The 57,544-nt window shown below is 59.4% G+C and carries 53 protein-coding genes (2 of these 53 running past the window's edge); 16 read left to right on the top strand and 37 right to left on the bottom strand.

Going from position 1 to position 57,544, the window contains the following annotated elements; genetic code table 11:
- The 6 genes in view from ACYQ1P_RS17535 to ACYQ1P_RS17510 are tightly spaced (at most 12 nt apart) and all read right to left on the bottom strand, a layout consistent with a single transcriptional unit that may run on beyond the window.
- Nucleotides 1-1,222, bottom strand: the 5' portion of a protein-coding gene (locus ACYQ1P_RS17535; RefSeq protein ID WP_460021629.1) for a VirB4 family type IV secretion system protein. It extends 1,160 nt beyond the left edge of the window; 1,222 of the gene's 2,382 nt are visible here — the first part of the coding sequence; its start codon is at nt 1,220-1,222; its stop codon lies beyond the left edge, outside the window.
- Nucleotides 1,222-1,518: a hypothetical protein gene (locus ACYQ1P_RS17530; RefSeq protein ID WP_460018335.1), complete on the bottom strand. Its 297-nt coding sequence runs from the start codon at nt 1,516-1,518 to the stop codon at nt 1,222-1,224. Before ACYQ1P_RS17530 ends, ACYQ1P_RS17535 begins: the two co-directional genes overlap by 1 nt.
- Entirely contained in the window at nt 1,515-1,820 is a 306-nt protein-coding gene (locus ACYQ1P_RS17525; protein WP_460018336.1) for a TrbC/VirB2 family protein, read from the bottom strand. The genes ACYQ1P_RS17530 and ACYQ1P_RS17525 overlap by 4 nt, the downstream gene beginning before the upstream one ends.
- Before the next feature lie 12 nt (nt 1,821-1,832).
- A complete protein-coding gene (locus ACYQ1P_RS17520; protein ID WP_460018337.1) occupies nt 1,833-2,276 on the bottom strand; it encodes a hypothetical protein in 444 nt (147 codons plus the stop codon).
- Entirely contained in the window at nt 2,276-3,016 is a 741-nt protein-coding gene (locus ACYQ1P_RS17515) for a P-loop NTPase family protein (RefSeq protein ID WP_460018338.1), read from the bottom strand. The genes ACYQ1P_RS17520 and ACYQ1P_RS17515 overlap by 1 nt, the downstream gene beginning before the upstream one ends.
- The gene (locus ACYQ1P_RS17510) at nt 3,017-3,370 is read right to left on the bottom strand and encodes a TraK family protein (RefSeq protein WP_460021628.1); all 354 of its coding nucleotides are present in this window, start codon (nt 3,368-3,370) and stop codon (nt 3,017-3,019) included.
- Between the two features lie 100 nt (nt 3,371-3,470).
- Between ACYQ1P_RS17510 and ACYQ1P_RS17505 the strand changes: the two genes are divergently transcribed.
- From ACYQ1P_RS17505 to ACYQ1P_RS17485, 5 genes are all read left to right on the top strand, one after another.
- Nucleotides 3,471-4,416, top strand: a protein-coding gene (locus ACYQ1P_RS17505) for an IS630 family transposase (protein WP_460018340.1) whose coding sequence is annotated in 2 segments (ribosomal slippage) — nt 3,471-3,809 and nt 3,811-4,416 — 945 coding nt in all. Because the reading frame shifts where the segments join, the coding sequence is not laid out codon by codon here.
- A gap of 546 nt (nt 4,417-4,962) precedes the next feature.
- A complete protein-coding gene (locus ACYQ1P_RS17500) occupies nt 4,963-6,213 on the top strand; it encodes a tyrosine-type recombinase/integrase (protein ID WP_460021627.1) in 1,251 nt (416 codons plus the stop codon).
- A 209-nt stretch (nt 6,214-6,422) separates the two neighbouring features.
- On the top strand, nt 6,423-6,998 hold the full coding sequence (locus tag ACYQ1P_RS17495) for a hypothetical protein (protein ID WP_460021626.1): 576 nt from the start codon (nt 6,423-6,425) through the stop codon (nt 6,996-6,998).
- 297 nt (nt 6,999-7,295) lie between these two features.
- A complete protein-coding gene (locus ACYQ1P_RS17490; RefSeq protein WP_460021625.1) occupies nt 7,296-7,490 on the top strand; it encodes a hypothetical protein in 195 nt (64 codons plus the stop codon).
- Nucleotides 7,490-7,768: a hypothetical protein gene (locus ACYQ1P_RS17485; protein WP_460021624.1), complete on the top strand. Its 279-nt coding sequence runs from the start codon at nt 7,490-7,492 to the stop codon at nt 7,766-7,768. The genes ACYQ1P_RS17490 and ACYQ1P_RS17485 overlap by 1 nt, the downstream gene beginning before the upstream one ends.
- Nucleotides 7,769-8,198: 430 nt before the next feature.
- Here the strand turns inward: ACYQ1P_RS17485 and ACYQ1P_RS17475 are convergent, their stop codons facing one another.
- Nucleotides 8,199-8,618 (bottom strand): hypothetical protein, encoded by a 420-nt coding sequence (locus tag ACYQ1P_RS17475; protein WP_460021623.1) that lies wholly within the window; start codon nt 8,616-8,618, stop codon nt 8,199-8,201.
- 6 nt (nt 8,619-8,624) lie between these two features.
- Between ACYQ1P_RS17475 and ACYQ1P_RS17470 the strand changes: the two genes are divergently transcribed.
- A complete protein-coding gene (locus tag ACYQ1P_RS17470; protein WP_460021622.1) occupies nt 8,625-10,226 on the top strand; it encodes an IS66 family transposase in 1,602 nt (533 codons plus the stop codon).
- 1,168 nt (nt 10,227-11,394) lie between these two features.
- On the opposite strand, the gene ACYQ1P_RS17465 is transcribed toward ACYQ1P_RS17470, so the two are convergent.
- On the bottom strand, nt 11,395-11,979 hold the full coding sequence (locus tag ACYQ1P_RS17465; RefSeq protein WP_460021621.1) for a recombinase family protein: 585 nt from the start codon (nt 11,977-11,979) through the stop codon (nt 11,395-11,397).
- Between the two features lie 203 nt (nt 11,980-12,182).
- Here ACYQ1P_RS17465 and ACYQ1P_RS17460 point away from each other — a divergent pair, with 203 nt between their 5' ends.
- Nucleotides 12,183-12,905, top strand: a complete 723-nt coding sequence (locus ACYQ1P_RS17460; protein ID WP_460021620.1) for an HNH endonuclease — start codon at nt 12,183-12,185, stop codon at nt 12,903-12,905.
- 520 nt (nt 12,906-13,425) lie between these two features.
- On the opposite strand, the gene ACYQ1P_RS17455 is transcribed toward ACYQ1P_RS17460, so the two are convergent.
- The gene (locus tag ACYQ1P_RS17455; protein WP_460021619.1) at nt 13,426-13,830 is read right to left on the bottom strand and encodes a YbhB/YbcL family Raf kinase inhibitor-like protein; all 405 of its coding nucleotides are present in this window, start codon (nt 13,828-13,830) and stop codon (nt 13,426-13,428) included.
- Between the two features lie 916 nt (nt 13,831-14,746).
- Between ACYQ1P_RS17455 and ettA the strand changes: the two genes are divergently transcribed.
- Nucleotides 14,747-16,426 carry an energy-dependent translational throttle protein EttA gene (gene ettA / locus ACYQ1P_RS17450; protein ID WP_460021618.1) on the top strand — a complete coding sequence of 560 codons (1,680 nt, stop codon included), beginning with the start codon at nt 14,747-14,749 and terminating at the stop codon, nt 16,424-16,426.
- A 33-nt stretch (nt 16,427-16,459) separates the two neighbouring features.
- On the opposite strand, the gene ACYQ1P_RS17445 is transcribed toward ettA, so the two are convergent.
- Nucleotides 16,460-18,697, bottom strand: coding sequence for a PAS domain-containing sensor histidine kinase (locus tag ACYQ1P_RS17445; protein ID WP_460021617.1), 2,238 nt, complete (start codon nt 18,695-18,697; stop codon nt 16,460-16,462).
- 230 nt (nt 18,698-18,927) lie between these two features.
- Here ACYQ1P_RS17445 and ACYQ1P_RS17440 point away from each other — a divergent pair, with 230 nt between their 5' ends.
- Nucleotides 18,928-19,746 (top strand): hypothetical protein, encoded by an 819-nt coding sequence (locus ACYQ1P_RS17440; RefSeq protein ID WP_460021616.1) that lies wholly within the window; start codon nt 18,928-18,930, stop codon nt 19,744-19,746.
- A gap of 114 nt (nt 19,747-19,860) precedes the next feature.
- A complete protein-coding gene (locus ACYQ1P_RS17435; RefSeq protein ID WP_460021615.1) occupies nt 19,861-20,298 on the top strand; it encodes a CBS domain-containing protein in 438 nt (145 codons plus the stop codon).
- Between the two features lie 41 nt (nt 20,299-20,339).
- Here the strand turns inward: ACYQ1P_RS17435 and ACYQ1P_RS17430 are convergent, their stop codons facing one another.
- The 3 genes from ACYQ1P_RS17430 to ACYQ1P_RS17420 all read right to left on the bottom strand — a co-directional run bounded on the left by ACYQ1P_RS17430 (nt 20,340) and on the right by ACYQ1P_RS17420 (nt 22,029).
- Entirely contained in the window at nt 20,340-20,693 is a 354-nt protein-coding gene (locus tag ACYQ1P_RS17430; RefSeq protein ID WP_460021614.1) for a hypothetical protein, read from the bottom strand.
- Between the two features lie 135 nt (nt 20,694-20,828).
- Nucleotides 20,829-21,665 (bottom strand): OmpA family protein, encoded by an 837-nt coding sequence (locus tag ACYQ1P_RS17425; protein WP_460021613.1) that lies wholly within the window; start codon nt 21,663-21,665, stop codon nt 20,829-20,831.
- 97 nt (nt 21,666-21,762) lie between these two features.
- Nucleotides 21,763-22,029, bottom strand: a complete 267-nt coding sequence (locus tag ACYQ1P_RS17420) for a hypothetical protein (protein WP_460021612.1) — start codon at nt 22,027-22,029, stop codon at nt 21,763-21,765.
- A 204-nt stretch (nt 22,030-22,233) separates the two neighbouring features.
- On the opposite strand from ACYQ1P_RS17420, the gene ACYQ1P_RS17415 reads away from it, so the two are divergent.
- The gene (locus ACYQ1P_RS17415) at nt 22,234-22,485 is read left to right on the top strand and encodes a DUF4170 domain-containing protein (protein ID WP_460021611.1); all 252 of its coding nucleotides are present in this window, start codon (nt 22,234-22,236) and stop codon (nt 22,483-22,485) included.
- Nucleotides 22,486-22,573: 88 nt separating this feature from the next.
- On the opposite strand, the gene ACYQ1P_RS17410 is transcribed toward ACYQ1P_RS17415, so the two are convergent.
- The 14 genes from ACYQ1P_RS17410 to ACYQ1P_RS17345 all read right to left on the bottom strand — a co-directional run bounded on the left by ACYQ1P_RS17410 (nt 22,574) and on the right by ACYQ1P_RS17345 (nt 40,061).
- Complete coding sequence (locus ACYQ1P_RS17410) at nt 22,574-22,963, bottom strand: hypothetical protein (RefSeq protein ID WP_460021610.1); 390 nt, start codon at nt 22,961-22,963, stop codon at nt 22,574-22,576.
- 25 nt (nt 22,964-22,988) lie between these two features.
- A complete protein-coding gene (locus tag ACYQ1P_RS17405) occupies nt 22,989-24,656 on the bottom strand; it encodes a hypothetical protein (RefSeq protein ID WP_460021609.1) in 1,668 nt (555 codons plus the stop codon).
- A gap of 5 nt (nt 24,657-24,661) precedes the next feature.
- Nucleotides 24,662-25,447, bottom strand: a complete 786-nt coding sequence (locus ACYQ1P_RS17400; protein ID WP_460021608.1) for a MinD/ParA family protein — start codon at nt 25,445-25,447, stop codon at nt 24,662-24,664.
- Nucleotides 25,444-26,436, bottom strand: a complete 993-nt coding sequence (locus ACYQ1P_RS17395; protein WP_460021607.1) for a flagellar biosynthesis protein FlhF — start codon at nt 26,434-26,436, stop codon at nt 25,444-25,446. The genes ACYQ1P_RS17400 and ACYQ1P_RS17395 overlap by 4 nt, the downstream gene beginning before the upstream one ends.
- Before the next feature lie 16 nt (nt 26,437-26,452).
- Nucleotides 26,453-28,618, bottom strand: coding sequence for a flagellar biosynthesis protein FlhA (gene flhA, locus ACYQ1P_RS17390; RefSeq protein ID WP_460021606.1), 2,166 nt, complete (start codon nt 28,616-28,618; stop codon nt 26,453-26,455).
- Nucleotides 28,619-28,639: 21 nt separating this feature from the next.
- Entirely contained in the window at nt 28,640-30,007 is a 1,368-nt protein-coding gene (gene flbD / locus ACYQ1P_RS17385) for a sigma-54-dependent transcriptional regulator FlbD (protein WP_460021605.1), read from the bottom strand.
- Between the two features lie 24 nt (nt 30,008-30,031).
- Nucleotides 30,032-30,844 carry a motility protein A gene (locus tag ACYQ1P_RS17380; RefSeq protein ID WP_460021604.1) on the bottom strand — a complete coding sequence of 271 codons (813 nt, stop codon included), beginning with the start codon at nt 30,842-30,844 and terminating at the stop codon, nt 30,032-30,034.
- A 25-nt stretch (nt 30,845-30,869) separates the two neighbouring features.
- Entirely contained in the window at nt 30,870-31,226 is a 357-nt protein-coding gene (gene fliN, locus ACYQ1P_RS17375; RefSeq protein ID WP_460021603.1) for a flagellar motor switch protein FliN, read from the bottom strand.
- 15 nt (nt 31,227-31,241) lie between these two features.
- A complete protein-coding gene (locus ACYQ1P_RS17370; protein ID WP_460021602.1) occupies nt 31,242-32,033 on the bottom strand; it encodes a FliH/SctL family protein in 792 nt (263 codons plus the stop codon).
- On the bottom strand, nt 32,033-33,052 hold the full coding sequence (gene fliG, locus ACYQ1P_RS17365) for a flagellar motor switch protein FliG (RefSeq protein WP_460021601.1): 1,020 nt from the start codon (nt 33,050-33,052) through the stop codon (nt 32,033-32,035). The genes ACYQ1P_RS17370 and fliG overlap by 1 nt, the downstream gene beginning before the upstream one ends.
- 21 nt (nt 33,053-33,073) lie before the next feature.
- Nucleotides 33,074-34,690: a flagellar basal-body MS-ring/collar protein FliF gene (gene fliF / locus ACYQ1P_RS17360; RefSeq protein WP_460021600.1), complete on the bottom strand. Its 1,617-nt coding sequence runs from the start codon at nt 34,688-34,690 to the stop codon at nt 33,074-33,076.
- A gap of 235 nt (nt 34,691-34,925) precedes the next feature.
- Nucleotides 34,926-37,430, bottom strand: a complete 2,505-nt coding sequence (locus tag ACYQ1P_RS17355; protein WP_460021599.1) for a flagellar hook-basal body complex protein — start codon at nt 37,428-37,430, stop codon at nt 34,926-34,928.
- A gap of 80 nt (nt 37,431-37,510) precedes the next feature.
- On the bottom strand, nt 37,511-38,209 hold the full coding sequence (locus ACYQ1P_RS17350) for a flagellar hook assembly protein FlgD (RefSeq protein ID WP_460021598.1): 699 nt from the start codon (nt 38,207-38,209) through the stop codon (nt 37,511-37,513).
- Nucleotides 38,210-38,219: 10 nt separating this feature from the next.
- Nucleotides 38,220-40,061: a flagellar hook-length control protein FliK gene (locus ACYQ1P_RS17345; RefSeq protein WP_460021597.1), complete on the bottom strand. Its 1,842-nt coding sequence runs from the start codon at nt 40,059-40,061 to the stop codon at nt 38,220-38,222.
- Between the two features lie 223 nt (nt 40,062-40,284).
- Here ACYQ1P_RS17345 and ACYQ1P_RS17340 point away from each other — a divergent pair, with 223 nt between their 5' ends.
- Complete coding sequence (locus ACYQ1P_RS17340; protein WP_460021655.1) at nt 40,285-41,268, top strand: aldo/keto reductase; 984 nt, start codon at nt 40,285-40,287, stop codon at nt 41,266-41,268.
- Here the strand turns inward: ACYQ1P_RS17340 and ACYQ1P_RS17335 are convergent.
- On the bottom strand, nt 41,259-43,241 hold the full coding sequence (locus ACYQ1P_RS17335; protein ID WP_460021596.1) for a B12-binding domain-containing radical SAM protein: 1,983 nt from the start codon (nt 43,239-43,241) through the stop codon (nt 41,259-41,261). The two genes, ACYQ1P_RS17340 and ACYQ1P_RS17335, sit on opposite strands and share 10 nt — an antisense overlap.
- 79 nt (nt 43,242-43,320) lie before the next feature.
- Between ACYQ1P_RS17335 and ACYQ1P_RS17330 the strand changes: the two genes are divergently transcribed.
- Genes ACYQ1P_RS17330 through ACYQ1P_RS17320 form a run of 3 tightly spaced genes read left to right on the top strand, consistent with a single transcriptional unit; the run spans nt 43,321 to nt 45,754 of the window.
- Entirely contained in the window at nt 43,321-44,061 is a 741-nt protein-coding gene (locus tag ACYQ1P_RS17330; protein ID WP_460021595.1) for a sugar phosphate nucleotidyltransferase, read from the top strand.
- On the top strand, nt 44,058-44,804 hold the full coding sequence (locus ACYQ1P_RS17325) for an SDR family NAD(P)-dependent oxidoreductase (RefSeq protein ID WP_460021594.1): 747 nt from the start codon (nt 44,058-44,060) through the stop codon (nt 44,802-44,804). The genes ACYQ1P_RS17330 and ACYQ1P_RS17325 overlap by 4 nt, the downstream gene beginning before the upstream one ends.
- Nucleotides 44,805-44,806: 2 nt before the next feature.
- Nucleotides 44,807-45,754, top strand: coding sequence for an NAD-dependent epimerase/dehydratase family protein (locus ACYQ1P_RS17320; protein WP_460021593.1), 948 nt, complete (start codon nt 44,807-44,809; stop codon nt 45,752-45,754).
- On the opposite strand, the gene ACYQ1P_RS17315 is transcribed toward ACYQ1P_RS17320, so the two are convergent.
- The 5 genes from ACYQ1P_RS17315 to hemN all read right to left on the bottom strand — a co-directional run bounded on the left by ACYQ1P_RS17315 (nt 45,735) and on the right by hemN (nt 51,475).
- Nucleotides 45,735-46,838: a phosphotransferase gene (locus tag ACYQ1P_RS17315; RefSeq protein ID WP_460021592.1), complete on the bottom strand. Its 1,104-nt coding sequence runs from the start codon at nt 46,836-46,838 to the stop codon at nt 45,735-45,737. The genes ACYQ1P_RS17320 and ACYQ1P_RS17315 overlap by 20 nt on opposite strands.
- Nucleotides 46,835-47,995, bottom strand: coding sequence for a hypothetical protein (locus ACYQ1P_RS17310; RefSeq protein ID WP_460021591.1), 1,161 nt, complete (start codon nt 47,993-47,995; stop codon nt 46,835-46,837). Before ACYQ1P_RS17310 ends, ACYQ1P_RS17315 begins: the two co-directional genes overlap by 4 nt.
- Nucleotides 47,996-48,007: 12 nt before the next feature.
- The gene (locus ACYQ1P_RS17305; RefSeq protein WP_460021590.1) at nt 48,008-49,006 is read right to left on the bottom strand and encodes a GHMP family kinase ATP-binding protein; all 999 of its coding nucleotides are present in this window, start codon (nt 49,004-49,006) and stop codon (nt 48,008-48,010) included.
- A 33-nt stretch (nt 49,007-49,039) separates the two neighbouring features.
- Nucleotides 49,040-50,002: a GDP-mannose 4,6-dehydratase gene (locus tag ACYQ1P_RS17300; protein ID WP_460021589.1), complete on the bottom strand. Its 963-nt coding sequence runs from the start codon at nt 50,000-50,002 to the stop codon at nt 49,040-49,042.
- 66 nt (nt 50,003-50,068) lie between these two features.
- Nucleotides 50,069-51,475, bottom strand: coding sequence for an oxygen-independent coproporphyrinogen III oxidase (hemN, locus tag ACYQ1P_RS17295; RefSeq protein WP_460021588.1), 1,407 nt, complete (start codon nt 51,473-51,475; stop codon nt 50,069-50,071).
- Nucleotides 51,476-51,594: 119 nt separating this feature from the next.
- Between hemN and ACYQ1P_RS17290 the strand changes: the two genes are divergently transcribed.
- Complete coding sequence (locus tag ACYQ1P_RS17290; protein ID WP_460021587.1) at nt 51,595-52,542, top strand: class I SAM-dependent methyltransferase; 948 nt, start codon at nt 51,595-51,597, stop codon at nt 52,540-52,542.
- 3 nt (nt 52,543-52,545) lie between these two features.
- On the opposite strand, the gene ACYQ1P_RS17285 is transcribed toward ACYQ1P_RS17290, so the two are convergent.
- From ACYQ1P_RS17285 to ACYQ1P_RS17270, 4 genes are all read right to left on the bottom strand, one after another.
- Entirely contained in the window at nt 52,546-53,868 is a 1,323-nt protein-coding gene (locus ACYQ1P_RS17285; RefSeq protein WP_460021586.1) for a B12-binding domain-containing radical SAM protein, read from the bottom strand.
- Nucleotides 53,869-53,885: 17 nt separating this feature from the next.
- Nucleotides 53,886-54,830: a hypothetical protein gene (locus ACYQ1P_RS17280; RefSeq protein WP_460021585.1), complete on the bottom strand. Its 945-nt coding sequence runs from the start codon at nt 54,828-54,830 to the stop codon at nt 53,886-53,888.
- A gap of 171 nt (nt 54,831-55,001) precedes the next feature.
- On the bottom strand, nt 55,002-57,035 hold the full coding sequence (locus tag ACYQ1P_RS17275) for an O-linked N-acetylglucosamine transferase family protein (protein ID WP_460021584.1): 2,034 nt from the start codon (nt 57,033-57,035) through the stop codon (nt 55,002-55,004).
- A protein-coding gene (locus tag ACYQ1P_RS17270; protein WP_460021583.1) for a hypothetical protein crosses the window boundary here: on the bottom strand, nt 57,032-57,544 show its 3' portion. 444 nt of this gene lie beyond the right edge of the window; only the last 513 of its 957 coding nucleotides appear in the window; its start codon lies off the right edge, out of view; its stop codon occupies nt 57,032-57,034. The genes ACYQ1P_RS17275 and ACYQ1P_RS17270 overlap by 4 nt, the downstream gene beginning before the upstream one ends.

Here is a 57,544-nt window from a genome sequence, read left to right as displayed (position 1 = left end):
CCCCATACGGCCCCTCGGTCATGCCGGTGGCCGAATGGGGAAAGGCCCACAAGGCGGCGATGTTTTCCTCGCGCAGGGTCAGCGGGCGCAGCAGGGAACTCATCCCCGGTCGCCGCGAGGTCCGGCGCGGCAGCCGGTCGAACCAGCACAGCGCCGCCGCCTCGGTCTCGACGCTATAGAGCACCCGGCGCTTGCCGAGCCGTTCGCCCGCCGCCTCGGTGAGAGCGTCCAGGGCCGCTTCGTCGGGAGCCCGCAAAATGATCTGGAACTGGGTATGGAACAGGGTCGTATGACCTTCGGCCAGCAACTGCATGGTCGCCTCGCATTCCGCCGCTACCGCCGGATTGCCGATCAGCCCGGTCTCTTGCGCCTGCTTCTTGCGCTTGAGCAGCATCAGCGCTTCCTCGCGTCCCCAGGGCTCGCAGAGCTGCGCCACCTCCACATCCCCATGCAGAGCCAGCAGTTCGCCGACCAGTCGTCCGGAGACCGCCTCCGGCCATTGGCGTACGGCCATCACCCGATGCAGTTGACGCGACGGCAGGCGGGCCGTGATCAGGCCGCTCCGCCGGTCGATGGACAGATCGGCGGCAGGCAGGTTGCCGGAGATCGCCCTGGAGACGGCGGGCAGATCCTGGCGCAGGTCGCCGCTGACCAGAAAGTTGAGGAACCCGGTCAGTTCACAGGGCGCGTCCGGATCTTCGGCCAGACCGAGCACCCGGGGGGCATAGTCCATCCCCATGGCCATCACCTTGCCCTGCCCCTCGTGCAGGGGGCGCAGACTGCGCGCCGACAGCACCAGATACCATTCGATGTGATAGGAGGACTGGAACAGCCCCCGTTCCGCCGCGCCGATCTCGGCCAGGGCCGGGGATGGCCAACGGGCCTCGAATCTCAGTTCCCGTCGCCGCTTGACCCCGAACAGTCGGATCGTCAGCCCCAGTTCGCCGAGCAGATGCAACAGCGCCGCCCGACCCTTGAGCATCTGCACCTGCTGCGTCTCCACCTTGGCATTGAAGTTGGAACCGCGCAGACGAAAGACCCGGAACAAAACCCCGTCCTTCAGCCGCACGGTCAGGCCATCCGGCTCGATGCTGTCCAGCTCCAGCTCGTCGGCCAGCCAGTCGTGATCGACCGCGCCGAGCATCAGCCGCCGGGCAGCGGGCACTACCAGACCGCCCGCCAGCAGGGCCGAGGTGCCGGTGAAGAGCAGCGACCCCCACATCAGCGGGGCGCTCCAGAGATCAACACCCGATGCGGGCGACCGCGCCAGAAGCGCTGACCCCGGAAAAGCAGGGTGGCGAAGTGCGGATCGGTGCGGTTCGCCTTGAACGGCAGCACCCAACTGACGGCCCCGACGGCCATGGCCCCGATCAGCGCCAGACCGATCAGATCGACGGCGACAAACACCCCGAAGGCGATGGTCGTCGCCGTGACAACCAGGATGAACATCTCCGGGGGCACGCCGAACTGGGTCAGCGGCATCTGTACCCCCCGCAGGATGACGCTCTGCGCCTTCATTGCGCCGTCTCCAGCAGGGCGCGCAGGGCCGCCGGACCGGTCATGATCAACAGACCGCCGATCACCACATAGCCGAACTTGGACCATTCCATGCGGCTGGTGATGCAGGCCACCAGGCCGACGATGATCACCCCGACCCCGACCGCCGCCGAGCCCATCTTGACCAGCCCGCTTTCCAGGCTCTCGATGAGGTTGGTTGCCGGGGCCACCCAATCGGCGGAACCCGCCGCCAGGGCCGGATCGGCCAGCGCAGCGGCGGCCAGCAGAACGAGCAGGGATTTGAACAAAAGGTTGGTGCTCATGGATCGTGTTCCTTATCGCAGAATGTGAAGAAGAACGGCCAACGCCAGGGCCACCGCGCCGACGTTGATCAGGGTGAGGACGCTCAGCAGCAACAAGGCGCTGCGCAGCCGTCCCCGGATGCGGTCGGCCAGGCGGACCTGAGCAGTCATCTGTTCGAGACGGTTTTCCAATCCGGCGGTCAGGGCCTTGTCGCGGAACGCCTCAATGGAGCCCAGGATCTCCGCCGAGAACCCCCGGGCCGCCGTGGCCACGGACGCCTGCAATACCTCCCCGTGCCGCGCCAGCAGCCGCTCCGTATCGGCCAGAAAGGCCCGGTGCAGGCTGTGCAGCAAAAGGATCGGATCGTCCGCCCCGACCGTCACCCGATGGACGCGCCACAGGTATTCCCGCAGCTCCTCCAGGGAGGCGTTCTCCGGCGGTGTGATCGCTTCGGTTCGGGGTGCGGGCAGGTCCATCAGAGCTGCGCCTTGTCCATGGCCTCACGCACCGCGCCCCAGACCATGCGCAGCCGTTGCCGGGCCATCAGGTTGAAGTCCCCGCTGGTCATGGCTTCGGCAAAACCGAGCCGGGCCTTCAGCATGGTCTCGATATCGAAGCCGAAGGTCTCGCGGCGCAGCTCCGGCAGCCGAACCAGGGCGATGATGCGCGCCATGTTCTTGCGGTAGAGGCCGGATTCTTCGAAGCTGACCGTCTTGCCGCCGCTGCGCTTCTCGACCCGCCCGAAGTATTCGTTCAGCCAGACGACGATGGGAGCCGAGGGAAAGCGCTCCAGAACCTGCGACAGGCCGAGCAGGGTGTCGTCGAAGGCTTGCCCGCCGGTCAGCACGCTGTGAATGCGCACTTCGTGCCCTGCCTCGGTCAGGATCTCCAGGGCGGCATTCTCCGCCGCATAAGAAACGAAGGGCAGAAAGGTCGCCGCGCCGTTGTCCACCACCACCACGGCCTCTTCCGAGGCCTCGACGATCTTCTCCAACAGCCCATCGAAGCAGCGCGGGTTCACCTCGTCCGCCGTTTCGCCGAGCCGCACCCGTTCCACGTTATAGGCCGGGAACCCGGCAAATGTGGCGTTCACCGGATCGGTGTCGAAGCACAAGGGCACTGCGCCGCGTTCCATGTGGTATTGGGCCAAGAGCCCGGCGACGAAGGACTTGCCCACGCCGCCCTTGCCTTGGAGCATCAGGTTGATCTGTGCCATTCAGTCTTCTCCATCGCTGTCGTTGGGTTCCCCCGTGTCGCCATCCCAGATCCTGGCGATCAGGTCTGGCGTGGCTTGTCGATTGAAGGTCACACGCGACGGCAGCCCGACCGGAGGAACCGGCGGGGCCGTCGTAGCGGGAACGTTCTTGTGAGGGCGGGCAAGGGGAGCAGTGCGCACAGGTACGGCCTGACCGGCCTTCTCCCGCGCCGCTTCGCTGCGCAGGGTGTTGACGTGCTGATAAAACGCACGTTGTTTGATTTTAATGCGACCTGCGTCGGTCAAAATCTCATGAATGCGTTTTACCGTATGGCCTGATTCGAGCAGCGAAAGGATTTCTCCTCGCAGTGCCAAGACCTCTAGAGCGGGATGAAGCCGGAGTGAATCGAAAGGGGATTCCCAAAGTCTCGCAATTCTGATTCAACATACTGGCTGGAAAAGGAGGCCAGTATGGATGACGAAACCCTATTCGAACGATCTCCGCGAGCGTGTGGTCGCCGCCGTTGAGGAAGGCGGCCTCTCTCGGCACCAGGCCGCGGCGCGGTTTGCCGTTGGTGTCAGTTCGGTCATCCGCTGGGTGACCCGTTTCCGCGAGACGGGCAGTGTTGCGCCCGACAAGATGGGAGGGAACCGGCCGAAGACAATCCGAGGAGAACACCGTGATTGGCTTATCCAGCGGTGCAAGGAGAAGGACTTCACGTTGCGTGGGTTGGTGGCGGAACTGGCCGAGCGCAAGGTGATGGTCGACTACCGCAGCGTCTGGGAATTCGTGCATGCCGAAAAACTGAGTTTCAAAAAAAAGCGTCCTTCCCAGGGAACAGGATCGGCCCGACGTGGCGCGTAAGCGTGAACAGTGGAAGGCGTATCAGGACCGGGTGGCCATTGATCGCCTAGTCTTCATCGACGAAACCTGGACCAAGACCAACATGGCGCCGCTCCGGGGATGGGCGCCGGTCGGCCAAAGGCTCGACGCCAAGGTGCCGTATGGCCACTGGAAAACCATGACCTTCCTCGCCGCGCTCCGCCACGACCGCATTGAGGCGCCCTGGGTTCTCGACGGGCCGATCAATGGCGAACGCTTCCGGGTCTATGTCGAGAAGGTGCTCATCCCCACCCTCAAGCCCGGCGATATCGTGGTCATGGACAATCTCGGCAGCCACAAGGGCGAAGCCATCCGCCGCCTCATCCGAGGCGCGGGTGCCAAGCTGTTCTTCCTGCCGAAATACTCCCCCGACCTGAACCCCATCGAGCAGGTCTTTGCCAAACTCAAGCATCTGCTGCGCAAGGAGGCCGCGCGCACCGTCGATGCGCTCTGCGAGGCCATCGGAAGGCTACTCGATGCCTTCCCGCCGCAGGAATGCGCCAACCTCGTCAGAAACGCCGGATATGGACCAACCTAAATTCATCCCGCTCTAGCTTGCCGTCGCCCCAGCGCATGTTGCGCCCTTTCGATCCCACATGTTGCATTTACAGCCTTGAAAAAGGCTGTATATTGCTCTGTGGAATCTAAGGGGATCGAATCTGGATCAACCGGGTGAGGTCTCTCCGCCAATTTTATTATCTATCTAATTGATAAATAATAAAATTATTTGGCGATTTGGCCTTTACCCATATTTTCACCCATACATCGCGGCGGCTATGACCGCAGCCGACTTCGCTACCCGAGCGACCTGACGGATACCTGCGTCGACAAATGCCATCGGGTCCGGGGGGGCTCCCGGTGCTTGCTCTGCGCCGCGCCCTGCCGTACAAAGCGGGCAGCATTCCCGATCCGCAGTTTCAAGGACTCGACCATGGCCAGTTACCAGTACATCTACGTTGTAACGCCATCTTAATAACTTATTGATATTTAATGAAAAAATTATATAAAACTGCATACACAGAACATACACAGGTCTTGTAAGTCAACCACTTATCTGGTAAAAATACACAGAAGATACACAGATTTGGCGGGCATCGTGTCGTTTATGCGGGACACTGTTGAACTGAAACCTGGGTTGGTCATATTTCGGCGAACCGACGTGAAACATGTCCGCTGGTACTGCCGCCAGAGGATACCTGAACTGGGTCGTTACAAGACCACATCCCTCAAAGTTTCCACCGAACACGAAGCGAGAGATCTTGCGCTTAAACTTGATGCCGAAACAAGGTTGAAGATAACCCACGATATCCCTGTTTTTGACAGGAAGTTTAGCGACGTTGCTCAAGAGTTTTTGGTATTCCAGAAACAGCGAATTAAATCGCCTGAGGCGAGGGGAAACCAGCGATCAGCGGGGATCTCGCATCATCGTTGGCGTGTGATGGCGAGTCACATCAAAACGCAACTAAGCAAATATGTTGGAGACAAAAATATATCTTCTATTTCATTTGATGATTGGAACGGATACGAACCTTGGCGACATAGAAATGGCAAGGGTGTTCGCGGAGGAAGTGTGAGCGATGGCACAATCCGAGATGAATCTCAAACTTTCCGAGCGATTATGCGGTTCGCGGCGGAAAAACGATATGTTTCAGGGGTTGATATATCTCGCTGGAAACTGATCGTTGGAAAGGCGCAACGCGAAGAGTTTTCTTCTGCAGAATATAACAAACTCCACCGCCATGTGAACGCATCCGCTAAGAAAGCGAAAAAAGCGTCTGAACGGTGGTGTCGTCAGGTCATCTACAATTTTATTCTCATCATGGTGAACACGGGGTTGCGAAGGACTGAAGCGGCAAATCTTAGGTGGAAAGATATTGCTCTGAAAACCGACCGCTCTAATGAGCGCAAGTATGTTGTGATGTCGGTCTGGGGAAAAAACAAACGACGGAACGCTGTGGCAACTGAGAAGACATGGTCGTATTTCCAGAGAATCCGCGAGATCAGCAACGCCGCTGCCCCGGACGATTATATCTTCACCACAATCTCAGGCGCTCGCAGCAAAACGTTATATGGAAGAACCATTAGGAAGATGATGGTTGACGCTGGAGTTTTGTATTCTTCGTCGGGAAAACCAAGGTCAACCTACTCGTTCCGGCATACTTATGCGGTGAACGCATTAGCACGAGGAGTTGATGTGTATATGTTGTCGGAACAAATGGGAACAAGCGTCCAAATGATTCAGGACCATTACGGTCACGTTGACGCCGTGAAAAATCGGGATCAGATTCTCAAGGGCATAATTGATTGGGATGTGTCAGATCAACTCACTCGTTGAACTGCGAATTCATAGCAATGCGGGCAACTGGAATGTCTATGGCGAAAATCGCCAACCATCTTGGAATAAGTTCTGGTGCCGTTTGCCATGTAATAAATAAAAAAAGAAATGATATTTCAAAATAAGGCACAAAATGACAATAAAATGTAGGTTATTTTTTGATCTCTCAAAACTTCTTTTTTATAAATAGTATTACAGAGAGGAAAAAAATGGCACTATATTCATTTAGAGGAAATCAGAAATTTCAAAACAATAAATCCATTCAACAGGTACAGCGGCAACACCTAATTGATGGAAATGGCACACATTTCATTACATTCACATTCGGCACATTAATCAACGCGCAGGGTGTATCCACGCCATTTAATCGTACTGATACGACATTTGCAAGTGAACTAATCGGTGAATGGACTTGGCGAATGGACCGACGATTCTTGGGGGGAAAAGCATCATCAAAGCCCTTCACTCAAAGAATGCGTTTTGTTGCTGTACCAGAAATCACCGGCGAAAATGGCGATACTGTCCCCCTCCATTACCATGCAATCTACAAGGTTGATTGCCAGCATTGGGATCTCCTTGAAAGCAAAGGTAATGACGTATGGAACAAGTTGATGATTGAAAATACTGGATCACCCGCAAGAGCATATGGAAACAAAGGATTAGAAATAAGGAGGATATCGAGTGTTAAACCAATTCATTACTCCATTAAGCAGGGAGGTAAGGAGTGGAACTGGAATAATATCATTGATCATTCACAATTCCACCCAAACAAATTACCAATTTAAAAACATTTCGGTGCATAATACTGAAAGAACCTGCGGCATCGCCCAGTTGATTAATAATATCAAGAAACACAACAACAACTTTATACGAGGTGTAAAGGATTTTTGTATATAAAACATTAATGATAATATAAACAATAACAAATAGGTAACAAATTATGAATAAATCACAAGAAACAATATTAATATTTCTTAACCATATAACAAATCCATATTCTATTATTCATGAACCGGAATATGATATAGTTTATACATATTTAGAAAACCAATTAATAAACTTATGTTTACAGGAATTATCAAATGCTGACCAAGACCACTAAACCGACCAGCAAGTCTCAATTGATTTCATCGTTACATCAGACCCAGGTGGATGCTGTGGAGGTTAAAGAAGTTCAATCAAAAAAGAATATTAAAAACATCATCAAGGATATTCAGGTGTTCTATGGTTCAGGATCAAAACCGGTATCGGTGGTTTTCCTGAAAGGGAGATCCTGATGTTGTCATTCAAGGAGTATCTGGAGATCACTGGTTACGAGTCAGGTCACCTGGAATTGGATGAATCGCGAATGGGTAAATCCAATTGGGTGAAATCTGTTGCCATTGGGTTGCAGGTGAGAATCAGGAACCAACTCAAGGCAATCAAATCCGCCAAAACGGTTGATGAGAAATTAGACCGCATGGGCGACCTGATGTTGTCGGTATCCTATTTGTCCACCTTGTCCATCGCAACGGACCTTGGGGACAAATCAATTATGAAAGGGAAAAAGAGATGAGTAGATTTACGGAGTTTATGGTGTTTCGGTGTGAACCGTTTTTGAGGGAGGAACTGGACAGGACTGCTGATGCGATGAATATGAGTTCATCCGCAGCAATGAGAATTGCTCTTCAGTCGTTCATACGGAAGCACATCAACAAGGTGGAAGCGATGCGGTGGGATAAGGTCGCGATTACTACAGTTTATGCCGAAGTTTCATGTAACCACATTTGATGTGCAGGCGAGGAGGTGCGTCACCTACGCCGCTCACCACATAGCATCCTTATCCACCATTGCCGCATCCAACTTCGTCATGTGCTTACGAACGAACGATTGAAGAGCAACCCTCATCGCTGCCGATGAACTCATATTCATAGCATCAGCAGTCCTATCCAATTCCTCCCTCAAAATTGGATCACACCGAAAAATCATCGTTTCACTGAATCTACTCATCTCATCTTCCCTTTCATGATCGTCTTGTCACCAAGATCCGTGGCGATGGACAAGGTGGACAAATAGGATACCGACAACATCAATTCCCCCATGCGATCCAGTTTCTCATCAACGGTCTTGGCAGATTTGATTGCCTTGGATTGGTTCCTGATTCTCACCTGTAACCCAAGAGCAACCGATTTCACCCAATTGGACTTGCCCATTCGTGATTCATCCAATTCCAGTTCACTTGGTTCATATCCCGTGATGTCCAGATACTCCTTGAACGACAACATCAGGACCTGCCTTTCAGGAAAACCACCGAAACGGGTTTGGAACCTAATCCATAGAACACCTGAAGATCCTTGATGATAGTAACTGGGGCAAAAGTCCGGGCGGCGGCGGCCGACGGACTCACAATTGGTTGAATCGGCCACTGTTTCATGATTCTGTGGGGCATGGTCAAGCCACGCCCAGATATTGATGCGTTTTCACCGTTGGTGCTCAAGCCGCTGGCTCTGGGGCTGCTGGAAGAGAATGCCCGGCTGTCGTCGGAGAATGCGGCGTTGCGCGAGGAGATCGCGCGCTTGAAAGGACTGAAGGGCAAGCCGGACATCAAGCCACCATCGACGCCGTCCGGGATGGACAAGGCGACGGACAAGCGGTCGCGGCGAGAGAAGCGGCGGCGCGGGCCGAAGGCGCCGTCGGCGCCGGTCGAGGAGCGGATCGTCGTCGCCACCGCCATTCCGCCGGGGTCGCGGTTCAAGGGCTACGAAGACTTCACCATCCAGGACCTGAAGATCGAGCCGCGGGTCGTGCGCTATCGCCGCGAGCGCTGGCTGACGCCGGACGGGCGCACGGTGCTGGCGCCGCTGCCGGCCGGGATCGGCGACCACTTCGGCCCCGAGATCAAGCGCTTCATCCTCGCCCAATACCACCAGGGTCAGACCGCGGTGCCACGCCTGGTCGAGTTGTTGCAGATGCTCGGTGTGGACATCTCCAAGCGGCAGGTGGTGCGCATCCTGACCGATGCCAACGACGCCTTCGTCGCCGAGGCCCGCGACGTGCTGCGGGCGGGCCTCACGCACGGCGGCTGGATCTCGGTGGACGACACCGGCGCCCGTCACCAGGGCAAGAACGGCGTCTGCACCCAGATCGGCAACGACGCCTTCACCTTCTTCGCCACCACCGGATCGAAGAGCCGGGCCAACTTCCTCGGCCTGCTGCGTGCCGGCCACGGCGACTATGTCCTCAACGACCAGGCTTTCGCCTACATGCGCCATCGTCGCCTTGCCGGTTCGGTCATCGCCACCCTGGCGGGGCACCCGGTGCGCCGCTTCGCCGACCACGCCGCGTGGCAGGCCCACCTCGGTGCGCTGGGCATCGCTGCCCTCAAGGTCCATCCCGCCCCGGTGACGATCGCCACCGAGGGTGCCTTGTGGGGCGCCGTCACTGCCCACGGCTTCCTCGACGGCACTGTGATCGTCTCCGACGATGCCGGCCAGTTCAATGTCGGCGAGCACGCCCTATGCTGGGTCCACGCCGAGCGGCTGGTCCACAAGCTCGACACCTTCACCGAGGCGGCCCGCGCCGCCAAGGAGAAGGTTCGTGGCCTGATCTGGTGGTTCTACGCCGACCTCAAAGCCTACCGCGCCGCCCCGGCCCCGCGCCGCAAGGCCGAACTGAAGACCCGTTTCGACCGCCTCTTCCGACGGCGCACCGGCTTCGCCACGCTGGACCGCCTGCTCGCTCGCCTTCACGCCAACAAGACCGAACTGCTGCGCGTCCTCGACCGGCCGGAAATCCCGCTCCACACCAACGGATCGGAAAACGACATCCGCTGCCAAGTCATCCGCCGCAAGGTCAGCGGCACCACCCGCAGCGACCCCGGACGTGACTGCCGCGACGCCTTCCTCGGCCTCGCCAAGACCTGCCGCAAACTCGGTATTTCGTTCTGGGACTTCCTCGAAACCCGCCTCGGCGCGGCCGTCGCTACGCCGGTGCCGCTCCTCCCGGAATTGGTCGCTGCCCGCTGCGGCGCCTGACCGCCCGGACTTTTGCCCCAGTTACTGATGATATTCTTAATGTCCTGTTTTGATTGAACTTCTTTAACCTCCACAGCATCCACCTGGGTCTGATGTAACGATGAAATCAATTGAGACTTGCTGGTTGGTTTAGTGGTTTTGGTCATCATCTGATAATTCCTGTAAACATAAATTAATTAATAGGTTATGGATATATATATAAACTGGTTCATATTCAGGTTCTTGGATAATGGAATATGGATTGGTTAAGTGATTGATTAGTTCTAGTATCAGTTTTTGTTTCATTTATTATTCCTTTCTTATTGTTACCATTCAACAACTCACTCCGTTCGTTGTTATGCTTCGCATAATCTAATATTAAAATATCAGGTAAAAGAAGTATTTTATGTGAGGCATAAAATGAATCAGTTACCATAATGTAATAGTAATATTTGAAACTCGTAGGGGAGACACACTTTACCTATCCGAGGTAAAATGTATCTCCCAAAGCACTTGAAACTTCGCTTTTTCAACACAGTCTGTTTGAGAAACCTTTTTACAGGAAAGGGGGGTCACCCTATCTCCTTTTACTCTCCGCTTTATAGCGACGGTCACTTCCAGGTGCGAACAGACCCACAGTCCTGGAGGTGCGAGGGTTGTGGTTCTTCACATTGCCCTCATCCACACGATAATCTTTTCCGACCATTCCGTGCTTGGGTCGTTCCCCCATCAGATTCTTATGAATCCTGTATGAGTCGCATCCACCTCTAAATCGATCCGATGGGTGATAATCTGTCTATATCGCCATATAGATTAACTCGTCTCATGGTCAGCGGACCCATCGTTGAAGTGGCGACTTAATATCCCCGTCGGGCAACTGCGTCCTTCCCCAGGATCATAACCTCATGAGCGAGCGATCATCGAAAGATCGATAATGCGAAAATGAATGCTCCTTGCCACCGCTTGGTTCGATGGATTTTTCACAGTGCCCTACCTGCCAGTACCAAGGGGTTGTGGGAATATTGTGGCAATTCCTTACCAAGCATCAAATGCTTCCAAGTTGTCGAGACCCAGAATAATTATTATAATGGGTCCAGTGATACTATTTATAATACAATGTTATGCATGTTCTTGTTTTTCGCACATTTTCTTGATTTTTTTGGTAACTTTTTATTTCTATTTGTTACAATTATTCATTAACCACACGACAAACCACACCAGAACTTATTCCAAGATGGTTGGCGATTTTCGCCATAGACATTCCAGTTGCTCGCATTGCCTTGATATCGTGTTTCGTATTTTCACTCAGTGGCGGACGACCAAGACGGACACCATTGGATTTCGCGCGATCTAATCCACTCTTCACTCGCTCACGGATGATAGACCGTTCAAACTCTGCGAAGACGCCGCACATTTGAAACATTGCCTTGCCTGATGGGGTTGTGGTGTCAATTGCCTGCTGCTGGAGATACAAGTCCACTCCCACCGAATGAAGTTCGTCCAAGAACCCAACAAGATGCTGTAGCGAACGCCCCAGACGGTCCACGGACCAGGACATCACCAAATCAAATCGCCGACGAACTGCAGATTTCATCAAGGCATCAAATTGGGGGCGTTTGTCCCGTCCCTGGGCACCAGATATTCCATCGTCAATGAATTCGCCAACGACTTCCCATCCGTTCCTGTCGGCAATATCACGCAGTTCACGGATTTGGTTGTCGGTGGTTTGATGGTCGGTGGAAACTCTGGCATATATGGCAACTCGTTTCGTCACAGCAGTACCTCTTTGAAAATCGTTACTAACCATTGGCAACAGCAGGCAGGGGTGCCTCTATCATTTTCGTTCATATAACCAATGTTTTTTCATATATGAAATTCGGGGTCCAGGAATCGCAGTTTTCTGCGGGTTTCAGAACCACGATTTCATAGGGGTTTTATGAATGGTATAGTTTCTCACTTTTTCGAAAGGAGGGAAGAATGCCGGGCAGAAATCCACCGTGGTCTAGGGACGAACTTATTGTCACTTTGGATTTCTATCTCCGATATACGCCAACAATACCCAGCAAAACTTCAACTGAAATTGCGGAGTTGAGCAATTTCCTCAACCTTCTCCAAACCAAAATCGGCGGTGACCTTCCCGACAAGTTCCGAAATACCAATGGGGTTTATATGAAACTGATGAATTTTCGTCGGTTTGACCCTGACTATGATGGCGCGGGTCTTCAGCGAGGTAACAAGGACGAAGAAGTTGTCTGGAACCTCTATTCGGGTGATCCTGACGCATTACGCAAGGTCACAGACACGATCCGTTCGTTCATTTCATCTGATACCTTTATCCCTCCAAAAGAGGTTATTTCAGATGACGAGGAAGAAGGGGAAGAAGGTCAGATACTGACAAGGACCCACCGCTACCGTGAACGGGATACCAAACTTGTCAAACGGAAGAAGAGTCGAATTCTCCAAGAACAAGAATCACTATCATGCGAAATCTGTGGATTTAACTTTGGAAAAGTGTATGGGGAACACGGTGAAGGGTTCATAGAATGCCATCACACCAAACCCGTGTCCGAACTAGGAGTTGGCGAGAGGACGAAGATTTCCGATTTGGCGCTGGTCTGCTCCAATTGCCATCGAATGATACATCGGAAAAGACCTTGGTTATCAATTGGGGAGTTGAAAGGGAAAATGACGGGCGAATAACCTATTAGAACCCCACAAAAATTGGACCCGAAAATTTCATATATGAAATTTCTATCACTCTGATCAGCACTCTAATTCCTGCTAGCGACTGAACCAGTAATGTAACCCCTCGTTGAGCACCGCTATTCTGCAACATGAGGGTTACCTTTCATATGGTTTCGATGTCAGGTTCAAACCGTCGTCAAAACCGGTAACCCTCGCCTCCTTCAAGAGAGCGATGTCAGATTAGATCGGAACTACTTCATTTCAGTGTTCAAACTAACCTATTTCTTAAATCTAATCAACTTTCTTCTTTTCATCCTCCCCTACATAAAAAAATCAGAAAATGCGAAGCAAAATATTATTTATTTACAAAATTTATGACTCGTATCCATTACTATCCATTATAGGATATTCTTATTATGTGTTAAATAACTACGTAAAAAAATAAATATTGTATCTCTACATATGACAAATTTCACTGATGGTAATTTGAAGATAAACCACGATTTTTATCGTGGTTTATCTTCAATTTGATGAGCTATTCAGGTGGGAATGGCTTCGTGGCAAAACCCCTGCCCAATGCCATATCCCCAGCAGCATTGACCGCTGTTACATCAAACTTGTACCTGTGAGAACCTGAAGGAGGACACGGTCCTTTGTAAGAGAAAGCGCCTTCTGGGATAATTCCACTTCCTGTGTAGGCAACATCTCCGCCACCGTGATAGTATGTAGGAACATCCAAATCAGTCATTTTAAACTTCAGGGCTGCGGTACCTTCCGGAACCCCTGTGATGTTGAATGCAGGAGGAGTAGTGGAACACCTATGTTTGGACATCCACGTGAAATCCACCCCCAACGCTGAGAGGTTGTCCGCATCTTTTAGCGTTTGACAACCTCCAAGCACAAATGCAGACAGCAAAGCAATAGTGGTAATGCGTTTCACCCTGTTCACCTTTCTCCCTGATAGATAAAAATACCTACCTTCACGACAAATTTTACATCAAAATGCGGAGCGCTGTCTCATATAATCCGTATGAATATGGGTCCCAATCATATCCATGCCATCCGGTTGTTGCATAACCTAGTGTGCTTCTAAAAAATAAAACATCCACAGTTTGATCGGAGTACGTTGGACCATCAAGCATACGTGAAGAACCGTCAGCGGTATTGGAATAAAATACATCGTACATAATAGAGAAAAGGTTTTCCACTTCAGAGTTAGTGGCGTGTCTCCACCCTGAATGAACTTCAACCGCTTGATAATATGCCAATCCTGCGGTTTGGTCTAAGTCTAGCCAGTCCAGACCAGATTCCGTATCTGTGGTATACTATTCGTTGACAATGATATCAGCAAGTGTTGCGCTACCAAACCCAGCAACGCCGATACCAACCGCCGTCAAACCTGCTGCAAGCTTTCTTGACATCGTCATCACTGGAGCCCCCCATTGCGCAAATGCGATTCTACCGAGAAATTACCAGTGCAACTGAAAGCAAGATCCGTTCCACTCTCGCGGGAAATTCAATTTATTTTATTGAATCAACATATTGTATACAATTATCCGTTGCGACCCTCTCGCATTCAGGTAGTGATTGTAAAGAATTTAGACACTTTATTTTCGATATTTAATACCAATTTGTTGCAAACTGCCATTTTTCCACAACCAAACTGTAAGGAATTGTGACTCCAGTGTGTTTGGAATCTCTTTGTTATACGTGTAATGCAGGGTTTGGAGCGTTTGTGATTCTTGTGCTAATAACCCCAAAAATCACCTCTTGAAATTCTCCGTTTGCAAGTTCATCATATTTACAGAAAATACACAGATGACTTTTCTCAGAAAAACATGAATGGAAACAATTGGATGGCATCGTATCAGTACATCTACGTGATGAAGAACCTCTCCAAGATCTTTCCCGGCGGGCGGGAGATCCTCAAGGGGCTCAGTCTGTCGTTCCTGCCCGGGGCCAAGATCGGGGTGCTCGGCGTCAACGGGGCCGGCAAGTCGACGGTGCTCAAGATCATGGCCGGGATCGACCACGACTACGGCGGCGAGGCCTGGGTCGCCGACGGGGCGACGGTGGGCTATCTGGCGCAGGAGCCGCACCTGGACCCGGACCTGGACGTGCAGGGCAATGTCACCGCCGGTCTCGGCGCGGTCAAGGAATGGGTGGATCGCTACAATGAAATCTCCATGGCCTTTGCCGAACCGATGGACGACGACCAGATGAACGCCCTGCTGGCCGAACAGGGCGATTTGCAGGAAAAGATCGACGCCGCCGACGGTTGGGAATTGGAACGAACGGTCGAAATCGCCATGGACGCCCTGCGCTGTCCGCCCGGGGATGCGGATGTGTCGGTGCTGTCGGGTGGCGAAAAACGCCGGGTGGCGTTGGCCCGGCTTTTGCTGTCCAAGCCCGACCTGTTGCTGCTCGACGAACCGACCAACCATCTGGATGCCGAGTCGGTGGCCTGGCTGGAAAAGCACCTGCATCAGTACGAAGGCACCGTGGTGGCGATCACCCACGACCGCTATTTCCTCGACAATGTGGCAGGCTGGATTCTGGAACTGGATCGCGGGCGCGGCATTCCCTACGAGGGCAATTACTCCTCCTGGCTCGAACAGAAACAGAAGCGCCTCCAGCAAGAAGAGAAAGAGGAATCGGCCCGTCAGCGCACCCTGTCCCACGAATTGGAATGGATCCGGCAAGGGGCCAAGGCCCGTCAGGCCAAGAGCAAGGCGCGTATTTCCGCCTACGAGGATCTGCTCAATCAGGATATGGGCGACAAGATCAGCCACGCGCAGATTGTCATCCCGCCCGGTCCGCGACTGGGCAATCTGGTCATCGAGGCCGAGGGGCTGACCAAGGGTTTCGGCGACCGGCTGCTGTTCGAGGACATGTCCTTCCGTCTGCCGCCGGGCGGCATCGTCGGGGTGATCGGCCCCAACGGGGCGGGCAAGACGACCCTGTTCAAGCTGCTGACCGGCCAGGAACAGCCCGACGCCGGAACCCTGAAAATCGGTGAAACGGTGGTCATGGGCTACGTGGACCAGTCCCGCGACGCCTTGAAGGCCGACGCCACTGTGTGGCAGGAAATCACCGACGGCCTGGACGAGATCGAACTGGGCAAGCGGACCATGCAGTCCCGCGCCTATGTCTCACAGTTCAATTTCAAGGGGGCGGATCAGCAAAAGAAAGTCGGCCAGCTTTCGGGCGGCGAGCGCAACCGGGTGCATCTGGCCAAGATGCTGCGTTCCGGGGCCAACCTGCTGCTGCTCGATGAACCGACCAACGATCTGGACGTGGAAACCCTGCGCGCCCTGGAAGACGCCTTGTTGGAATTCGCCGGCTGCGCGGTGGTGATCAGCCACGACCGCTGGTTCCTCGACCGCATCGCCACCCATATCCTGTCCTTCGAAGGCGACAGCCACGCCGAATGGTTCGAGGGCAATTTCGAGGCCTACGAGGAAGACAAGAAACGCCGCCTGGGCGACGACGCCATCGAGCCGCACCGAATCAAGTACAAGCCGTTGAGGCGCTGAGGGGGATTCCTGAAGCTTCCAGGAAGCTCGCGGTTATTCTGTCATGGGCAGGGTAAACAGGAATGTACTGCCCTTGCCCATCGCGCTTTCCACCCAGATGCGACCCTTGTGCTGGTCGACGATGCGACGGCAGGCCGCCAATCCGAGTCCCGTGCCTGGATAGACGTCCCCATGGTGCAGGCGTTTGAAAATATCGAATATGATATCGTAATGCTGAGGATCGATGCCGATCCCGTCATCGGCAACGGAAACTGTCCAGGTTGACTCACTTTTTTGCGCCCGCACCGTGATGTGGGGGGAGCAATCCGGCCGGCGATATTTGATGGCGTTGCCCATCAGGTTTTGCATCAGATTGGTCAATTGGAGCTTGTCACCCTGCACGACCGGCAGGCTCTGAATGTCGAATTCAGCCGCCGCCTCAGCGGCCGCCTCCGCGAGATTGGCGCGAGCTTCCGCCACAATTTGGTTGAGGTCGCACTTTTCGAAGCGTAGGTCATTCCTTGGAACCTTGGAGTAGGCGAGTAAATCTCGAACAAGGTCACTCATTCGGGTGGCCCCCTGAATGATGAAGTCAAGATATTCCTTCCCCACGTCATCCAGGGAATCTCGGTATTTATGTTCCAGCAATTGAGAAAATGACACGACGGACCGCAGCGGTTCCTGCAAGTCGTGGGAAGCGACATAGGCAAAACGTTCCAATTCCGTATTGGAGCGCGTCAGTTCATCGATCGCCGTCTGAAGGTGTTGTTCCGCCTGTTTCATCAGTGTGATGTCCTGGACGGTGCCGGAGACCTGGGTGACCTTGCCCTGCCCATTTATTTTCGACTCACCCCGTTCCCGAATGAATTTGAGGCTTCCATCGTGCAGTAGTAACCGATATTCGATGGTATAGGGCTCGGTACCCGCCAGGGCCTGAGCGGTCCAGGACTCAAAAAAATCCCGATCCTCGGGGTGGATTTGTTGGTTGTATAACCCATAGGTCGGGATGACCGACGCGGGTTCCAGGTTTAAAATGCGGTAGAGTTGATCGGACCAGGCGACCTCATCGGCCTCGACATGCCATTCCCAGCTTCCCACCTGCGCGATGCGCTGCGCATCGTTGAGCCGTTGCGTTTCCGCCAAAAGGCTTGTTTGGGCTTTTTTGCGGTCGCTGATATCTGTGTGAGTGCCGACGACTCGGGTCGGCTTTCCATGGCTGTCATAATCCAGGATGGCGCGGGACAGAATGTCGACCCAATGGCCGTCTTTGTGCCGCATCTTGAATTCATTTTTGAAGTCCTCACGCCGACCTTCCAGGTAATCGGTAAGCATGTCCCAACTTATTTTCCGGTCACTCTCGTCGACCAAATTTTCCCAAACTGAAAGATCGTTTGGCAGTTCCTGTTCCTGATAGCCGAGCATGGACTTCCAGCGCGGCGAGTAATAGATTTCGTTGGTGGCAAGGTTCCAGTCGAACAGGCCATCATTGGCTCCGCGCATCGCCAGCTCGAATCGTTTCAAGGAGTCTTCCAGGTCCCTCTGCGTTCGCTTGAGCTCCGTAATGTCGGTGAAGGTGACGGCAAATTGCCTCTCGCCACTGCGAAAGGCGGTGACTTCAAAGTATTTATCAAAGACTTTGGTGTATTCCACGAATTGTGCCGTTTCACCGGTCGACACCACCCGGCCATACCGCTCGATCCAGGTCGGCTCGATATCGGCGAGAACTTCCCGCACCCGCTTGCCCACCACATCGTCATGCTTCAGGCCCGTCAGCGCTTCGAAAGCCGGGTTAACGTCCAGAAAGCGATAGTCGCAGGGCCTCCCTTCGTCATCCAGAAGGAGTTCGTGCAGCGCATAGCCGCTGACCATTTCATGGAACAAGATATCATATTTGGTTTGGCTGGCGCGCAGACGGGTGGAGAACTCTTTCTGCGCCGATATGTCTTCTCCACGTCCAATGAACTCGACCGCCCGTCCGGAATCATCAAAGCGGATGGCCGTGTCGGTCCAGCGCATTCGGCGCACGCGACCGTCTTTCTTGAGGATGTCATGGTCCTGGGTTGATACGGGACTTTCACGGGACAAGGCCTGGAAGTGAGCCTGCACCTCCGTCCATTGATGCTGGGGAATCAAAAGCAACAAATTTGTGCCGGTCAACGCTTCCGGAGTCGACCCGAAATAATCAGCATAGGCTTTATTCACATAAAGCAACGTGCCATCAACCAGGGCATGGACGATCAAATTGGGTTCATTTTCGACAATGGTTTTAAAGATGCTCGGCTGCTCGTCCAATGATCACTCCCAGCATGACGAGGTGTTGGGTAATCACCCATTACAGCAATATCTTATCGTATTTCAGGGGGGTGATCCATGAATTTAAATACTTCTTTTTGGTGTGATTGGCGACTTCAAACCGCGTTGACGCCCCACCCCGTCCCCCCGGATCAACGATTATATTCACCTTCCGGTCGGAGCCTGTTACTGTAGGGGCCTGCTCTTTGGCGTGACCGGATTGGAAAGCCGTGACTGTTCAGGTATCCCCCTCCAAGTTGAAAATGGACCTTGCCGATCATTTCCTGGAATGCACCAAGCTGGGGCGCTATTTGACGGTGTTCGACGGCAGCCGTTTTGTCATCACGGACGACTTCGGCAAGGGGCGCAAAATTCAATCGGTCGCCACCGCCATGGCCGCCATCTGCTCCAAGGATACGCTGGTCGCCCAGGCGGCCATCGTGCCGCTGGCCCGCATGGCCGATCAGGTCGGCGGTCAGTCCAAGGGGCGCTTCGAAGAGCTGTTCGACCTGATCGAGCGGGAAGCGACAAGCCCCGAGGTCAAGGAGAATGCCAACCTGATGCTCCAATCGGGCTTCCGACTGGCCCGCATCAAATCCCTCGAAGCCGAACTGGGGGGCAAGATCACCCCGGCCCGCAAACGCTATTTCCAGTTCCTGGTCATCGTGCGCCAGGTCACCGAAGGCAAGGTCTCGGCGCCGACCTTCCGCGATGAATTCCTGGAGTTCACCCGCGCCGTGGCGGGGCGGCTGGATTTCGGCATCTACAGCTTCTGTCTGGATCGGATTTTTGCCAATGGCCTGATCCCCCTCGCGATCAAGCGGCTTATCGTGGACGAACTGCTCAAGTACCCGCCGTTGATCCGCCGCGAATTGCTGACCAACATCCTGGTGACCAACGCCAAACAGGCGGAACTGGGGGCCTATGTGCGGTCCGCGGTGGAGGCGGGGTTGACCCCACAGGCGGCGACGGAGATTCGTCTGCTGGAACAGGTCAAACAGTCGCAGCTTTCGTTGCGGCAGATCGAGAAGCTGCTGGTTCGAAATTGAGTTCAGCCCGCGCGCATCGTAAGTCATGCAAATTTCATTGAGTCTCCAATGGGCTACCGTTAGAGTTCCCGTGGCCCCGGGGTCCCCCGGGAAGTTTCAGATGGAGAGTAACCGATGAAAGTCCGTGACATCCTGAACATCAACGCCGTCCGCATTCTCAGCGGATCAACCATGGCCCAGGCGGCGGAACTGGCCGCCATGTCCAATGCCTCGGGTTTGTTCGTGGTCGATGCCGAAAATTCGTTCGTCGGGGTGCTGTCCGAGGGCGACATGATGCGGGCCGTGCTGCCGCAAATGAGCGATGTGTACGCGGCCGGGGGCAGTCTGGGCGACTCTTATGACATCTTCGGCGAAAAAGGGGCGCAACTGGCGTCGGAAAAGATTGATGACCACCTGATTTCCGACCCGATCAGCCTGAGCCCCGACGATACCGTCCTCAAGGCCGCCTCGATCATGGCCATGAAGCATATGCGCCGTCTGCCGGTGCTCAAGGACGGCAAGCTGGTGGGCACGGTGTCCCGCGGAGACATTTGCAAGGCGGTCCTCAAGTAGTCCGCCGGGGCGTCCTGGGGAATCAGGCGCGAGATGGGGCGTTACTTGACCCCGACGCAGCGGATCTTGTCGCCCGACTGGCGGATCTGGATTTCATAGGACGCCGGAATGGTGCCGCGGCAAACCCCGGTGCGGGTCTGCGGGCCGTCCAGGGCGGTCACCACGAACTTGAGATTGGAAAAAGCATCGCCGCCGCGATTGCAGTTGGCCTTTTTCCAATCGCAACATTCCATGACACCCGGAGAGACATCCTTTTTGAACTTCCCGCCATCAATGACGCTGACCTTGACCGGCGTGCCGGTCCCGTTGTTGATGCACAAGGCCGAAGCCGGTTGGGAAAAGCTCAGGGCAACCACGGTTGCGGCCAACGCGATGAGGGAGTTTCGCAGGATCATCATCATCTCCAAGTAGGGTGCCCATTTGCATCCTGGATAGCATGTTCCCAACATAGGTCAAGCAAACAATGCGCCTAAAAACAGAAAAGCGGCACCCCGAGGGGTACCGCTTTCCGTAGGTGTAAAGTGAACCCGTTACGGGGTCACGACGACCTCAACGCGACGGTTGGCGCCTTCCATGACTTCATCCTTGGTCTGGACGGCAAGCTTGCTTTCACCGTAGGCGTTGATGATCACGCCACCCTTGACCTTGCCGTTGAGTGCGGCGGCCACATTGTCGGCACGCTTCTGGGCCAGCATGTTGTTGTAGCTGGACGGGCCCATGGTGTCGGTGTGACCGGAAATGTCCACCGACGCGGCGTTGATCTCCTTGAAGTAGGAGACGATCTTGTCGACGATCGACATGCCGGTCGTATCCACATTGGCCTTGTTGAAGCCGAAATAGACGATGAAGGTCTTCGGCTGGGCCATCGGGGCGGGTTCGGCCATCGGCATCGGCTTCGGCTCAAGATCCTTCATGGCGGCATAGAAGCCGTCGCGGCAAGCGGCGATATCTTCCGGCTGGAAGTTCTCTTCCTGCTCCTGCATCCAGCAGTCGAACATGGCCTGGGCGCGGGCTGCGGCGGCGGGAGCGGAGGTCTTGCCCGCAGGCAGGGCGCTCATGAGGTCGACCCGGGCGGTCGTCAGTTCACCCACCTTGTCGTCGGGCAGGCCCCGCTCGGGGATCATCTGCGGCTGCACGTCAGCTCCGGAAGCGGCGGCGCGGCCCTTGTTGTTGAAGTAGGCGGAATCGGACCAGTCGTCTTCGGCCCGTTCCGCGTCTGCCAGATTGGCGTATTCCATCTTCAGGGCATCGGCGAATTCGGTGCCGCCCTTCATGGCTTTGGTTCCGTCAATATCCCAGTTCGACGCGCAGGCGGCCATGAAGGCCATAGCGGTGACGGGAAGGATTACTTTAGCAAGGGTTTTCATATTGCCCACCTCTCGGTTTATGCCAGTTGAAGCTTGGTGTGATATGGGGAGAATCCCCAAGAATTGAATAGGTCTTAAGGAAATAAGGCTGTTGGCGCTATTTCGCAGCGTCTCCGGTCGTTTGCAGGGCTACGGTATCTCCGGTAATGATGAAGGTGACTGTACCATCGGCGGCGTTGTAGGTCCATTTTTCAACGGGACCCATCTTGCCGAGGTCGTCCGGTTTTCCAAAAAGGGATTCGAGCTGTTGACGGGTCTCAATGGAGCGCGCTTTTTCGACCATTTCCTGTTTGGTCGGGTCGCCGCAGGCGGCCACGGAAAGCAGCATCCCTCCGGCGATTAATCCGTTTATCCATTTCCGCATGAAAACTCTCCCGAAACAGCCGGAGGGCGACTCACGGCTCACTGCTTTTGTTGACTGGACTATGAACGAAACCCTCGACGATTCCAATGGTTAAAGTGACTTTGGCATGGCGGGATATAAAGGAAACCCCGGGTTGTCTCTTGAATTTCTTTTAGGCTGAGGCGTAAATGGGTGTCCTCGGTTCATCGCCACAAGGAGAGACCCATGCCTACGCCGCGCCCTTTGTTGCATCTTGTTTTCGGTGGTGAGGTCCGGGACCCCTCCGAAAATATTTTCATCGATTCCGATAACTTGGACATCGTCGGCATCTTTCCCAGCCATGACGCGGCCCTGAAAGCCTGGCGGGCGGCCAGTCAGGCCCGGGTCGATGAAGCCCATACCAAATACGTGATCGTTCATCTCCATCGGCTGGTCGATCCCGATCATCCGGAAGCGACGGGCAAGGAAAACCCGTAAGAGAATCCTCGTGCGGCAGCGTAAAGATCCCAACGCACGGCTTCATGAGAAATAAAACGATAATATTCCGCCCTGATCCCGTCGGGAATCACACCCGTTTGAGGTGCGACAGCAGATCCCGGTTATCCCAGGCGGGCTGCTTTTCCTCCAGAATCACCGCGTGGGAGGCGATACCCGGCTGGTGCGCCGGGTCGGAGGTGACGATGATCTGAATCCAGCGCGGGACCAGTTCGTTGTTCAGGTCGTGCAAAATGGTCACCGCCGCCTGTTCCAGATTGTCCCAGGACATGGTCGAAATTTCATGCAAATAGGTGGAGAACGTCTGCGTCTCGGCAATTCGCCGGTCGGGCACATAGCGAATGGCCACTCGGGCATTGGCGAAAAAGGCCAAGTCGCCTGACAGGTCGATGACGTAATCGAGCCGGGAATCCGGATTGTTGATCGACTGCAACAGGGCGCGGCGTTGACTGGTTTCCATATCGTGATCTTAGACGGGCCGGACCCTACACGTCCAGTCCCAGCGCACGGGGGTCCACGGCATGTCGGGCCTCCGAGGGCGGTTCGACGAATCCGCCGCCGATCTGGAAACTGATGCCGCCGATGAAACCGGTGATTTCCGAGGAGTCCCGGAACAGCTCACGGATATGGTCGCGTACCTCTGCGGCCAGCGGCGAAACGGTGCGCAGAATGAGATCGAACCGGCGGTCGCCGGGTCGGACCAGACCATCCATTTGCAGGCGTCCCATGCGGCTCAGGTCCACATCAATGATGAACCGGGTTTCCTCCTGGGTGTCCCGGCCCTCCTTCGGGTCGTCTTCGGACGGATGATCCCGCACCATCAGACGGATCTGGGACAGCTCCTGTCCATCGAACATCGGCAGGCCATAGAGCCGCCAGTCCGCAGAAGGGGAGGGCGCGGCGGCGCGGCCCATGGTCTTGACGTCGTCGCCCAGGCGGTCGAGCAGGTCCGGGCGGCGGGCGGCCAGCGCCCGGCTGGCATCGCCGCCCAGCCAGGCCCGCACATCGCCGCCGCGCAGGGCCGACATGAAAAACAGCAGTTGCGCCCCCAACTGGGCCGTTGGCTTGGGCAATATGCCGTCGAGGAAGCGTTGCGCCGCCGCCGGGTCCATTTGTTGCAGACTGGCCAGGGTCTCCTTGAGCGCCGGCCATTCACGGCCCAGCGGATCAATCGGCAGGGGTGCCGTGTCGCCGCTGCGGACCGGAGGAGAAGTCAGCGGCGCGGTCTCCAACAGGACCTGAGTCCCCTGGGGCAGGGCAATGCGGGTTTGCAGGGCCAGGGGACCGGCCTTGGTCTCGACCACCGGCTGGCCGATGGCGCTGTTGCCGAGTATCGTCCCGGCGAGCACCACGTGACCGGGAGCGGGCGTGGCCGGGGGCAGCGGCGTATTGGGCGGCGCGGTGGCGAGGATGCGGACCTGAATCTGCGTGCCCGGGGTCAGGCTAGGACCGGAGGCGGGCGGCGACGCGGCGGAGGGGGCGGGTGTGGCAGGCGGAGGCGAGGCGGCTTGCGGCACCCGCGCGCCGGGAAACAGCGGCCCCGGCGCCGGGCCGGTTGCCGGTTGCGGGGCACTGGTCGCGCCGGGAGTCGGGGCCGCCGTGGTCGGTGCCCCGCCGGTCGGTGCCGGGACCGGTGCCGAAGCCGGGGTCGGGGCGAAGGCGGGGCGCAGCACGGTGGCCAGGATGGCCTCCCCGCGGGCCACCACCACCGGACCGGAAAACGGCGACGCTCCGGCCGCGCCCGCCGTTGGCGATCCACCGGGCTGCGGAGCGAAAAGGGGCGGGCCGGACGCCGAGGGCTTTCCCTGGGCCAGTTGCGCCAGCAGGGCCGGGGTGGCCGGCTTGCCGTTGACGCTGACCAGTCGCAACAGCACCTGCGGGTGCAGGGTGTCGAGGGCGAGGGTGAGTTGCGCCCCAGGCGGCAGCGGCCATGCGGCGGGGACCTGCACCGACCCACCGGGGGTCTGAATTTGCAGCAATGGTCCCGAAGCCGTGGTGGGCAACTCGGCCTTGGGCAGATTGAACGCCTGCAACAAGGTGCCGATGGGCAGTTTCAGCAAGGCCGGGGGCGGCAGGGGCAGGGTCAGCGGCGGCAGGGGGGGCAGCGGCGGCGGCGGCGGGCCAGAGGTCGGCGGCGGCACGGCGGTGCTCATGGGGCCTATCCCAGCAGATTGTTGACGATGTTCTCCACGTCCTGGGCCGCCTCGCAATGGGGGAAGCGGGTCAACAACGGGGACTGCGCGCGGATGGTATCGCGGACCTTGTTATCGCGTCGGATGACTCCGGCCAGGGGCGGCGAAATCTTGAGGAAACCTTCGCAGGCCTTGAGCAGGGTGTTGTAGGTCCGCTCCCCTTCCTTGCGCGAGTTGGCCATGTTGACGACGACCTTGATGTTGGTCGCCGGGCGTTCCATGTGCAGCACCTTGATGAAGGCATAGGCATCGGTGAGCGAGGTTGGCTCGTCGGTGCTGACCACCAGACAGGTGCCCGCCAGTTCGGCCATCTGACGCACCGTGCGTTCGACCCCGGCTCCCAGGTCCATGACCACCCAGTCATAGCTGGTGGCCAGACTGCGCAGGTCGTCGGTGAGGATTTGCAGGCGGCTGGCCGGGATATTGGCCAGACTGCCCGAACCGGAGCGACCGGCGATGATGTCGAGGCCCGTCTCCTCGTGATGCTGGGTGGCCTGGGCCAATGCCATGCGCCCGGAAATGACATTGCCCAGGTCATGCAGGGGCATCAATCCCAGTTGGATATCCACATTGGCCAGCCCCAGATCCCCATCGAACAGCAGGGAGTGATAGTCGCGCACGGCCAGGGCATGGGTCAGGGTGATGGCGAACCAGGTCTTGCCCACACCACCCTTGCCCGAGGCCACGGCGATCAGATTCTTGCTGCGGGCCGGAGGCACCATGTGCGGGAGATTGGAACTTGCTGTGTTCATGAGACGCTCGCGATCATCGGACCATGGTCCTGGGTAGCGTGAAATTGGGGGACGATCAACCGGGCCAATGCCACCGGAGTGACGGCGCTCAGTCCGTCGTCGGCCCGGGGGGTGGTGCTGAGGTTGGAAAATTTCAGGCCGCCGCCATGGGTGGAGGTCAGCAGACTGCCCAGGCGGCGGGTCATGTCGAGGCGGGTGAACAAGGCCCGTTCACAGCCCAATCGGGCAAAGGCGGCGGCCATGTCAGCCGCCTCCAGGGCATCGCCCCCGGCCCCCAGGACCAGGGTCGGGGCGGTATCGGTGGCGCGAATCAAAGCCATCAGCCGTTCCATATCCCCGTCACCATAGGGATTACTGCCCGGTGTGTCGATAATCACCCCCGATCCCGGCGGCGCGTCGGTCAACATGGTCCGCAGCGCCTCGGGGGTATCGGCGAGATTCACGTCGAGACCCAAATCTCCGACCAGGGCCTGAAGGTGCGCCGGGCCGCCGGGGCGTCGGGTGTCGGTACTGACGATCAATGCCGGGGGGGCCGTGGGGGCGACCCGGGCCGCCAGCTTGGCAGCGGTCAGGGTTTTGCCGGAGCCCGGAGGACCGATCAGCATGATCCGATGCGGAGGGGCCGCGCCGAGGGGGTCGGGCAGGGGATCGAACTCGAAAAACCGGTCCAGCGCGGCGGCCAGGGTCCCCACGATGTCGGTGCCTTCCCGATGGGCCAGACCGCGCAGCAGGCGTTCGGTCAACGGTGTCGGCACATCGTGAAACCTCAGAGCCTGTCGCAGGGTCTCCGGCACATCAACCGGTTCCGGTTCCGCCGCGAAGGGGGGTTCGTCCTCGAAATCGGCCATTTCCAGGGCCGCAGTCAGGCGCACGGTGCCCTCGTCGGGGCTTTTTTGCGTCGCCACGATGATCGCCTGTTCGCCCAACTCCCGGCGGACCAGTTCCATGGCCTCGGCGGTGGTGGGAGCGGTGAAGGTTTTCAGGCGCAAGGATCAGGCCTCATGTCTAAATCTGGCCGACGGTTTTGATGCGGGCCTTGGGGTGGATCTCGTTTTGCGACACCACCGGCGTCATGGAGCGGAAACGCTCGACGATGGAGCGTACGAAGGGCCGATTGCTGGGGCTGGTCAGCAGCACCGGCATCTCGCCCATCATCGCCTGACGCTCGAAGATATCGCGCAACTGGGTGATAAATTCCTGAAGCTGGCTGGGGGCCATGGCCAGTTGCTTGTCGTCGCCGGTGCCGACCAGATTGTCGGAAAAGGCCTGTTCCCATTTGGGCGACAGGGTGATCAGCGACAGCACCCCATCGTCATCCACATAGGTATCGCTGATCTGCCGGGACAGCCGGGAGCGCACATGCTCGGTGATCAGCAGGATGTTGCGGGTATAGCCGCAGGCCTCGGAAATGCCTTCCAGAATGGTCGGCAGATCGCGGATGGAAATGCGCTCGTTGAGCAGATTTTGCAGCACCCGCTGAATGCCGCCGACGGAAATCTGCGACGGCACCATGTCGGAGACCAGTTTCTGATGGTCCTTGTCCATTTCATCCATCAGCTTCTGGGTCTCGGCATAGGACAGCAGTTCGGGCATGTTGTCCTTGATGACCTCGGTCAGATGGGTGGTCACCACGGTGGACGGATCGACCACCGTATAGCCACGGAACAGGGATTCCTCGCGATGGGTCGCCTCGACCCACATGGCGGGCAGGCCGAAGGTCGGTTCCTTGGTCTGTTCGCCGGGCAGGGTCAGTTCCTCGCCGCGCGGGTCCATGACCAACAACATGTTGGGGCGCAGGTCGCCGCGTCCGGCCTCGATCTCCTTGACCCGGATGACGTAGGTGTTGGCCGGGAGCTGCATGTTGTCCTGAATGCGCACGCTGGGCATGATGAACCCCATGTCCTGGGCGATCTGCCGCCGCAGGGCCTTGATCTGGTCTGTGATGCGCTGTCCTTCGGTGCCGGTGTTGATCAACCCAAGCAGACCGTAGCCCAGTTCCAATCGCAAGTAGTCGATCTTCAGGGCATTGGAGATGGGCTCCTCGGACGGCGCGGAGGCGGCCTCGATGCGTTCCCGTTCCGAAGCGATGCGGGCGGCTTCCGTCTTGCGCAACTGGCTACGGCGAATGTACCAGGCGGACACCCCGGCAATGGCCGACAGGGTGAGGAACGGTCCGGCGGGCATGGCGGTCAACAGGCCCAGGGCGGCGAGCAGGGCGGAGACCATGCCGAGCGCCCGGGGCTGCGAGCCCAACTGCGTGAACAGGGCCTTTTCCGTCGCTCCAGAGAGACCGGCCTTGGTCACCACCATACCGGCGGCGGTGGAGACGATGAGCGCCGGAATTTGCGACACCAGTCCGTCACCGACGGTCAGCCGGGTGTAGGAATCGGCGGCCTCGGCCCAACTCAGGTCCATCTGCGCGACACCGATGATCATGCCGCCGATGACATTGATGGCGGTGATCAGCAGTCCGGCCACCGCATCGCCGCGTACGAACTTGGCGGCACCATCCATGGAGCCGAAGAAGTTGGCCTCGTCCTCCACTTCCTTGCGGCGGCGACGGGATTCCTCTTCGTCGATGATGCCCGAAGACAGGTCGGCGTCGATGGCCATCTGCTTGCCCGGCATGCCGTCCAGGGTGAAGCGCGCCGCCACTTCGGCGATACGCCCGGAACCTTTGGTGATGACGATAAAGTTCACGATCACCAGAATGCCGAACACAATGATGCCGATGACGAAATTGCCCTGCATGACAAAGCCGCCAAAGGCCTCGATCACCGCTCCGGCGGCGGCGGTTCCTTCGTGCCCATTGGCGAGAATCAGACGTGTCGAGGCCAGATTCAGGGCCAGCCGAATCATCGTCGCGAGCAGCAATACCGTGGGAAAGGCGCTGAATTCCAATGGCTTCTCAATAAACAGAGAGGTCATCAGAATGAGCACGGAAAAGGTGATTGAAAAGGCCAGGGCAACATCCAGCAGCCAGCGCGGCATGGGCAGGATCAGCACCGCCAAAATGGTGGTGACCCCCAGGGCCAACATGATGTCGCCGCGCTTGGTGGCGGCGGTGAGAAATTTCTGCGTTGCCCGAAGAAAGTCGCCACCCCCGCCCCCCTCGGACGTGGGGGGTCCGCTTTTGGTGGGAACCGGAGGGGTGGCGTTGGGCTCGGCCATGGGTCAGAATCCGCTAGGGGTTCAGTAGGCTTTTTGGTCGGCAGGGTCCATTCCGCCGGTGCCGGGCATGGGCACCGAGATCCCCTCGCCGGTATATTGCCGCAGCTTGTTGCGCAGGGTGCGGATGGAAATGCCCAGAATGTTGGCGGCATGGGTCCGGTTGCCCAGGCAGTGCTGCAAGGTGTCGATGATCAAATCCCGTTCCACGTCGGCCACCGTCCGCCCGACCAGGGAGCGGGCCTCGCCGCTTTCGGCAGAAGCCGGTGCCGCAGTCGGTTTTTCGGAGGCCAGGGTGCCCGACAACATGATGGCGTCGGCCCCGATATCGCTGCCCCGGGCCAGCAGCACGGCCCGATGCATGGTGTTTTCCAGTTCCCGGACATTGCCCGGCCAGGCATGGGCGCGCAGGGCGGCGACGGCATCCGCCGACAGGGGGCGGTCGGGCAATTCATTGGCCTCTGAATATTTTGCAATGAAATGTTCGGCCAACGGCGCGATGTCTTCCGGCCGCTCGGCCAGGGAGGGCAGTCTGATGTTAACCACATTGAGCCTGAAATAGAGATCCTCGCGGAACTGACCGGCGGCCACGGCCTCTTCCAGATTGCGGTTGGAGGTGGCGATCAGGCGCACATCCACCTTCACCGGCTTGGTGCCGCCGACCCGGTCGATTTCCCGTTCCTGCACGGCGCGCAGCAGTTTGGCCTGCAACCGGATGTCCATTTCGGAGATTTCGTCGAGCAGCAGCGTCCCTCCGCTGGCCTCCTCGAATTTTCCGACCCGGCGGGCCACGGCCCCGGTGAAGGAGCCCTTTTCATGCCCGAACAGTTCGCTTTCCAGCAGATTTTCCGGGATCGCCGCGCAGTTGACCGCGACAAACGAATCCCGGGCCCGGCGGGAGTTCTTGTGAATGTGCCGGGCCATCAGTTCCTTGCCGGTGCCGGAGGCCCCGGTAATGAGGATGCTGGCCTCGCTTTTCGCCACCTGATCGGCCATATGCAGGGTTTTCGCCATGGCTGGGCCTTGATGCACGATGGCGCTGGCCTCCTCGGTGACGGCGGCCAGCACGCCGGCAATCAGCTCGGCATCCGGCGGCAATGGGATGTATTCCTTGGCCCCGGCCTTGATGGCGCGCACGGCGGCCTGACTGTCGGTGCCGACGCCACAGGCGACCACCGGCAGGTGGATGCGTTCCCGTTCCAACTGCATGATGAAGGCGGCCACGTCGACCTTGACGTCGATCATCACCAGATCGGCCCCCTTGCCGGAACGCAGGGCTTCCATGGCGGTGTCGATGGTTTCCGCATGGGTGACCTTGGCCCCGCGCTGAATGGCGATTTGGCTGGCGGCACCGATCTGCCCGTCGAGCGTTCCGACGATCAACAATCGCATGGTGAGACTTCTCCTTTGGCGGCGTTAGTCAAAATAATGCACACGTTTGGACGGCGGCAGCGCGCTGTTGACCAGCATTTCGAGGCGGCGCGGGTTTTCCTGGCGGCCGATGGAGGCGGCACCCATCAGATAGACGAGATTGACCAGCATCTCCTCGGCCGAGTTGCGTTCCAGCTTGGCGGCCAGCGGCAGAAAGACCATGTTGGCCAGCACAGCTCCGTAAAAGGTGGTCAGCAGGGCGACCGCCATGCTCGGTCCGATGCTTGAGGGATCGTCCAGGTTGCCGAGCATTTGAACCAGACCGATCAGGGTGCCGATCAGCCCCATGGCCGGGGCATATTCCGCCGCCTTGCGCAGAATGCTGGCGCTGCGGGCGTGCCGCTGTTCGGTGGCGGAAATGTCGCGGCGCAGGATGGCTTCCACTTCCTCGCCCGGCGTGCCATCGACCACCATCATGATGCCTTTGTGCAAAAAGGGCTCCGAGGCCAGGGAATCGAGCATGCCCTGCAAGGACAAGACGCCCTGTTTGCGCGAGGTTTCGGCCAGATGCAGCATCTGTTCGGCGGCGGCGGAGGCATCGCGGCTGGAATGCACCACGGCGCGCAGGATGACCTTGATGCTCGCCCCCATTTCGCCCAGGGTGAAGCTGGCCGTGGTCACCGCCAGGGTGCCGCCGATGACGATCAGGATCGACGGCGGATTGATGAAGGTGCCTGGCGAACCGCCCAGGAAAACGGCGGCCGCCACCAGACCAAATCCCGAAAGAATGCCGATGATCGTTGCAAGATCAACTGTCGTGCGCCGTCCGCCGGATTCGAAATCGTCATCGCTGGCCATCGGGGCCGTCTCCTCGTTGCCGGACCTAGGACCGTTCGGACTTGATGATTTCCGTCATGGTGATGCCCAGACGGTCTTCCACCACCACCACTTCGCCGCGCGCCACCAAACGGTTGTTCACATAGATGTCGATGGCCTCGCCGACCTTGCGGTCCAATTCCACGACGGCCCCACGACCCAGTTTCAGCAATTGGCTGACCTGCATGGTCGCCTTGCCGAGAACGGCGGAGACCTGAACCGGGATATCGTAGACCGCCTCCAGGTCGCGAGCGCTGCGCGGCAGGTCGTCGTCGCCGTCCACCGTATCGTTGTCGGGCATCGCACCGCCGCTGGTGGCATCGCCTTCCAGCTCGTTCAATTCGAAGTTTTCTTCATCAGCCATGCTGAGGTCCCTCCCTTAGGGGTTCACGTCCTGGGTCTCTGTCTCTGTCTCAGTCTCGGGCAGGTCCGGGGCGGCGTCCTCGACCTTGTCTTCCTCATCGCCTTCGGTTTCCTCGGTCTCGTCTTCCGCGTCGCTCTCGGACTCGGCCTCCGCCTCCGCCTCCGCCTCCGAGAGATAGCGTTCGACGATTTCGTCGATCTGCCGCCACATGGCCTTGGAATCCCGCTCGGCGCCGCCATCGTTCCATTCGATCCGGCAATCACCGGCCCCCAGGGTCTCGTCGCTCAGAACGGTCAGTCGGCCCTCGAAACCGAGTCCCTCCGAAAGCGCTTCGATGTGTTCCACCATGGCCTCGGAGTCCTCTTCCGAGATCCGAATGGCGACCTTGGGTTCCTCGCGCAGGCGCTCCAGAATGTCGGCCACCAGATAGGTGACCTCATCGACCCCGTGGCGGCGATTGAGCCCCGGAAACATCTTGACGGCGACGGCGGCGGCCACGGCCACGGCATCGCGCTTGGCCTCTTCCACCGTATTCTGCTCGTCGTCGAACAGGGCCTTGATCTGCTCGCCCAACTGTTCCAGCGCCTTGGCGGTCCGCTCTTCGATGCTCTGCTGGGCCTCGGCCAGTCCCTTTTTGTGGCCTGCCGCCTCGGATTCCGTGCGGGCCTGGGCCATCTCCGCCTCGGAAAAGGTCGGCGGCGGCGGCGGCTCGGGCGGCGCTTCTTTTTCCTTGGCCTTTTTGGTTTTGGCTTCAAGGGGCTCCCCGAAGTCAGTGTCAAAAAGGAATTTCTGGGCGGATGTCATCATCAATACACCAGTTCGTCTTCGTCGCTCGAACCGGCGATGACGATTTCGCCGGACTCGGCGAGTTGTTTGGCGACGGTGACCACTTCGGCCTGCGCTTCGTCGACTTCCTTCAGCCGCACCGGACCCATGGATTCCATGTCTTCCTTCATCATCTTGCCGGCGCGCTCGGACATGTTGCGGAAGAACATGTCCTTGGCATCGTCGGAGGCCCCCTTCAAGGCCATAGCGAGACGGTCCTTTTCCACATGCCGCAGCAGTTGCTGAATGCCCGAGGAATCGACGCGGGTCAGATCCTCGAAGGTGAACATCAAGGCCTTGATGCGTTCGGCGGATTCCCTGTTGCGTTCCTCCAGGGCCGACATGAAGCGGTTTTCCGTGTTGCGGTCCAGGTTGTTGAAGATATCGGCCATCAGTTCATGGGAGTCGCGGCGGGCGGTACGCGCCAGGTTGGTCATGAACTCGTTGCGCAGGGTGCGTTCCACATGGTCGAGAATGTCCTTTTGCACCGCTTCCATGCGCAGCATGCGGGTGACGCATTCCATGGCGTAGTTTTCCGGCAACAAAGACAAAACGCGCGCCGCGTGGTCCGGTTTGATCTTGGTCAGCACCACGGCGACGGTCTGCGGATATTCGTTTTTCAGGTAGTTGGCCAGCACCGCTTCGTTGACGTTGCCGAGCTTGTCCCACATGGTGCGACCGGCCGGACCGCGGATTTCCTCCATGATCAGGTCGACACGTTCCTTGGACAGACTGCCGGACAACAGCCGTTCGGTACTGTCCATGGTGCCGACCAGGGAGCCGGTGGTGGACAGATGGTCGGCGAATTCGACGAACAGCCGCTCGACGATGTTGGAGTTGACGCTGCCCAGCCCGGCCATGGCCTGGGACAGTTCGCGGATTTCGTCATCCTCCATCATTTCGAACAGACGGCCCGCATGTTCATCACCGAGGGACAGCATAAAGATTGCTGCCTTCTGTGTGCCCGTGAGACTTCTGAAGTCGTCTTTGACTCGTGCCACTTTCGCGCCTCGCTAAAGGGATTAGCCTTCCTGGTACATCCAGTTTCGGATAATGGAAAGCGCCTCTTCCGGGTGCTTCTCCACGATCTCGTTGATTTTCTTGACCGAGGACGCCTTCACGCGGCCTTCCACCCGGTCGATGTCAATCAGTTCTTCCAGATCCTCCGGTGCGATACGGTCCTCGGCCATGGACGGCGGACCGCCCGGCGCGGCCAGGGCCGGTACGCCAGCCCCTTCCAGCATGGCCTGGGCCTCGGCCTCGGCGCGGCTCTCGAACAGGCGCGACACCACCGGACGCACCACCAGCAGCATGAACAGCAAGAAGACGACGACCAGCGCCAGATTCTTGCCCATCTGCATCAGTTCATCCTTGCTCATGCCGAGAAAGATGCCCGGTTCCCCGACATCCATTTCCAGTTCGGCGAAGCGCATGTTGATCACATCGACGCTGTCGCCGCGCTTGGCATCGAAACCGATAGCCGTCCGCACCAGGGTGGACAACAGTTCCATTTCCTGTTGCGGGCGGGCCTGATAGACGCGGTTGCCGTCGGCGTCGGTGGTATAGGTGCCATCGACCACCACGGCGACCGACAGTTTTTCCACTTCGCCGATCTCGCGCACCCGGTTGACCACGGTCTTGGAGATTTCGTAGTTGACCGTTTCCTCAGTGCGGGATTCCGCCGTCTGGCTGCGCGCCCCGTCGGCTGCGCCGCCGTTGGCCGGGTCGGGCAGGTTGTTGCCCACGGTGACCGCCTGGGTTTCGGAATCCTGGGCGTTGGCCGTCTGCTCGACGGTCTGGGTGGAGCGCACCACCTGACCTTCCGGATCGTAGGATTCCTCGGTCGAGGTAATGCGGTCGAAGTTCATCTGGGCGTTGACGTCGGCCCGTACCTTGCCGAAGCCGACCGTGTTGGCGAGCAGTTCCTCGATTTCCCGGGCCAGCCGGAGTTCGTAATCCAGGCGCTTTTCTTCCATGCTCTCCAGTTCGGTGCTCTGATCCTGGAAGCCGCGGGCCAGCAGGGCGCCTTTCTCATCGACGATGGCGACGCGGCTGGGGTTGAGCTGCGGCACGGCGGAGGCGACCAGTTGCTGAATGGAGGCGATCTGTTCCTTGGTCAGCCGGTTGGGGCCGCGCATCTTCAGCATCACCGAGGCGCTGGGTTCGCGGGTTTTGCGGCTGAACAGTTCCCGTTTGGGCAAGACCAAATGGACCCGGGCGGCCTTGATGATCGACAGGCTGCCGATGGTCCGCGACAACTCGCCTTCAAGGGCACGCAGGTGGTTCATGTCCTGCAGGAAGTTGGTGGTGCCCAGGGAGTCGGTCTTGTCGAACAGTTCGTAGCCGATGGAGCCGCCGGTGGGGACTCCCTGTTCGGCCAGTTTCATGCGCAGGCCAAGCACCTTGTCCTGGGGCACCGAGATCGAGGTGCCGTCGCGGGAGAGCTGATAGGGAATACCCTGGCCTTCCAGTTCGGTGACGATGCGCCCGGAATCCTGTTCGTTCAAATCGGTATAGAGCAACGACATGTCGGGGGTGGTGAACTGGGTGATGATATAGATCAGGAACCCGACCGTGGCCACGGAGACGCCACCGATGACGGCCAGCCGCATCGGTCCCAGGTTCTTGAGAGTATCCATAAACGTGCCCAAGGTCTCACCTCGTCGCGTGCCGGGCAGGCGGTCCTTCCCCATGAAGGACGCAAATACCCCATACCAGCCTATCACACAGGGTACGGAGCCGGAGTGAACAAGAGGTTAAGGCCCGGCAAAATTTGCCCACTCCACGTATATTTGGTCTTATTTTGCAAAATGTCGAGCCCGACACCGTTGCCGGGGCCGGGCTCGCCGTTAAGGGGGAATAGAGGCCAGGAGCTTAACGTTTCACCCGCATCAGTTCGTCGAGCATTTCATCCGCCGTGGTAATGATCTTGGTGGCGGCGGAATAGGCCCGCTGGGTTGTGATCATGGAGGTGAACTCCTCGCCCAAATCGACCGTGGAGGCTTCCAGGGAGGCCGAAGCCACCTGACCCGCCCCGCCGTTTCCGGCTTCGCGCACCGTCGGCTGACCGGATTGATCGGTTTCGATCCAGACGTTGCCGCTCATGCCTTCCATGCCGTTGGGATTGACCATGGTCGCCACCGGCACCATGAACACCGGCTTGGTCACGCCGTTATCGAACAGCGCGGTCACCACCCCGTCGGCGCCGATGGAGATGCCCGCATAGTTGCCGAACGAGGCACCGTTCTGCGAGATGTAGTTGATCTGATACGATCCGGCGAACTGGGTCAGCCCATCGGACGTATTGTAGTTGCCGAGCCCCACCGACAGCGCCGGGGTGGTCGAGCCGTCCATGTCGTCGGCCCCGTTGGCCCAGGCGATCTGATACTGAGCGCGCGGGTTGGAGGCGGTGGACTCGTCGGAGCCGAAGAAGGTATCCGGCGTGCCGTCGCCGTTGAAGGTTACGGCGTAGGCGGAGGCAGTGGTCCAGGCGACGGACGCATCCAGAGAGTCGACGGAGAAGGAAGTTTTTTGCATGACCGAGGCCACACCGTTGGTGAGCAGGCCGGAGGCATCAATGGAGATGGAGTCGGCGGCGGAGCCCTGGATGAAATAGACCGAGCTTTCACCGGCCAGACGTGTTGCCCAGGCATCCGGTGGTGACTTGGGGGTGCCGCCATATTCATAATGCATGGCCGCCTGAAGCCGGTTGGACACTTCGTCCATGATCTGCGACAGGGAACGCCCGGTGATATCGATGTTGAGGCTGGTATTCGGCGCACCGGCACCGCCAGCGGTGATCACGCCATCGCCGGTGCCGACGGCCGAACCGGAGTCAGACGAGTCGGCAAGGGTGATGACTTCCGCAGTCGTGTTGCCGAGGGTCTGCTTGATGCTGATGGTCGTCCCGGTCACCGTGGCCCACTGCTGGGCCGCCGTGCCCAGGTCGGTGGTCAACTGGGTGTTGATCGCCGAAGCCAGGTTGGCGGCGGTGGAGTTGGTATTCGGGCCGATGGTCACGGGTACGCGACCGGAAGTGAATTCGGTGGTGGTCACGTCGCCGCCGGTGCCGTCGGCGAAGACGATCTTGGTCCCACCCGGCGTATTGGTGAAGGTGATAACCCCCAACGCCGAGTTGGCGAAATCGGTGTTGGCACCGCCACCGGTGACCGTGACCATGTCGTTGCCGATCAGGGCGGCCAGGTTGCTGGCAATCGCCGTGACCGCGGCCCCGTTGACGTCGCGGTTGGTGCCGGAAACGCCATTGCCTGACACGTCGAATTCGTAGGTATAGGGCGTGCCGCCGATGGTCAGGGTGATGGTTTCCCCGTCGGTGGGGACCGCCCCGATGGTCATGGAATTCGGCGAGCCGTTGTTGAATTCGAACGTGGTGGTGCCGCTGGAGGTGACGATCTGAATGGTTTCGCCGTCTTCCGGCTGGCTGGCCAGGGACAGGGTTTCTTCATCTACGGTTGAGTTGTCAGAGGTGGTGAACAAAACGGTGTAAGTCGAGCCGTTGATGGTCGCCGTCATCGCCGAGCCGCTGTCTGGGATGGTCTCGAAGTCCAGCCGACCAGCGGCATAGTAGTTGTTGCGCGCGGTGGTCTGGTCCTCGATCAAGATCCGTTCGGAGCCCTTGGGCGGAATGGCGTAGTAATCCCAGGCATTGGAGGCCCGCTTGACCCAGGTATGGTTGATGTTGTGGGAGTTGCCCAGGGAGTCATAGATCAGGATATCGGTCTTGTGGCTGGCCCCGGTTTCGTCGGAGGAGGGCAGGTTGGCGCCCATGGAAATGGTGGTGGTGGCCGTCGCCGTGCCGCCGATGGTGTTCAGGTTGAGCGGCCGCAGGTTGGTGCTGTCGACGATATTGTCGTTGACATAAACCGTGTCCCCGGACTCGTTCTTGTAGGCCTTCATATAGACGTCGGTGCCGACGGTCTTGACCACCGCCTGGGTGGAATTGTCCCAGGTCTGCAACGGCCAGCCTTGCAGATACCAGCCCGAGGTGTTTTGCAGGTTGCCCGCCTCGTCGACGCGGAACGATCCGGCGCGGCTGTAGGCGAAGATATCGCCGGAAGACGGGTTGGCCGATTCATTGACGATAAACATGCCCTGGCCCGACAAGGCAATATCGGTGGCCGAGGAGGTCGCCTGAAGCAGGCCCTGCACGTCGATGCCGGCCAAAGGTTTGGACTGCACGCCGCCGGCCGAATACTTGGTCAGCGAGACCTGCTTGGTGATCAGGGTCTGAAACTGCACTTCCGTGCGTTTGTACCCGATCGTGTTCACGTTGGTCACGTTATCGGCGATGGCACCCATGGAGCTGGATTGCGACTTGAGGCCTGAAACGCCGGAAAACAATGCGCCATACAAAGACATGCTGTCCTCCTCTTCCTTTCGTAACTTCTCTTCTGTTATCGCGTCTGGCCTCGGTGCCTTCGGCGAGTGAAAACCAAATGTTAGAGCGCGTCTTCCGTGCTTGCCGTGGGCGGTTCCGCAACCGACAAGACCCCGTCGATGGAGACGTAGTAACCGCTGCTGAGTTCCAGATAGGCCTCGCCGTCGGCGGTCCGTACCCCGGTCACCCGACCGAAGCTGGTGTAGCCCACCTCAACCGGATCGTCGGCACTGTTCACCGGGGAAACGGTGACCTGATAGACGCCGTCCGGATACTGGTTGCCCTGCGCATCCTTGCCGTCCCACTCGAAGTAATGGGTTCCGGCGTCGGTCTCGCCCTGGGCATAGTAGACCACGGTACCGGCATCGTTGCGGACGGTGATCTGCGACTGTTTGGCGTTCTCGAACAGGGTGTAGGACATTTTGCCCGCACCATTTTCCACCGGCATCTGATCGGACACCACTTCCGCGTATTTGCCGATGTAGCTGACCACCGAACCCATGTTGTTGAGCTGCTGCGCCTTGAGGATATCTTCCAGGTTGGCGTTCTGCTGGATCTGCTGTTCGACCTGCGCGAACTGCACCAACTGGCTGGTGAATTCGTTGGCGTCCATGGGGTCCAGCGGGTCCTGGTTCTTCAACTGGGTGACCAGCAGATTGAGGAAGCTGTCCAGGTCCTCGGCCAGTTTGGCCTTCGAGACGTCTGAATCTGTCGGGCTGGCTGCTGTGGAGGCAATGGCGGAGCCGACGGCGTTGGTCATGATCTCTCTCCTAGGCCCGGATATCGAGGCGACCGCGGGCGTTCAGGCGGTTGCCCGCATGGCCCTCGGGGTCGGTCAGGGCGGCCATGACGTCATCGAGTTCAGGGTCGTCCAACAGGGTTTCGTCATCGAGCACCGGCTCGGAAGCGGTCTGCTGCCCGCCTTCCTTGGCCTGCTGCTGTTCTTCGCGCAGGCTGAAACTCATCGACCCGGAGTCGGTGTCGAGCCCGGCGTCCTGCAACGCCTTTTCCAGGGAACGGGAGTCGCTGCGTAGGATGTCGAGGGTTTCCGCCCGGTCGGCGACCACATGCACATGGGTGCGGCCGTCGGTCATTTCCAAACGGACCTCCACACGGCCCAGTTCAGCCGGATTGAGGCGAATGCTGATCTGGTCGTTGCCGGCCTTGACGGCCTTGCTCACCTGTACAGAAATCTGCTCGGCCACCGGCTGGTGTGGGGTCGGGCGGGCGGTCTGGGCGGCCTGTTTGGCCTGTTCAGCCTGCTGGGTCTGCGAGGTATGTTGCGTGGTGCCGGTCTGACTGAGGCTGCTGTCGGCACTGGTGGTCTGGACCTGCGGACCGCTGGCCGCCTGCTGGGTCGGGCCGGTGGCGGCCCGGGCATCGGCGGCGATGCTGTTGGCACCCTGCGCCTGATTGCCCTGGGCGGCATTCTGGGCCTGCGCTCCGGTCTGTCCCTGGGCGGCGGCCTGGGCACTGGCCTGCATCAGGCTGGCGTTGCCGTTGTTCTGACCGTTGGCATTGGCCCCGTTCTGGCCGTTCTGACCGGCAGGAGCGACCGGGTTGCCGGAGCTGCGGCTGTCTTCACTGAGCGCTGCCAGGGTGGCCCCGGACAGTTTCGGCTGACCGTTGCCCGCATCGGTGTTTTGATTGACGGTGACCGTCACCTGCACCGGGCGACCGGTCTCGACCTTTTGTGACAGGTCGGCGGCCTGACGGTTCGCGGTTTCGTTTGGATTGGTGCCCTGCTGGGCCTGGGTCTTGGTCGCATTGCCGGTCTGGGCGGAGGCCTTTTGGGCCTCGCCGGTGTTGGCCTGCGCCGGGGTGTTGTTCTGCTGCTGTCCATTGGACTGACCGGAAGTGGTCTCCGGCGTCACATCGGTGACCGGTGTTGTGGCGGCGGCATTGGCCGTGGTCCCGGCATTCTGTGTGTTCTGCTGACCATTGTGGGCGGCGGCGACGACCACATCGCCCACCGTTCCGTTCAGGGCCTGCTGGGCGGCCACGGCGGCCTGCTGCGCATCGGGAGTCTGCTGCTGTTCAGGGGCCGCGCTCTGTGTCTCGGACCCGCTGGCCTGGGGGGTGGAGTCGGAGGTGTCGGCATCGGCGTCAGCGGTCTGAGTGCCCTCGTCGGCCTTCTGGCTGTTCGAGCTGTCGTCGTGCTGATCGGCCCGCTGCGAGCTGTCGCCGCTGTCGCGGTCGTCGCTCTGGCGCGGGGCGTCGTCGCCGCTGTCCTGACGGGCCGAGGTGTCGTCGTCGCGCCGATTGTCGGGGGCTTCGCGGGCCTCGACGCGATGGTCGTCGGTGTCGCGGCTGTCCTGGCGGTCATCGTTGGCGGCGGTGGGACGGTCGCGCTCCACCGGGGCGGTATCCTGGCGCTCCTTGTCGGAACGGCTGTCGGTGTCGGTCGAACGAGTCCGTTCGGTGGTCATAATGTCTTTGTGGTCCGACAGACTGGAACTGTTGGTGCTGAGATTGCTGGTGACGCTGGCAACCAGATCTGAAAACACCTTGGCGGTGCTGTTGCCTGATCCATTGGACGAGGCCCGCGCTGCGGCGGCGGCTGTCGTCGTGGCGGGATCGGTTGCTTTGGTATCGAGGCTCGTCACAGACATGGTGCACCTTCCACGTAGAATGTATCTGGCAACATTGGAGCAAGGTCCGTGCCAGAAATATAATGTATTGATACTTAACGATTTATGTAAAAACTGCTGGTCTTGCCACCGGACCAATAGGGGTCACTTCGGTAAAGGATGCCTGGGAAGAGGGAAAAATCTGCCGGGCGGGATCGACGTCGATGGGGTAGGATGGCCGACGAATGCACATGAAGGATGGGTGATGCGGTACAGGGAATTGGGACGGACGGGACTGCGGGTCTCCGAGGTGGGCTTCGGCACCTGGGGCATCGGCGGTCGGACGGCGGGCCAGACCTCCTATGGCGCGACCGACGACCGGGTGTCCCTGGCCGCTCTCGACCGGGCGCTGGAACTGGGAATCACTTTTTTTGACACCTCCAATCTCTATGGGGCGGGGCATAGCGAGGAACTGCTCGGCCAAGCGGTGCGCGGGCGGCGTGATCAGGCGGTCATCGCCACCAAGGCCGGTTGGGATCGCTATTTTGGCGCGGCGGACTTTAGCCCCGATGCCGTGCGCGCCTCGCTGGAAGGCAGTTTGCGGCGTCTGGGCTGCGAATATGTGGACCTGGTGCAGCTACATAACCCGGACCTGGAAACCCTGCGGAGCCGCCCGGAAATTCTCGATGGCCTGCGCGACTTGCAGCGCGAGGGGCTGATCCGGGCCTGGGGATTGTCCCTGAAATCCCCCGCCGAGGCCGTTGTGGCGGTGCGCGAGCTGGGGGCCCCGGCGGTGCAGGTCAATGTCAACATGCTCGACCTGCGCGCCCTGGATTGCGGTCTGTTGGGCCTGGGGGCCGGGGTGATCGCCCGCACGCCCTTGAACTTCGGTTATCTGACCGGCGCGGTGACCGCCGAGACGCCGCTACCGGACGGCGACCACCGGGCCGCCTGGCCGGAAGCCCAACGCCAAGCCTGGAGCACGGCGGCGGCGCAAATATTCGATTTGTTGGATCTGCGCACGGTGGCGGAGCGGGCCGAGATGGCGCTACGCTTTTGTGTCGCGCTGGACGGGGTGAGCTGTGTCATCCCCGGCTGCTTGACCCCTGACGAAGTGACTCAGAACGCCCGGGCAGGAACCCTGCCGAGGCTCGATCATAAGACTTTGGAACGGATCATCGCCCTGTCCCGCGCCGCCGACCCGTTTCGCGGCCCCGGTCAGACCGACGGCATCGCGGCTCAGAAGTGACCGGCGAGCTGTTTCTCGACGGCGGCCCCGGTATAGAGATAGGCCCCCTTCTTGTTGCCCCACCAGACCACTTCCCGCGCCCAGTGGTTAAAGTCATGCCAGACCTGATGTGAGCGGCGGACCTGGGTGACGGTCGGGACGGGTTCGGCTTTGGCAGACTGTCCCCGGCGGCAAGCCTCGTAGAAGCCGAGGATGTCGTGCGCCGTTTCGATGCTCAGGTCGGTCCCGACGAAGGGCTGCTTGAGCAAGGCCCGGTTGAGCCGCACCGCGTCGGCCAGTACCGGCAGATGGGCCTCGGCCCCGGCCTGACCCATCAGATCGGCAAGCAGGACTTCCGCCTCGTCATAGAACGCATCGAGACGGTTTTCGGCGGAAAGGCGCAGGAACATAAACTCGTCGGCCGGCCAATAGATCCCCAGCCAGTCCGGCGAATAGTGGAATTCCGGCCCGCCGCGCTGGATGACGTCGGCCTCGTCGAGGAAGAAGCGGGCCATGTTGGACAGGGTCGGAAAGCGTGTCGGATCGGCAGCCATGAAGGCCTCGAACATTTCCCCATAGGCGATCCCGGCATGGACGCGGGCGGTCATCAATGGAATTTGCAGCAGTTTGTCGAAATGCAGAAAGGCGGTCATCCAGGACAACGCCCGTGCCCTGCGCCAGTCTTCGAGCGGCAGGGTGGCGGTGCCGATGACCGTTTCCTGAGTCTCGGCGATGTCGTCGTCGAAACTTTCCCGGGTACCGTGGATATTGATGATCTCGTTATGGACGGTAAGGATGCCATGCCGTGCCCGGTAGGCCGGATCGGCCATTTCCGCATTGGGCAGGATGGAGAGATTATTGAACTGGATGCGGTTGTGCTGGCCGCTTTCGATGAGCTGGTCGATGCCGTTCAGGTAGCTGTCGTAGGTCTCGCCGGGCAAAGCCAGGATCAAATCGGAAAAGGTCTCCACCCGGTCCTCGGTGAAGCGCCGTTGCAGTTCGAAATAGGACTCCAGGGAGATATTCTCGCGCTTGATGTTCTCCAAAGCTCCCAAATTGGTGCTCTGCATGGACAGGGCGACCCCCTTGCTGAGGCCCGCGTCGGAGAGGATTTTCTGGGTCTCGTAGGCCCGCTCGGTGGCGTTCTTGGTATTCTGCACCGACAGAGCGACCGGAAAACCGGTGGCCCGTTTGACCTGGGCCACATAGGCGGCCAGTTCCACATCGCGGGGCAGAATGCCGAAATTGGCGTCGCAACAGAAGATGAACTCGATGCCATGTTTCGAGAACCAGTCCACCTCCGCCTTCAGCCGTTGCAACTCGAACTTGGTCACCTTGGCCGCGATGGCCGAGCCCCAGTCGCAATAGGTGCAGCGGAACGGGCAGCCCCGGTTGGTCTCCCACAAGCCAATCCAGGCGGCGTCGGTCTCTCCGTTCATCACGCCGTCGAAGGTGCCGCTGAGAAAGGGCGAGGGCAGGTCGGCCAGGTCGCGCAGCCGGGGGCGGCGCGCCGTGGTGATCAGGGTGCCATCGGCGGCGCGCTGGGACAGCCCCGCGATGGCCGAGAAATCCCGCCCGGGCAGGGCTTCGAGAATCTCCAGGAAGGTCTGTTCCCCTTCCCCATGCACGGCGATGTCAATGAACGGATGGCGTTCGAGGAAGGCTTTCGTATCGTCGGGCACATGCGGACCGCCGAAGATCACCAGCCGGTCGGGCCGGGTTTCCTTGAGCCGCCGGGCGGCCTCCAGGGACATATTGATGTTCCACACATAGACACTGAAACCGACCACGTCCGCCGGGTCCATATGGGCGACGATTTTGTGAATCGGCTGGCGCTTGTAGATGGGCACGAGGAACCTGTACCGCGCCGGATCGGTGGCCTTGTGCTGCACATAGGCTTCCAGCATGGCCGCCGAATAGGGCAGGTAATATTGCTGGGAGAAGCCATTGTTGATTTGCGAAATGGCTACGGTCAGGGGCCGTCTTTCGCTCATTCGCTGGTGTCCTGTGTCATGGCTTTCTATCGTACTATATATGACAACGATCGGCGAAAAAACCAGCCGTTGATCGGCTGTGGCGGGCAGTCTAGGCTATCGGCGCATGGTCGAACAGATGGTCATACTCGCAGGGGGTCTGGGCTCCCGGCTCGGGGCGCTGGTCCGGGACCTGCCGAAGCCCCTGCTGCCGGTTGGCGATTTGCCGTTCATCGAAATCCTGATGGCCTGGGCGGCGGCGCAGGGGGTCACGCGGTTCGTGATTTCCGCCGGGTATCTGGGGGCGGAGGCCGTGGCCCGCTATGACGGTCAACGGTTGTTCGGGGCGGATATTTCAGTCGTGGTGGAGCCCCAACCGGCGGGAACCGGCGGCGCGCTGACCTGGCTCAGGGACCGGCTGAATGACCGTTTCTTTCTGGTCAACGGAGACTCTCTGTTCGATGTGCCTTTGGCCGCGCTCGATCTGCCCGAAGACAGTCTGGGGACGCTGGCCCTGCGCCATCTGGACGATACCGGCCGGGCCGGGGTGGTGGAAACGCAAGGCAGGCGCATCACCGCCTTTAAGGAGCGGGGCGACGCGGGCCAAAGTGGGCAAATCAACGGCGGCGTTTATCTGTTGCGCCGGGCGCTGATCGCCCATTGCGCGGCGGTCTGTTCCCTGGAACGGGAGGTGTTTCCCGTCCTGGCAGCGCGAGGATTGCTGACCGGCCAGACCTTTGACGGCCTGTTCATCGACATCGGTATTCCGCAAGACTACCAACGGGCATCCGAGGTATTGTCGCCGCTGCTGAAACGACTGCAAAAGGGGGAAGGGGCATGAGCCATCGACCGGTAGTGCTGGTGACCGGGGGTAGCCGGGGGATCGGGGCCGCCGTGGTGACCCTGGCGGCACAGCGCGGCTACGATGTGGGCTTCAGCTATCTCAGCCGTCAGGACAAGGCGGAACAGTTGGTGCAGCAGGTGGAGGCCCTGGGGGCGACGGCCTTCGCCCAACGGGCCGACGCCGCCGACGCCGCCGAAACCGAGGCCCTGTTTGCGGCCGTTGACGCCCGTTTCGGACGCCTGGACGCGCTGGTCAACAATGCAGCGATCATCACGCCCCGCGCCGACTTCACCGACATGGATCTGGCGCGCTTCCGGGCGGTGATCGAGACCAATCTGACCGGCACCTTCCATGCCATGCAACTGGCCCTGCGGCGCATGTCCACCCAACGCGGGGGGCGTGGTGGGGCCATCGTCAACATTTCCTCGGAAGCCGGGCGCTTCGGCGGCAACCGGATCAGCGCCTATGCGGCCTCCAAGGCCGGGGTCAATACCCTGACCCTCGGTGCGGCGCGGGAGCTTGTCGAGCACGGGGTTCGGGTCAATGTGGTCAGTCCGGGGGTGATCGAGACCGATCCGCTGATTGATTTGCCTGAGGCCGAGAAGCAGGCGGTGGTGCGTTCCCTGCCCATGGGCCGCATGGGCCATCCCGAGGAGGTGGCGGAAACCGTGCTGTGGCTGCTCTCCGATGCGGCGAGCTATGTGGCCGGGTCGCTGCTCACCGTTTCGGGGGCACGCTGATCATGCAAAGGGTCTTGGTCACCGGCGGTACCGGTTTTATCGGGCGCAATATGGTCGAGCGGCTGGCGGAACGGGATGATGTGCAAATCACCGCGACCCACTTTTCCCGCCCGCCGGTGGATCTGCCCGGAGTGACCTGGCAATGGATCGACCTGACCGAGGGCAAGGCGGTGCGCGACCTGCTCGGGCAAGGCTTTGATGTGGTGATTCATGCCGCTGCGGCGACCTCCGGGGCGGCGGACATTGTCGCCCGACCGCATATCCATATCGCCGACAGCGCGGTGATGACCAGCCATCTGATGGGAGCGGCCCACGAACATAACGTCGGGCGCTTTATTCTGTTCAGTTGCTCCATCATGTACCCGGACAGCTCCCGCCCGCTGACTGAGGACGAGGTGGACCTGGAGGCGATCTTTCCGCCCTATCACGGCGGGGCCTGGAACAAGCTGTATTTTGAAAACATGGCCCGCTTCTATGCCGGGTTGGGACGCAGCCGCTATACGGCGATCCGTCATTCCAATATCTACGGCCCGCACGACAAGTTCGACCTCCAACGCAGCCATGTGTTCGGCGCCAGCCTGACCAAGGTGATGACGGCAACAGACCATGTGACCGTCTGGGGCAGTGGCGAGGAGGGCCGGGACCTGTTGCATGTGGACGATTTGCTGGATTTCGTCGAGGCCGCCCTGGCACAACAGCAAACGCCCTTCGAACTGGTCAATGTGGGGGCCGGGAAAGTGGTGACCATCCGCGAACTGGTGGCCCTGATGGTCCGCCTGTCGGGGCGCGACATTTCCATTGAGCACGATCTGAGCAAGCCGACCCTGCCGATTACCATTCGTCTGGATTGCGGGCGGGCCGAGCGATTGTTCGGCTGGAAACCAAAGATCCCGCTCGAAGACGGCATCCGTCGCACCATGGACTGGTGGCTCAGAGCGCGAGGCGTCTGACCAGTCGTTCGGTCACCGTCCAGGCGGCCAGGAACAACAGCACCCCGTTATTGCGGTAGCCCGTATCCGCCGAGCCCTCGGTGCGGGGCTGGCGGTTGATATAGGCCCCGCGCAGCAGGCAATGCAGGAAATTCATGGTCAGCCGTAGGTCTTGCGTCGGGCCGGGCAGGCCGCTGGTCAGGAACGGCGCTTCCTCCACCGACCAGGCGAAGGGATCGGACACCACCTTGCGGTAATTGGACAGAACTTCCGGTGCCCAGCTATAGGTAATGGTGACCGAATGGGGGGCGGCGCAGACCGAAGGCAGCCATTGGTGAATGAGATAGTTCCCCGCCTCGGCGCTGTCATGGACCAGGGAGTAGAGCAGGCGGCTGATCCCGAAGAACGGATCGTTGTCGGCGATTTTGGTGTCCGGGTCGATGAACAACGGCCCCTGATCGGTCAGCAGGATGTTTTCCGCATGGAAATTCCAATGGCCGAGGCGGGAGATACAGGATGGCCCCCCATCCCAATCGGCGAACACGCTGGAGGCCTCGATGCGGTCCAACAGGTTGGGCAGACTGAGCAGCAACAGGCCGTTGACCTCGATCTCCCGCGCCTTGAGAAAAGCTTCCAACTCCGGCAATTCGTGCAGCCGGGCCAGGGAGTCACGGACCTTTTGCGCCACCCAGCGGCCCGAACGCCCCGCCATGTCCGGGTCGGTCACATGCTCGGCCACATGATCGAGCAGCAGGCCGGGCAGGTCGCTCACCTTGCGCCGGTCGAACCGCTGGCCGCCCTTGATATGGTCGGACAGGGTGCCGCCGGGCAGGTATTCCATGGCATAGCAGGGCTTGCCCGCGAACTGGGAGTCGGTGACCAGACCGGAGCCGATGATGGCCGGGAGGCGCGAGCCGAGCACCCGATAGGATTGGCTGAGGTCGCGCAGGCAGGCCACTTCCCGTTCGATATTAGCTTCCGCACTCTGGGCCACCTTGAACACCACCTCGCGGCCCTGATAGTCGGTGACCAGCACCGTGAACTTGCCGGTCTTGAGGACCCGCAGGGACTTGCTGCGAAAGGAGAACGAGACGGGAGCGGTCATGGCGCGGCAAAGACCTTCACGTCCGGGTCATAAAGCAGGGCGCGGATCGCCTCCATGGTGCTGCGGCAATAGCCCCGGGTGTTATGCACATAGGCCTGGACGATCAATTCGCTGACTTTCGGCGCGCCCCGTTCGCCGAGCCGGAACGGATCATCGCGGAAGGTCAGCAGGGTCGGCTGCGGTAGCACCACCGCCGCCGCCTCGCACATCTCGAAGGCATGACTGCCCAGTGGCAGGTCGGATACCCGCAGAATGCTCGGCAGCCGGTCCGCCGTCTCACGGAACCCGGCGACAATTTCCGCAAAGGCGAGGGGGGCACCGCCGGGGCGGTCGTATTCAAAGAAAAAGCGACTGATTTGATAGCCCGGCGGGGCGATCAAGGTGCGCAGGGAAATGGTGTTGATGTTGGCGCTATCGGGCAGCAGACGGTCCATGGACAGAGCGGCCTGCGAAAAACTGGGCCGGAAATTGTTGCGGGCTTCCTGTTGGCGGGCCGACAGGGCCTTCGTTCCAAGCCGCCCGGTGGGGGTGTCGGGATGCACGATATCCACTTCGCAGGCCCGGAAGTCGAGTTTCTCCAGGCCACATAGACGGGCCGTTTCGAGCAGTGCCCGCCATTGCGCCTGCCAGCCGTTGGTCTGACAGGAGCCGAGGCAGAAGACCCGCCGGTCGTCGGGCCGTTGCGGCTTGACCGGCAGAAAGGTTTCCGGCACCCCGAGCAGGCTGGGATAGAGGCCGGGCAAGGTGATGGATTCGGCCACCCCGATGACCCAATCGGCCACCGACAAATAGCTGTTCATCAGTGCGCTGTCGTTGATATGGCGTTTCGAGGTGGCGATGACGCAAAGATCGAAATGCCCGATCCCCTCGGGCGGCCCGGCGGTGGCATCGCCCCAAATGACCGGAATGGAGCGACCGCGCATGGTCAGGGCATTGGCCTGACGGTCGCTGCCAGTGGCATCGAGCAGGTGCGGCTGGGCCAGCACGACGCGGGCAATCAGGGAATCGAGGGGATGTTGTTCCGGGTATTTGGCGTCGGTCTCGGGCTGATGAGTCAGAATGGCGCCGATCTCGAAGCCGTCTTTTTCCGGCTCCACCATGCCCACCAGCAGCGATCCGATCTCGGCTCCGCATCCGACCAGCAGAATACGTTTCACGGTGGCTCTCCTTTACCTGATCAGCGGATGCAACAGCGACGCGCCCCGGCGTTTGAAGCGGAACGAGAAGCACAGAAATTTTTCCAAGGCCCGGTGGACCATGGGCTGCACGTCCGGTTCGGCGAAGATCAACAAAAAGCCCCCGGCCCCGGCTCCCAGCAGCTTGCCCCCCAGGGCCCCGGCCTTGCGCGCCGTGGCATAGATCTGGTCGATGGCATCGTTGCTGACCACATCGGCGGTTTGCCGTTTGAGTTTCCAGGCATGGTCGAGCAGATGTCCGAATTCGCGGATATCGCCGTCGCCCTGCACGATGTCCAGACCCTGCGGCACCAGGGAGGCCACTTCGCGCATCACCTCGCGGCGGTTGTCCAGGTTGGCGATGACCTGCTTGGCGACGGCGGGGGCGAACCGGCTGATACCCGTATAGACCAGCATCATATGGTCGTTCAGCAGGTCGATCCGGTCGCGGTCCGTATCCACCGGCGTCAGGGTGATGGTGTCGTCGGAAGAGAAGGTGATCTGGTTGAAGCCACCGCAGGCCGCAGCGACCTGATCCTGCGAGCCCACATCCTCCTGCAGGTAATTCTGTTCGAAATCCACCGCCTCATGGGCCAACTCCAGGGCGTTGGTGGATTGTCCCTTCAGGGCCTTGAGGGCCTTCAACATACCGACGGAAAAGGCCGAGCTGGAGCCCATCCCGGCGCGCGCCGGCAGGTCGGCCTGATGATGGATCTCCAGCCCGACGGAATCGTCGTAGCCAAGAAAGTTCAAGGCCTTGCGCACGACCGGATGTTTGATGTCTTCGATGGAATCGATGTTCTCCACCTGCGACCAGACGACCCGGTGACGTTCCTTGAAAAACGGCGGCAGAAAGCGGCAGGAGATGTAGCAGTATTTGTCGATGGTCGTCGACAGGACGGCCCCGCCTTCCTTGCGGTACCAGGCCGGATAATCCGTGCCGCCGCCGAAAAAGGAAATGCGAAAGGGAACCTGGACCAGAAAGAAGCTCACTGTTTTGCTCTTTTTCTTGTTGTCATCAATGGGTCAGCCTTGCAAGCGGTGACGATGGTATTCCAGCAGCGAAGCCAGACAGTCACGGGCCGAAATGGTGAGTTTCCAGCCGGTCGCCGCCTTGAACTTGGAAATGTCGGGAATCTGTAGGGTCACGTCCGAAGGCCGCAAGCGGGTTGGATCAATCTCATGGCGGATCTCGCAACGGGCCAGGGATTTGAAGTAGTCCAGCACCTCGCCGACGGTCATGGTCTCCTCGCCGCCGATATTGTAGGCCTCGCCGGGGGTGCCATGCTCCAGCAACAGCCAGTAGGCGCGCACCGCGTCGCGCACGTCTGCGATGGTTCGCACGCTGTCCAGATTGCCGACCCGCACCGGGTTGTCCTGCAATCCGGCCTCGATGCGCGCCACTTGCAGGGCAAAGGTGCTCTCCATGAACACGTCGCCGCGCCGGGGGCCGGTATGGGTGAACATGCGGGTGCGCAGGGTCTTCATGCCATAGGACATGAAATATTGCTGGCCCAGCATATCCTCGCCGACCTTGGAGACCGCATAGGGACTGGCCGGGCGCAGGGGATTGGTTTCGCGGATGGGCAGTTCGTCCTCGCGCACCTGGCCGTAAACTTCGGACGAGGAACAAATATGAATGCGCGGGTCGAGGCCGGTGATGCGGATGGATTCCAGCAGGTTCACCGTGCCGATGACGTTGGTTTCCAAGGTGTCTGCCGGGGCGGTGAAACTGACCGGCACATAGGACTGCGCCCCCAGGTGAAACACCCGGTCGGGCTTCACCGCCTGCATGATGCGGATCAGGCTGCCCAGATCGCGCAGGTCGCCTTCGTGCAGGGTCAGCCGGTCCAGGCAATGGGCGATATTGTCGCGGGGGCTGCGCCACCGCAGCAGACCATGAATTTCCACATCGGGATGGTGGCTCAGGACGTAATCGGCGAGGTGACTGCCGACCATGCCGGTGATTCCGGTAATCAAAATGCGCATGAACGTCCTCAAATTCCTCTTTGAATCGACGATATGGCAAAGCCCCATCCAGGCCAAGAACAAACTCTAGGCCCGGCGGACGAAATCCCGGTTGGTCAGGTCGTCGTGATAATAGAAATCAAACACCCGGCAGATCAGGTTGGTGAACTGTTTACCCAATTCCGTCACCTCCAGTCCGTCGGCGCTGATCTCCACCAGCCCGTCGGCGGCGAAGGCTTGCAGGCGCTCCAGTTCGGGGGCGAAGGTGGTTTTGAAATGAATCCCGCGTCGGGCCTCCACATCGGCAAAACGCAGGCCGAAATAGCTACGCAGGGTCTGGATCACGTCGCGCCGCAGGATATCGTCGTCGGTCAGCTTGATGCCGCGATAGACCGGCAACTGTCCAGCTGAGACGGCCTCGCGGTAGGCCGGGATTTCGTAGAGGTTCTGCACATAATAGCGTTCACCGAGACGGCTGTAGCTATGCACCCCGAGCCCCAGCAGATCGACGCAGCGCCCGGGGGTGTAGCCAAACGAGTTCCAGGCCATGCGGCCCTCGGCCTGGGCCTGGGCGACGGCGTCCTCGGGCTTGCCGAAATGGTCATAGCCGAGCCGCAGGTATCCGGCATCGAGCAAGACCTCCATCCCGGCGACAAAGATTTCCTTGCGGCTGTTGAAATCGGGAATTACCTCGGCGGGCATCATGGCCTGATGCTTGGCCTTGTCGGGGACGTAATGCATGTAGTTGAAGCATACCCGGTCGGGGCCGATTTCGGCCACTCGGGCCATGGTCTGGCGCAGGGTCTCCGGGGTCTGATAGGGCAGGCCGCACAGGATGTCGAAGTTGACGCTGGTGAAGCGGGCGCGGACCTCGGGCGGCAAGAGGCGGGCGACCATTTCCGCCGGTTGCGGCCGGTTGACGGCCTCTTGCACCTGCGGGTCGAAATCCTGAATGCCAAACGAGATGCGCGAGATCCCTTGATCCGCATAGAAATGCATCCGGTCCACATCCACATGCCGGGGGTCGATTTCCATGGCGAATTCGTCGAGCGCCGACAGATCCCAGACGGTGCGCAATTCATCGAGCAGGCCCTGGAAATCCTCGGCGCTCAGATAGGTCGGCGAGCCGCCGCCCAGATGCAATTCACGGACGTTCGGGGTCCAGCCCTCGGCAGCGAAAAAGTCCCGCAGCAGGCCGATTTCTTTTTTCAGGTAAATCAGATAGTCGGGAATGCGCTCGTACTTCTTGGACACCACCACATGGCAGGTGCAAAACCAGCAGAGCTGTTCGCAGTGGGGGGTATGTACATAAAGCAGCACGGGCGCGTCGGGGGTGGTCGCCTTGAGATGGCGCAGCGCCTCCTTTAAGCCCTCGGCTCCAAAGTCGCTGCGCCATTGGCTCTTGTGCGGATACTCGGTGTACATGAAGCCGGTGGCGCCGTACTTCTCGATCAATGCCACATCCACCGGCTTGAAACGGTCCGCCGCTTTCATGTCCAAGCTCCCTTTAACGCCTTGATAGGCTTTGTTCCGTTATTGTGGTGGGAGAGGTGGTGATAGTCAAATGCCACACTGTTACTTGCCAAGTAAAAACTACTCAACGAGGTATGCCGATGAAAACGCCGCCATCGAACGAACATTTCCTCAAGCTGGCCTGGGGCTATTTGGCCAATGGCAATCTCGACAAGGCGCTTGAAAATTGCCTGAATGTGATCAGTCGCGATCCGTCTGATCCGTCGGTGGCGGCGATCATGAATGCCATCGGAACCGCCCAGATGGGGCAATTGCTGACTAAGCGTCTGGCTGACGTTGAAGAAGGTCTGCGCCAGACAATGCGGGCAGCGTTCCTCGCACATCCCTCTACAGGTCCGCTTGATGGGCTGTTGCTCGACCATCACCTTCGATTGGATCAGGGGCATTTCGCGGTCAGCTATCCACACTGGCGGCTGGTGCGACTTCGCAAGATGTTCGAAATATTGGGCCACGACTTCGCCGGTATGCGGGTGCTGGATTTGGGGGCTGGTTTGGGCGACATGGGAGCCGTGCTGGCCGGATTGGGAGCCGAGGTTGTGGCCGCTGAGGGGCGGGCGATAAACCGGGCCTATGCCGCAATGCGCTACCGAGATTTGCCAGGATATTCCGTCGTGGCGTTCGACGGAGAGAAAGATTTCACAGCTCTCGGTAGGTTCGACTTGATCCTTAATTTCGGCTTTCTTGAAGTTATTAGAAACATCGGTAATGTCATCGACTGTTGTGGCAAAATGGCTGACCGGGTGCTGGTCGATACCTTGGTCTGTGATTCTAGTAATGCGGAAGAGGTGAAGTCCTATGCCTATGAAACCGCTTTCGACGATCATCCCTTGTGGGGCAACATATGCTCGCGCCCTTCCCCTGCGTATGTGGAGCGGCACTTTGGGGAGCTTGGATTCAAAGCGGAACGTCATTTCACCAAGGACCTTGAAACAGACTATTATATTTACGACTGGATACCTACCAACAGCCTGAATCTTGAATTAAACGGCAAGTTTCTCCGCCGATTCTGGTTGATGACCCGCCCCTGACCCTTACAACGTGCGCAGGCCAGCCTGTCCGAGCCGGGTTTGCAGTTCCAGGTAATTGGCAATGATCCGCTCGCCCGATTGGCCGGGACCCCATTGGGTGTCCTTGGCGTAGCGGAAATTCAGCTCAGGTAATTCGGCGTCGTAACGCCCGTACATGTGCTGGGTCTTGCTCATGTCCGGGTCGATCCATTCAATGCCGAACTTGCCGGGATCGTTGTAGATGTCGGTGCCCGGGCGCGGCGTGAAGATCGACAGATAGACCAGATCCGGTTCCGTCTCCTGGATGAAGTCCCAGGTTTTCTTGACCACGTCCGGCGGCTCGCCGGGAAGGCCGATGATCAGATAGACGCGCACCTCAATCCCGGCTTCCTTGAGCAGCCGGATGGTGGCGCGGGTCTGGTCCAGATTAATGCCCTTGTTGACCGCATCGAGAGAGGCCTGGGTCACGCTCTCGACGCCAAGACCCATGGTGACGCAGCCGGACTCGCGGGTCAGCTTGGCGATTTCCGGGGTCATGAAGTCGACCCGGCACTGACCGCGCCAAACGATGCCGGTGCGGCCAAAGGCTTCCAGGTGGGGAATGGCCCGCTTGGGGGTCAGCGGAATGGCGATTTCATCGGCCAGGGACAGGCCTTGGACGCCGAATTCCTTTTGCAGATAGGTGATTTCCGCCTCGATCAGTTCCGGCGTGCGGTAGCGGGTCGAGGGGCTGTAAAGTTTGATCGACGGCATGGCGCAGAACTGGCACTTGTAGGGACAGCCGCGCGAGAACACCACCGTGGTGCCGAGCAGTTTTTCCATCCCCGGGGTGCGCTTGAGGGTCATCAACCCGGGCCGCGCCACGGTGCTCTTGGGCAGGAAGTGACGGCGCGGCACCGGATAGAGATTGATATCGGTGGAGCCCTTCTTTTCGTACGTCCGTTCCACCTTGCCCGCCTCAAAATCGCGGATGGCCTGGATCAGCATATCCTCGCCCTCGCCGAGGAAGATGGTATCGAACAGACCGAGACAGGCTTTTTGATCAAAATGCACATTGGGGCCACCGGCCCAATGGGGGGCCTTGGGGTAGATGCGGCGCAGATTGCCCAACAGTTCCACATGCTCGTCCCAATCCAGGGAATAGATCGAATGCAGAAACAGGTCGCATTCGGGCACATGGTAGTGGGAAAAGCGCAGCTCCACGCCGCGCAGGTCGATCAGCTCGAATTCATGCTGCCCGTCGAACAGGTCTTCGAGAATGGTCAGCAGGTGAAAATGGGTGTGCGGATCGCCCCGGAACGGGTCGTGCAGGTAATAACTGCTGGGAAAGATAAAGCCGATCTTCACACCGTTTCTCCATTCACTCAGGATAATTGATAGGGCGAGTAACCTTCCTGCTCCATCGGCGGCTGATTCAGTTGCAGGGATAACTTGTGCCAACGGGCGAGGGTGCGATGCCGAATGCGGTTTTCCGTGAACTCAGGCGGATAAATTTCATCCAGACCGGCCGCCGTTTCATTGAGCGGGAAATAGGGAAAGCCGCAGTTCAGGCCGTGATTGACCGGCCGGGGATCAGTGGCCATGGCCGGGGTGATCAGAACTTCCACCACCGGACGCGGCGAGCGAAGCGGCACCACGGCCTGATGGTAGACGACGGCCGGCTCAAAAAGCGCCCAGGTACCCGCCGGGCCGGTAACCTTGAATTCCCGCCCGCCCCGGGTGCGGAAGCCGGTGGTCCCGGTTTCTTCCGAAACATCGTCGAGATAAAAGAAGATCTTTTTCATGCACAGCGGGCAGCCGTCCAGGTGCCAGACGGCGGCGGACAGTTCTTCCCGGTTCACCTCGGGGCCGAAATTGCGATAGGCATGGGCCCAGATCTGCGGCACATGGAACCGATGCCCCATGGCCGCTTCCAGCATCGGAATATGCGGCGTGAGGATGTCGGTCACCACATCGCACAGGTCGTCGCTGACCCGGCGCATGATGCTCGAACGATTGCGCATGGCCGACTGGTCGGGATAGGGATCGAAGGAATAGAGAAAATCCGTGTTGTCCACATCGACCGCTTCGGCGGGACAGGCCTCGAAGGCGGTCCGCAGGCGCTGCAACTGGTCCGCCGGGAGCACCCCACAGGGCAGCACGCCATCCTCATAGACGGCACCCTTGGTTTTCTGGCCCGTTTGCGCGGCATAACCCTGCATGGCCGCCAATTGGAACAGGTCCCAGGCGGTGTGACTCAGCGCCTCCGCCGCCTTGCGGGCGGCCCAGAAGGCCTGGCTCTTGTTGGTCTTGGACGGCGTTCTGACCATCCATTCCCAGGAAAGCAATTGGCGCGAGGCCGGATCACTTGATTTCCCGCGGGAATTCACTTCCGTCATATCATGCCCCTTCGATCTGCCTGTGACGTTCTATCGCACGCGGATGGGGTTGTTGTTCTTTTTCCACATGGCGATTGCGGTTTGTCATGTCAATACGTGATTTCATGTCACATCTGGAATGTCCAGGCTTTGTGGAGCCAGGCCATCCAATCTGCGCTGATGGATGGCCTCCAGCCCTGCCTCAATCCGCCGGACCAGGAGCGGCGCATTGAAGACGCCCCAATCGTGCCGTGTCGCCACCAGACGCTTCCGGTAGTCGGCGAGCCGCGCCCGGTCGTTGGCCAGGGCGATGGCGGTCCGTTTGTAATCCTCAATGTTGTAGGTCACCAGTTCCGGGAAGCCGCAGGCGGTGAGCAGATTGGACATCATGCGCGCCATCTGTGCGCCGTTGTTGAGGGTGATCAGCGGTACCCCGCACCACAGGCATTCGATGCCCGACGCGCTGGAGGTAAAGGGAAAGGAATCGAGGATCAGATGGGCCTTGGAAAGGTCGGCCATGTAATCCGACCAACTGTCCGACCACCCGCTGTCAACGACCCGCTGGAACAACCCCCGGGCCTTGCCGATGTCCGCCACGTCATCGGTCACCGAACGCACATGCAGGACGGCGCCTGGGGTCGCTTCGAGAATATCGAACCAGGCAGAAATGGAGTCCGGGTTGAGCTTGTTCCCCTGGTGCGGAGCCGACAAACGGATCGGTCCGCTGGGCAATTCGTCATTTGGAATATATCGCTCGAATTGATCGATGGACCAAGGCGCGATACAGGGCGAGGGCAGCCAGGCCAGATGTTCCCGATCCGTGACCCGTTCGGGATTGAGGATGCGGTCGCTGAACTGGTAGTCGTGAAATGGCGAATAGATGGGCCGACCATAGGAATGCAGCAGAATTTGCAGCGGGGCCGGGCGGCGCGCCACCGGGCCGGGGCGGCTGGTCGGATGGTAGCCGTTGAGATCAACCAGGATATCAAGATCGTCGGTCTTCATGATGGACGCGATTTCATCATCGTCGAGCAAACAGCAATCGCGCACAGTGACGCCCATGGCCCGCATTTCACGGACCAGCCGTCGGGCGGGTAAATTGGTGAAATAAATCACCACATCGAATTTTTCCTTTCGATGGAGCAGGAACAGATTGCGGTAGCTGCGCCAGATGATGAAGTCGGGCGCGAAATCCACGCTCAGATAACCGACCCGAATTCGCTCCTCACGCGGCGGCAACGATGGAAAGGCAGGGGGCTCGCAGGGAGGGGCTGCCTGGGCGTCGGCCAGAAAGGCATCGGACAACCGCCTGGCCACCTTGCCGTAATAGGCGTCGTCCATGGAATTATAGGTCAGGTCGGTGATCAGTTGCTGGTGATCGAGGGGAAATTGCAGGCAATTCCACAAGGTCTCGAAGTCCGGGGAGTCCTCATACAGGGCGAGCCGGGATTGCAACCGGTCACACAAGTCGGCAAGGGTTTCGAGCCCCAAGTTCCGGGCCGGTTCGATCAGCCGCTTGTTGATCTCAAACAGCCGCATGATCTCTTTTTCCATGCCGTAGCCCATTTGGCCGCAGCGATCCAGCCAGTGCAGACCGGCCTCGATTTCATGGTCGGTGAAGATCAGGTCGTAGCCCTTGTCCCACAATTGCCAGCCGATGACGTCGCGGATTCGGCCTTGCAGGTCCCGTGCATCTTGCTGGTCATGGAGGCTGGCGGATGAGCGCGTCTCGATGAATCGGGTCACTTCTTCGAGGGCGCGCTCTGCCATGCCGGACTTCATCAGCACCTTGAGCCGCACTTGCAGGGCGTCCCACCAGTCGGGTCGTCGCGCCAGCAGGCCGGTGACGATGCGGATGGCCTGATCACCCTTGTCGAGGGCCAGTTGGACCTTGGCGATGGACAGCCATTGTTCCAGGTCGTCGGGGGCCAGACTCTCGCGGGCCTTCAGCACACGGGCGAAAAATCCCGAGGCTTCGGGCAGTTTGTTCCCGGCTTGCAGCAACAATCCGGCGCGGACCAGCGGTTCCAGCCAGTCCGGTCGGGCCTGAGCGGCGCGCAAGTAACATTGCAGCGCTTCCCTGGCCTGCCCCTGGCGTTGCCGGTCTTCGGCTTCGGCGAACAGGCTTTCCGCTGGCGAGGAGGTGTCGCTGCTCATTGTCGATCCCATGTTGCCGTGACGATGCGGGTTTCGGGGAGGTCCAGATCGGCCAGTCCCCAGCCCTCGCCGTTGAAATCCCGGTGAAGCCGTTGGCCCAGGCCAAGCTCCGCCATGAGGGCCTTGTAATGGGGCCAGAGTTGATCAACGGTCTTACCGGTGTCGCCGACCAACCGTCCGGAATCCCGTAGCTCGGCAAAGCCACCGGGATGGTCGATGTGATAGATGACGCTGGTATGCAGGACGATTTCTTCGAACCCGGCCCCAAAGGCCCCGTATTCAAGCAGCGAGTCCGTATGCAGCAGATGCGGGTCGTCCTCCCGATAGCCGCACAGGGCGTCCCAGCCGTCGCGCGACAGCAACTGAAAATCACCGCAGGCGTTGGTGAACAGGTGGGGCAGGTCGGGGTGCACCCGCTCCCCCTCGTTGGGATAGGCGCGGATCTGGCGGGCCGGGGCCTGGGCCAGCATGTCCGTTGGGCTGGCGCAGTCGAGCAGGCTTTCGTCCAC

The organism is Magnetospira thiophila (assembly GCF_054657015.1).
Note: the sequence above shows the minus strand (reverse complement) of the source record. Positions and strands in the feature narration are given on the sequence as shown.

Bases quoted from the DNA above. Each gene is read 5' to 3' on its own strand.
- ACYQ1P_RS17485 (WP_460021624.1), top strand. From the start codon at position 7,490: ATGTTGTCATTCAAGGAGTATCTGGAGATCACTGGTTACGAGTCAGGT.
- ACYQ1P_RS17280 (WP_460021585.1), bottom strand. From the start codon at position 54,830: ATGGTCAGAACGCCGTCCAAGACCAACAAGAGCCAGGCCTTCTGGGCC.
- ACYQ1P_RS17425 (WP_460021613.1), bottom strand. From the start codon at position 21,665: ATGAAAACCCTTGCTAAAGTAATCCTTCCCGTCACCGCTATGGCCTTC.
- ACYQ1P_RS17320 (WP_460021593.1), top strand. From the start codon at position 44,807: ATGCAAAGGGTCTTGGTCACCGGCGGTACCGGTTTTATCGGGCGCAAT.
- ACYQ1P_RS17410 (WP_460021610.1), bottom strand. From the start codon at position 22,963: ATGGAAACCAGTCAACGCCGCGCCCTGTTGCAGTCGATCAACAATCCG.
- hemN (WP_460021588.1), bottom strand. From the start codon at position 51,475: ATGAAAGCGGCGGACCGTTTCAAGCCGGTGGATGTGGCATTGATCGAG.
- ACYQ1P_RS17420 (WP_460021612.1), bottom strand. From the start codon at position 22,029: ATGCGGAAATGGATAAACGGATTAATCGCCGGAGGGATGCTGCTTTCC.
- fliN (WP_460021603.1), bottom strand. From the start codon at position 31,226: ATGGCTGATGAAGAAAACTTCGAATTGAACGAGCTGGAAGGCGATGCC.
- ACYQ1P_RS17300 (WP_460021589.1), bottom strand. From the start codon at position 50,002: ATGCGCATTTTGATTACCGGAATCACCGGCATGGTCGGCAGTCACCTC.
- ACYQ1P_RS17400 (WP_460021608.1), bottom strand. From the start codon at position 25,447: ATGAACACAGCAAGTTCCAATCTCCCGCACATGGTGCCTCCGGCCCGC.
- ACYQ1P_RS17405 (WP_460021609.1), bottom strand. From the start codon at position 24,656: ATGAGCACCGCCGTGCCGCCGCCGACCTCTGGCCCGCCGCCGCCGCCG.
- ACYQ1P_RS17525 (WP_460018336.1), bottom strand. From the start codon at position 1,820: ATGAGCACCAACCTTTTGTTCAAATCCCTGCTCGTTCTGCTGGCCGCC.
- ACYQ1P_RS17325 (WP_460021594.1), top strand. From the start codon at position 44,058: ATGAGCCATCGACCGGTAGTGCTGGTGACCGGGGGTAGCCGGGGGATC.
- flbD (WP_460021605.1), bottom strand. From the start codon at position 30,007: ATGCGATTGTTGATCGTCGGAACGCTCGACGGGCAGATCGGTGCCGCC.
- ACYQ1P_RS17530 (WP_460018335.1), bottom strand. From the start codon at position 1,518: ATGAAGGCGCAGAGCGTCATCCTGCGGGGGGTACAGATGCCGCTGACC.
- ettA (WP_460021618.1), top strand. From the start codon at position 14,747: ATGGCATCGTATCAGTACATCTACGTGATGAAGAACCTCTCCAAGATC.
- ACYQ1P_RS17340 (WP_460021655.1), top strand. From the start codon at position 40,285: ATGCGGTACAGGGAATTGGGACGGACGGGACTGCGGGTCTCCGAGGTG.
- flhA (WP_460021606.1), bottom strand. From the start codon at position 28,618: ATGGCCGAGCCCAACGCCACCCCTCCGGTTCCCACCAAAAGCGGACCC.
- ACYQ1P_RS17415 (WP_460021611.1), top strand. From the start codon at position 22,234: ATGCCTACGCCGCGCCCTTTGTTGCATCTTGTTTTCGGTGGTGAGGTC.
- ACYQ1P_RS17345 (WP_460021597.1), bottom strand. From the start codon at position 40,061: ATGTCTGTGACGAGCCTCGATACCAAAGCAACCGATCCCGCCACGACG.
- ACYQ1P_RS17290 (WP_460021587.1), top strand. From the start codon at position 51,595: ATGAAAACGCCGCCATCGAACGAACATTTCCTCAAGCTGGCCTGGGGC.
- ACYQ1P_RS17490 (WP_460021625.1), top strand. From the start codon at position 7,296: ATGCTGACCAAGACCACTAAACCGACCAGCAAGTCTCAATTGATTTCA.
- ACYQ1P_RS17460 (WP_460021620.1), top strand. From the start codon at position 12,183: ATGCCGGGCAGAAATCCACCGTGGTCTAGGGACGAACTTATTGTCACT.
- ACYQ1P_RS17370 (WP_460021602.1), bottom strand. From the start codon at position 32,033: ATGATGACATCCGCCCAGAAATTCCTTTTTGACACTGACTTCGGGGAG.
- ACYQ1P_RS17315 (WP_460021592.1), bottom strand. From the start codon at position 46,838: ATGACCGCTCCCGTCTCGTTCTCCTTTCGCAGCAAGTCCCTGCGGGTC.
- ACYQ1P_RS17275 (WP_460021584.1), bottom strand. From the start codon at position 57,035: ATGAGCAGCGACACCTCCTCGCCAGCGGAAAGCCTGTTCGCCGAAGCC.
- fliF (WP_460021600.1), bottom strand. From the start codon at position 34,690: ATGGATACTCTCAAGAACCTGGGACCGATGCGGCTGGCCGTCATCGGT.
- ACYQ1P_RS17380 (WP_460021604.1), bottom strand. From the start codon at position 30,844: ATGGCCAGCGATGACGATTTCGAATCCGGCGGACGGCGCACGACAGTT.
- ACYQ1P_RS17495 (WP_460021626.1), top strand. From the start codon at position 6,423: ATGGCACTATATTCATTTAGAGGAAATCAGAAATTTCAAAACAATAAA.
- ACYQ1P_RS17335 (WP_460021596.1), bottom strand. From the start codon at position 43,241: ATGAGCGAAAGACGGCCCCTGACCGTAGCCATTTCGCAAATCAACAAT.
- ACYQ1P_RS17350 (WP_460021598.1), bottom strand. From the start codon at position 38,209: ATGACCAACGCCGTCGGCTCCGCCATTGCCTCCACAGCAGCCAGCCCG.
- ACYQ1P_RS17470 (WP_460021622.1), top strand. From the start codon at position 8,625: ATGATTCTGTGGGGCATGGTCAAGCCACGCCCAGATATTGATGCGTTT.
- ACYQ1P_RS17520 (WP_460018337.1), bottom strand. From the start codon at position 2,276: ATGGACCTGCCCGCACCCCGAACCGAAGCGATCACACCGCCGGAGAAC.
- ACYQ1P_RS17515 (WP_460018338.1), bottom strand. From the start codon at position 3,016: ATGGCACAGATCAACCTGATGCTCCAAGGCAAGGGCGGCGTGGGCAAG.
- ACYQ1P_RS17355 (WP_460021599.1), bottom strand. From the start codon at position 37,430: ATGTCTTTGTATGGCGCATTGTTTTCCGGCGTTTCAGGCCTCAAGTCG.
- ACYQ1P_RS17435 (WP_460021615.1), top strand. From the start codon at position 19,861: ATGAAAGTCCGTGACATCCTGAACATCAACGCCGTCCGCATTCTCAGC.
- ACYQ1P_RS17430 (WP_460021614.1), bottom strand. From the start codon at position 20,693: ATGATCCTGCGAAACTCCCTCATCGCGTTGGCCGCAACCGTGGTTGCC.